The sequence below is a fragment of the Terrimonas ferruginea DSM 30193 genome (assembly GCF_000425585.1).
Classification (GTDB): Bacteria; Bacteroidota; Bacteroidia; order Chitinophagales; family Chitinophagaceae; genus Terrimonas; species Terrimonas ferruginea.
Map to the genome: position 1 here is coordinate 143,051 of NZ_AUDS01000009.1, position 57,671 is coordinate 200,721.

45 protein-coding genes (1 of these 45 cut by a window edge) are annotated in these 57,671 nt (G+C 49.0%); 27 read left to right on the forward strand and 18 right to left on the reverse strand.

What is annotated here, in order from left to right; translation table 11 throughout:
• The 5 genes from H608_RS0102150 to H608_RS0102170 all read left to right on the forward strand — a co-directional run.
• Window positions 1–5, forward strand: the 3' portion of a protein-coding gene (locus tag H608_RS0102150) for a hypothetical protein (RefSeq protein WP_028786233.1). It extends 409 nt beyond the left edge of the window; the window shows 5 of its 414 coding nt (coding positions 410–414); its start codon lies beyond the left edge, outside the window; the stop codon is at window positions 3–5.
• A gap of 40 nt (window positions 6–45) precedes the next feature.
• Window positions 46–483, forward strand: a complete 438-nt coding sequence (locus H608_RS0102155) for a DUF6526 family protein (protein ID WP_028786234.1) — start codon at window positions 46–48, stop codon at window positions 481–483.
• 61 nt (window positions 484–544) lie between these two features.
• Window positions 545–2,386: a sensor histidine kinase gene (locus tag H608_RS0102160; protein ID WP_028786235.1), complete on the forward strand. Its 1,842-nt coding sequence runs from the start codon at window positions 545–547 to the stop codon at window positions 2,384–2,386.
• Window positions 2,387–2,400: 14 nt separating this feature from the next.
• Window positions 2,401–3,186, forward strand: coding sequence for a LytTR family transcriptional regulator DNA-binding domain-containing protein (locus H608_RS0102165; protein WP_028786236.1), 786 nt, complete (start codon window positions 2,401–2,403; stop codon window positions 3,184–3,186).
• A 147-nt stretch (window positions 3,187–3,333) separates the two neighbouring features.
• Complete coding sequence (locus tag H608_RS0102170; protein ID WP_081658765.1) at window positions 3,334–5,310, forward strand: choice-of-anchor J domain-containing protein; 1,977 nt, start codon at window positions 3,334–3,336, stop codon at window positions 5,308–5,310.
• Window positions 5,311–5,865: 555 nt separating this feature from the next.
• Here the strand turns inward: H608_RS0102170 and H608_RS20930 are convergent.
• Window positions 5,866–7,959 carry a glycoside hydrolase family 10-like protein gene (locus H608_RS20930; protein WP_081658766.1) on the reverse strand — a complete coding sequence of 698 codons (2,094 nt, stop codon included), beginning with the start codon at window positions 7,957–7,959 and terminating at the stop codon, window positions 5,866–5,868.
• A 234-nt stretch (window positions 7,960–8,193) separates the two neighbouring features.
• Here H608_RS20930 and rpmB point away from each other — a divergent pair, with 234 nt between their 5' ends.
• The 5 genes from rpmB to rimO all read left to right on the forward strand — a co-directional run bounded on the left by rpmB (window position 8,194) and on the right by rimO (window position 11,373).
• On the forward strand, window positions 8,194–8,430 hold the full coding sequence (gene rpmB / locus H608_RS0102180) for a 50S ribosomal protein L28 (protein ID WP_028786238.1): 237 nt from the start codon (window positions 8,194–8,196) through the stop codon (window positions 8,428–8,430).
• 111 nt (window positions 8,431–8,541) lie between these two features.
• Window positions 8,542–8,724, forward strand: coding sequence for a 50S ribosomal protein L33 (gene rpmG / locus H608_RS0102185; RefSeq protein ID WP_028786239.1), 183 nt, complete (start codon window positions 8,542–8,544; stop codon window positions 8,722–8,724).
• 59 nt (window positions 8,725–8,783) lie between these two features.
• Entirely contained in the window at window positions 8,784–8,957 is a 174-nt protein-coding gene (locus tag H608_RS23980; RefSeq protein WP_071836904.1) for a DUF4295 domain-containing protein, read from the forward strand.
• A gap of 110 nt (window positions 8,958–9,067) precedes the next feature.
• Window positions 9,068–10,036 carry a signal recognition particle-docking protein FtsY gene (gene ftsY, locus H608_RS0102195; RefSeq protein ID WP_028786240.1) on the forward strand — a complete coding sequence of 323 codons (969 nt, stop codon included), beginning with the start codon at window positions 9,068–9,070 and terminating at the stop codon, window positions 10,034–10,036.
• Window positions 10,037–10,059: 23 nt separating this feature from the next.
• On the forward strand, window positions 10,060–11,373 hold the full coding sequence (gene rimO, locus H608_RS0102200; RefSeq protein WP_028786241.1) for a 30S ribosomal protein S12 methylthiotransferase RimO: 1,314 nt from the start codon (window positions 10,060–10,062) through the stop codon (window positions 11,371–11,373).
• 221 nt (window positions 11,374–11,594) lie between these two features.
• Here rimO and H608_RS20935 read toward each other — a convergent pair whose 3' ends face one another.
• Window positions 11,595–14,045 (reverse strand): DUF5916 domain-containing protein, encoded by a 2,451-nt coding sequence (locus tag H608_RS20935; protein ID WP_051267937.1) that lies wholly within the window; start codon window positions 14,043–14,045, stop codon window positions 11,595–11,597.
• 153 nt (window positions 14,046–14,198) lie between these two features.
• Here H608_RS20935 and H608_RS0102210 point away from each other — a divergent pair, with 153 nt between their 5' ends.
• On the forward strand, window positions 14,199–15,689 hold the full coding sequence (locus H608_RS0102210; protein WP_038006814.1) for an aldehyde dehydrogenase (NADP(+)): 1,491 nt from the start codon (window positions 14,199–14,201) through the stop codon (window positions 15,687–15,689).
• 212 nt (window positions 15,690–15,901) lie between these two features.
• Here H608_RS0102210 and H608_RS0102215 read toward each other — a convergent pair whose 3' ends face one another.
• Entirely contained in the window at window positions 15,902–17,149 is a 1,248-nt protein-coding gene (locus H608_RS0102215) for a sterol desaturase family protein (protein WP_028786243.1), read from the reverse strand.
• A gap of 130 nt (window positions 17,150–17,279) precedes the next feature.
• On the opposite strand from H608_RS0102215, the gene bshC reads away from it, so the two are divergent.
• Window positions 17,280–18,881 (forward strand): bacillithiol biosynthesis cysteine-adding enzyme BshC, encoded by a 1,602-nt coding sequence (gene bshC / locus H608_RS0102220; RefSeq protein ID WP_028786244.1) that lies wholly within the window; start codon window positions 17,280–17,282, stop codon window positions 18,879–18,881.
• A 211-nt stretch (window positions 18,882–19,092) separates the two neighbouring features.
• Here bshC and H608_RS20940 read toward each other — a convergent pair whose 3' ends face one another.
• From H608_RS20940 to H608_RS0102250, 6 genes are all read right to left on the reverse strand, one after another.
• Window positions 19,093–20,007 (reverse strand): DNA/RNA non-specific endonuclease, encoded by a 915-nt coding sequence (locus tag H608_RS20940; RefSeq protein WP_038006817.1) that lies wholly within the window; start codon window positions 20,005–20,007, stop codon window positions 19,093–19,095.
• 66 nt (window positions 20,008–20,073) lie between these two features.
• Window positions 20,074–20,604, reverse strand: coding sequence for a 5-(carboxyamino)imidazole ribonucleotide mutase (gene purE, locus H608_RS0102230; protein WP_028786245.1), 531 nt, complete (start codon window positions 20,602–20,604; stop codon window positions 20,074–20,076).
• Window positions 20,605–20,642: 38 nt separating this feature from the next.
• Window positions 20,643–21,962, reverse strand: coding sequence for a TolC family protein (locus H608_RS20945; protein WP_051267939.1), 1,320 nt, complete (start codon window positions 21,960–21,962; stop codon window positions 20,643–20,645).
• Entirely contained in the window at window positions 21,959–25,078 is a 3,120-nt protein-coding gene (locus H608_RS0102240) for an efflux RND transporter permease subunit (protein WP_028786246.1), read from the reverse strand. Before H608_RS0102240 ends, H608_RS20945 begins: the two co-directional genes overlap by 4 nt.
• A gap of 24 nt (window positions 25,079–25,102) precedes the next feature.
• Entirely contained in the window at window positions 25,103–26,215 is a 1,113-nt protein-coding gene (locus H608_RS20950) for an efflux RND transporter periplasmic adaptor subunit (protein ID WP_071836906.1), read from the reverse strand.
• A gap of 295 nt (window positions 26,216–26,510) precedes the next feature.
• Window positions 26,511–27,650, reverse strand: a complete 1,140-nt coding sequence (locus H608_RS0102250) for a 5-(carboxyamino)imidazole ribonucleotide synthase (protein WP_028786247.1) — start codon at window positions 27,648–27,650, stop codon at window positions 26,511–26,513.
• Between the two features lie 236 nt (window positions 27,651–27,886).
• Between H608_RS0102250 and hppD the strand changes: the two genes are divergently transcribed.
• Together hppD and H608_RS0102265 are read left to right on the forward strand one after the other, a co-directional pair.
• Window positions 27,887–29,017 carry a 4-hydroxyphenylpyruvate dioxygenase gene (hppD, locus tag H608_RS0102260; protein ID WP_028786248.1) on the forward strand — a complete coding sequence of 377 codons (1,131 nt, stop codon included), beginning with the start codon at window positions 27,887–27,889 and terminating at the stop codon, window positions 29,015–29,017.
• Between the two features lie 276 nt (window positions 29,018–29,293).
• Window positions 29,294–30,493 (forward strand): L,D-transpeptidase family protein, encoded by a 1,200-nt coding sequence (locus H608_RS0102265; RefSeq protein ID WP_081658767.1) that lies wholly within the window; start codon window positions 29,294–29,296, stop codon window positions 30,491–30,493.
• Here the strand turns inward: H608_RS0102265 and H608_RS0102270 are convergent, their stop codons facing one another.
• Window positions 30,494–31,753, reverse strand: a complete 1,260-nt coding sequence (locus H608_RS0102270) for an aspartate kinase (RefSeq protein WP_028786250.1) — start codon at window positions 31,751–31,753, stop codon at window positions 30,494–30,496. It abuts the gene before it with no gap.
• Window positions 31,754–31,894: 141 nt separating this feature from the next.
• Between H608_RS0102270 and fbp the strand changes: the two genes are divergently transcribed.
• The 6 genes from fbp to H608_RS0102300 all read left to right on the forward strand — a co-directional run bounded on the left by fbp (window position 31,895) and on the right by H608_RS0102300 (window position 36,181).
• Entirely contained in the window at window positions 31,895–32,902 is a 1,008-nt protein-coding gene (fbp, locus tag H608_RS0102275; RefSeq protein WP_028786251.1) for a class 1 fructose-bisphosphatase, read from the forward strand.
• 380 nt (window positions 32,903–33,282) lie between these two features.
• The gene (locus H608_RS0102280) at window positions 33,283–33,726 is read left to right on the forward strand and encodes a CAP domain-containing protein (RefSeq protein ID WP_051267941.1); all 444 of its coding nucleotides are present in this window, start codon (window positions 33,283–33,285) and stop codon (window positions 33,724–33,726) included.
• A 140-nt stretch (window positions 33,727–33,866) separates the two neighbouring features.
• On the forward strand, window positions 33,867–34,631 hold the full coding sequence (locus H608_RS0102285) for an ABC transporter ATP-binding protein (protein WP_028786253.1): 765 nt from the start codon (window positions 33,867–33,869) through the stop codon (window positions 34,629–34,631).
• A gap of 26 nt (window positions 34,632–34,657) precedes the next feature.
• On the forward strand, window positions 34,658–35,095 hold the full coding sequence (gene bamJ / locus H608_RS20955) for a BamJ family beta-barrel-assembly machinery protein (protein ID WP_038006821.1): 438 nt from the start codon (window positions 34,658–34,660) through the stop codon (window positions 35,093–35,095).
• Between the two features lie 7 nt (window positions 35,096–35,102).
• Complete coding sequence (locus H608_RS0102295) at window positions 35,103–35,633, forward strand: YfiT family bacillithiol transferase (RefSeq protein WP_028786254.1); 531 nt, start codon at window positions 35,103–35,105, stop codon at window positions 35,631–35,633.
• A gap of 5 nt (window positions 35,634–35,638) precedes the next feature.
• Window positions 35,639–36,181: an NUDIX hydrolase gene (locus tag H608_RS0102300; protein WP_028786255.1), complete on the forward strand. Its 543-nt coding sequence runs from the start codon at window positions 35,639–35,641 to the stop codon at window positions 36,179–36,181.
• Window positions 36,182–36,444: 263 nt separating this feature from the next.
• Here the strand turns inward: H608_RS0102300 and H608_RS0102305 are convergent, their stop codons facing one another.
• Together H608_RS0102305 and H608_RS0102310 are read right to left on the reverse strand one after the other, a co-directional pair.
• The gene (locus tag H608_RS0102305) at window positions 36,445–37,797 is read right to left on the reverse strand and encodes a bifunctional folylpolyglutamate synthase/dihydrofolate synthase (protein WP_245565708.1); all 1,353 of its coding nucleotides are present in this window, start codon (window positions 37,795–37,797) and stop codon (window positions 36,445–36,447) included.
• Between the two features lie 51 nt (window positions 37,798–37,848).
• The gene (locus H608_RS0102310) at window positions 37,849–38,760 is read right to left on the reverse strand and encodes a hypothetical protein (RefSeq protein WP_155990016.1); all 912 of its coding nucleotides are present in this window, start codon (window positions 38,758–38,760) and stop codon (window positions 37,849–37,851) included.
• A 200-nt stretch (window positions 38,761–38,960) separates the two neighbouring features.
• Here H608_RS0102310 and H608_RS0102320 point away from each other — a divergent pair, with 200 nt between their 5' ends.
• A complete protein-coding gene (locus H608_RS0102320; RefSeq protein WP_028786259.1) occupies window positions 38,961–39,638 on the forward strand; it encodes a 2-C-methyl-D-erythritol 4-phosphate cytidylyltransferase in 678 nt (225 codons plus the stop codon).
• A 118-nt stretch (window positions 39,639–39,756) separates the two neighbouring features.
• Here the strand turns inward: H608_RS0102320 and H608_RS0102330 are convergent, their stop codons facing one another.
• From H608_RS0102330 to H608_RS0102355, 6 genes are all read right to left on the reverse strand, one after another.
• Window positions 39,757–40,656 carry a GNAT family N-acetyltransferase gene (locus H608_RS0102330; RefSeq protein WP_028786260.1) on the reverse strand — a complete coding sequence of 300 codons (900 nt, stop codon included), beginning with the start codon at window positions 40,654–40,656 and terminating at the stop codon, window positions 39,757–39,759.
• Window positions 40,657–40,665: 9 nt separating this feature from the next.
• On the reverse strand, window positions 40,666–43,482 hold the full coding sequence (locus H608_RS23325; protein ID WP_155990017.1) for a M1 family metallopeptidase: 2,817 nt from the start codon (window positions 43,480–43,482) through the stop codon (window positions 40,666–40,668).
• Between the two features lie 187 nt (window positions 43,483–43,669).
• Entirely contained in the window at window positions 43,670–45,067 is a 1,398-nt protein-coding gene (locus tag H608_RS0102340; protein WP_028786261.1) for a sugar transferase, read from the reverse strand.
• Complete coding sequence (locus H608_RS0102345; RefSeq protein WP_028786262.1) at window positions 45,067–46,044, reverse strand: Gfo/Idh/MocA family oxidoreductase; 978 nt, start codon at window positions 46,042–46,044, stop codon at window positions 45,067–45,069. Before H608_RS0102345 ends, H608_RS0102340 begins: the two co-directional genes overlap by 1 nt.
• Window positions 46,045–46,064: 20 nt before the next feature.
• Window positions 46,065–47,321 carry a hypothetical protein gene (locus H608_RS0102350; RefSeq protein ID WP_038006824.1) on the reverse strand — a complete coding sequence of 419 codons (1,257 nt, stop codon included), beginning with the start codon at window positions 47,319–47,321 and terminating at the stop codon, window positions 46,065–46,067.
• Between the two features lie 174 nt (window positions 47,322–47,495).
• The gene (locus H608_RS0102355) at window positions 47,496–47,942 is read right to left on the reverse strand and encodes an Hsp20/alpha crystallin family protein (protein WP_028786264.1); all 447 of its coding nucleotides are present in this window, start codon (window positions 47,940–47,942) and stop codon (window positions 47,496–47,498) included.
• A gap of 244 nt (window positions 47,943–48,186) precedes the next feature.
• Here H608_RS0102355 and H608_RS0102360 point away from each other — a divergent pair, with 244 nt between their 5' ends.
• The 6 genes from H608_RS0102360 to H608_RS0102385 all read left to right on the forward strand — a co-directional run bounded on the left by H608_RS0102360 (window position 48,187) and on the right by H608_RS0102385 (window position 57,570).
• The gene (locus H608_RS0102360; protein WP_028786265.1) at window positions 48,187–48,603 is read left to right on the forward strand and encodes a BrxA/BrxB family bacilliredoxin; all 417 of its coding nucleotides are present in this window, start codon (window positions 48,187–48,189) and stop codon (window positions 48,601–48,603) included.
• 108 nt (window positions 48,604–48,711) lie between these two features.
• Complete coding sequence (locus H608_RS0102365; protein WP_028786266.1) at window positions 48,712–50,016, forward strand: prolipoprotein diacylglyceryl transferase; 1,305 nt, start codon at window positions 48,712–48,714, stop codon at window positions 50,014–50,016.
• A 262-nt stretch (window positions 50,017–50,278) separates the two neighbouring features.
• Entirely contained in the window at window positions 50,279–51,136 is an 858-nt protein-coding gene (locus H608_RS0102370; protein ID WP_028786267.1) for a sigma-70 family RNA polymerase sigma factor, read from the forward strand.
• Window positions 51,137–51,798: 662 nt separating this feature from the next.
• Window positions 51,799–53,112 (forward strand): TolC family protein, encoded by a 1,314-nt coding sequence (locus H608_RS0102375; protein WP_038006826.1) that lies wholly within the window; start codon window positions 51,799–51,801, stop codon window positions 53,110–53,112.
• Between the two features lie 36 nt (window positions 53,113–53,148).
• On the forward strand, window positions 53,149–54,291 hold the full coding sequence (locus H608_RS20965; protein ID WP_038006828.1) for an efflux RND transporter periplasmic adaptor subunit: 1,143 nt from the start codon (window positions 53,149–53,151) through the stop codon (window positions 54,289–54,291).
• 93 nt (window positions 54,292–54,384) lie between these two features.
• Window positions 54,385–57,570, forward strand: coding sequence for an efflux RND transporter permease subunit (locus tag H608_RS0102385; RefSeq protein WP_028786269.1), 3,186 nt, complete (start codon window positions 54,385–54,387; stop codon window positions 57,568–57,570).
• Window positions 57,571–57,671 lie beyond the last annotated feature (101 nt).

Here is a 57,671-nt window from a genome sequence, read left to right on the forward strand (position 1 = left end):
ACTAACCGACATAACATCTTTTTGCCCAATCAAAAAAATTCACTCATGAGCCAGCAGAATTATACCAACCATGTCCGTTACTATGCACCACATCATTTTGTTTTCTATCCATTGTCACTGTTCATGCTGTGTATTTCCGTTTATGAATACTGGCATTCGGGTGGAACTAAAATCATGTGGCTCATCGTTGCTGCGGGAACGGGCATGCTGATATTCCTGTCGCTCATGCTTCGCCAGCATTATGCGCTGATGTTGCAGGACAGACTTGTACGCATGGAACTGCGCTGGCGGTATCACGTGTTGACGGGCAAAAGATTGGAAACACTCGAAAATCAACTGCGATTCAAACAGTTAGCGGCTTTGCGTTTCGCTTCTGACACAGAATTGCCGGCACTGGCAGACCGCGCAGTGGCCGAAAAACTCTCACCCGATCAGATCAAAAAGTCCATCCGCGAATGGCAGCCCGACGATATGCGGGTTTAATAAGGGTTATCTTGTGTTTTGTTGTAAATTTGGTCGCAACAATCGCAATCACTTAACCCTCTTGCCGACAACCACTTTTAAAATATTTGCAGGCCTCAGCCTGCTCTTGCTTCCTTTTGCACTGACGGCCCAGGCGCGGCCTCGTCAGGCAGACAGCCTTCTCTATCTTCTTAAAAAGCAACCTGAAAACACCCGCCGCGTAGATCTGTTCAATGAACTGGCGGAAGCGTACGGACAATTCAGCATGGACACAGTAGGCGTGCTGGCGGAACAGGCGCGTGAACTGGCCGTTAAACTGAAATACAAAAAAGGAGAAGCCGACGCATTGCTCAATTTCTCCAACTTCCGGCGTGTAAAAGGTGATTATACCGCTGCGCTCAAAGCCTGTCTTGAAGGCGTGTCTATCTACGAATCGCTCGGCAAAAGTTCCCGGCTCGGCGAAGCCTATCTCACCGTAGCGCAGATCTATAAAAATATATCCGGGCACAACAGAACGGAAGAATACATCCAGATCGGATTGAATTATTCGAAGATGGCTTATAACATGTATCAGTCTGTCGGAGATTCATCGGGACTCGTGCACAGCCTCAGCATGGCTGGTATTCTTTACCGTGACAATGCCATGCGCAGTAAAGAACTTCGTCATTACTACGATTCCGCCTTTGCCGTATTCAAAAATGCAATTGTGCTCATCGAGAAATATGGCAAAGGAACTGATGGTACCGGAAAAGTGTACAACAACATCAGCCAGGTTTATACTGAATATTTCAAAGACTATAAAACAGCGCTCAATTATGTAGAGAAAGCCGTGGCTTTCAATATAGCCAATGACAACCTGCAGAGTTTGTCTTATAATTATGGCAATATGGCCAAGAACTACGAGCGCCTGGGCGATTTTAAACGTTCACTGGAATACGGCTATAAAACGGTTGGAGTGGCGATGCAGCTCGGCAAGCCTGAACGTTTGCAAAACGCCTACTCTCAAATGCACAGTACATACAAAGCGATGGGGCAGGCAGATTCTGCCTATCATTATTATATCCTCAAAGACAACCTCAACGATTCACTGACGGATCTGGCGCGCACGGCACAGGTGATGGAATTGCAGACCCGTTTTGAAACACAGAAAAAAGAAGGCGACATCGTTCGCCTGAAATCTGAGCGCCGTGATCAGCAACGCCGGATGTTTTTCATGGCCATAGCCTTGCTGCTGTTGCTCTGTCTCGTGGCCGCGCTGGGATTTCTTTACCGCCGTGTGCGTATTCAACGGGGACAAATTGCCGCACAATCGGTACGCCTGGAAGTGATGATGAAAGAATTGCATCACCGCGTAAAAAATAATCTGCAAATTGTGAGCAGCCTGCTGAGTTTGCAGACGCATAAGCTCAAAGATGAAAGTGCTATCGGTGTATTGCGCGAAAGCCAGTTGCGCGTGCAGGCCATGAGTCTGATCCATCAACGCCTTTATAAAAAAGATGAACTCACGGCAATCAACATGAAAGAGTATATATCGGATCTGGCTAATTCACTCATAGCAGCCTATGGATATTCGCCGGGAGAGCTGGAACTGGATATTGAAGTGGAGAAAGAAATGATGGACATAGACCGTGCATTGCCGCTCGGCCTGATCCTGAATGAAATGATCACCAACTCGCTCAAATATGCTTTTGCGGATACGCGTATTCCGCGGTTGAGCATCCACCTTCGGGAAGAAAATGGCGAAGTGATCACACGTGTGGAAGACAATGGCATCGGAATTGATCCGGCTAAATGGAATAAGGCTTCCAGTTCTTTTGGTAAACAACTGATCACTGCACTGTGCAGGCAGTTGCGGGCGCGTCAGGATGTGCAGGGAGGCGAAGGCACAATTTTTACAATTACGATACCAGGCAAAGCTGCCTGAGTTAAAATAAGCGGATGAATACGGAAAATATACGTGTACTGATCGTGGAAGATGAAGCCATTGTGGCAATGGACCTGGCAGCGGGACTGGAAAGCGAAGGGTATGAAGTGGCCGGTATTGCCGACAATGCGGAAGACGCGTTGCAATTATTCCGCGAAGAAGACGTAGACATTCTTTTGATGGACATCAGCATCATGGGTGAACGCGACGGGATCAGTGTGGCAGGGGAGATGATGGAGCAGAGAGCGATACCGCTTATTTACCTGACAGCCTTAACGGATGCAGAAACCATCAGCCGGGCCAAACACACACGGCCTTCGGCATTTCTTACCAAGCCTTATACGCTGACGAATGTGCGTATTGCCATGGAAATGGCGATGCACAACTTTGCCGCATCGCAGGAGCCGGGCGGCAAGGTAATTCCATTGCAACCGGAGAAAAAAGAAACCGAATCCGTCGATACGGGCAAAGAGACGATCCTTCAATTGAAAGACTACATTTTCGTAAAACATAATTACGCATTTGTAAAAGTCAGGCTGTCCGATATCCGCTACATCGAAGCGGATAACAACTATATACACCTCGTCATCCCCGGCAACAGGATGTTGTTGCGGTTATCGATGAATCAACTGCTCGAAAAGATCAACTATCCCCGGCTGGTGCGCATTCACCGTTCGTTTGCAGTGAACATGGAGCACATCACTGCTTTTACAGATTACGAAGTGCGCCTCGATCAGCAGGAGCTACCGATTGGCAGAAGTTATAAGGAAGACTTCCTGCGCAATTTTAATTCCCGCTGATGCAGTTTTTTTGATTCTCATTTATCGTCATTTACAATTGGCTGTCGCCGGGATTTTTCAAATACGGCAGGTATTCTAATTTGCGTTTAAAGCGTCTGCATTTATATTTGCATGATCTGCTTAACCCCTCTAAACTAAACTCTGTTCATGAGAAAACTCTCCCTATTAATGGCCGGGTGTATGCTTGCTTGCATAACCCTGAAGGCCCAGGTTATTTTTTACGAAAATTTTAATGGTATCAGTGGTTCTACGGCGGGTGGCCCCGGCACCTACGCATTTCCAACCGGCTGGTTGTTGCGTAATGTTGACAACCGGACTCCTGCTGCGCAGACGGCGTATGTAAACCAGGCATGGACCCGCCGCGAAGACTTTTCCTTCAACGTAGCGGATAGCTGCGCTTTTTCCAATTCGTGGTACAGCCCGGCAGGTGCAGCCAATGACTGGATGTGGACACCGCCGATTGCTATCCCGGCTACCGGCGTCAGCACGCTGTCCTGGAGGGCTGTTGCTTACGATGCGGCCTATCCTGATGGCTACGAAGTACGCATCATGACGGCACCTACAGTTCCTACAGGAGGCAACGGAACCATCGGTAATCAAATCACTAATTCCACCGTCCTGTTTTCCACCGCCGCTGAAAGCAGTTCATGGACAACACGCAGCGTGCCTCTTACGGGTTACGTTGGTCAGACCGTTTATATAGCTTTTCGCAATAACTCAAGCGATAAGTTTCTGCTGCTGATCGATGATGTGAAAGTAGAGCGGTTGTTGAATTTTGACGCCTCCGTTACTACCGCTCTTTCTTCTCAGTACGCACAAATTCCTTTGAGCCAGGCCAGCAACCTTACACTTGGCGGGCGTATCGACAACCTGGGTTCACAGGGGCTGAACAATGTAAGACTTGGTGCGCGGATTTATAATGCAGGTAATACAATTGTAAATGAAGTGGCGTCTGCCAGTATATCCACACTGGCCGCCGGTGCCAATGCAAATTTTACGTTGCCTGCGTGGACGCCATCGGCGCCTGGAACATATACGGTGCGTTATTTCCCGATACAGAACGAAGCGGACCAGTTGACCACGAATGACACGCTGGTGCGCACCTTTGTCATTACAGACAGTGTGTATGCGCGAGACAGGGGAGCCGCCAATGGAAGCCTGGGTATCGGCGCTGGCAACGGAGGATACCTTGGTCAGGTATTTACCTTCCAGCAATCATCTTATCTGAGCTCCGTTTCCATCGACTATTCACGTGGATACACCGGAAGACGTTATGCCGCTGCTGTATGGAACACGGTAGGCGGAGTGCCCACTACCATGGTTGCTACTACCGATACCTTGTTGTACCCGGATAATAACGCCCTGGTGGCGACCCTGAATATTTACGGAGGCGCAAAATCTCTTCCGGCGGGCGACTATGTAATCACCGCCATTGAATTTGATTCAACAGTTGCCGTAACGTTGCGATCGGAGATTTATACGCCCGGTACTACCTGGGTTAACTGGCCTACTTCACCCACCGGTACCTGGGCAAATAATGAATCCTTTGGTGCCAGCTTCGCCAAACCCTATTCGATCCGTGCCAATGTTCGTCTTACTCAGTTCCCGCTGCCGGTAAGGCTGCTTTCATTCGAAGGAAGAAAAACAACACGCGGTAACCAACTGGACTGGGCGGTCACTGAACAATTAAACATTCAGCGCTATACCGTTGAGCGAAGTGGCAACGGCATCAACTTCGCTGCTGTCGGTAGTGTTACCGCCAATGCATTTGCAGATTACCGGTATGATTTTACAGATATAAGCCCGCTGCCTGGCGTCAATTACTATCGCCTGGCTATCGTCGAGAATGGACAAACAACTTATAGTAACACGATCCGTCTCGATAGCCGCGGACAACAACGCGTAACAGTGGCACCCACACCCGCCAATGATAAGGTGGTTCTGCAGAGCAGCGACCTTCAATTAATTGGTACGAACGCCCGTTTGATTAACCTGTCGGGTCAGCCGGTAAAAACGGTCCGTATTACGCAGATGCCATATACACTCGATATCCGCGATATTCCCGCAGGCTATTATCTGCTTGTGCTGGAAGATAATACCTCATTGAAAGTGATCAGGCAGTGAGCAAGTGATAAGTTTTAAGTATTAAAAAAGCGGGACATTCGTCCCGCTTTTTTTCGGCGTAACAGATACAGGTAGTAAATTATAAGTAACATAGGCGTGGCGTGCCTGTTTACTCATTCACGATTCATGATTCACTTTTGAATTTTGAATTTTTACTTTTGAATTTTCTGTCGTTCGCATACAAAAATCCGTCGTTCGCCACCTTTTGTCAATCAGGTGTGTTTTGTGATAGTAGATTTACATCGGACATTGTGTTAAACAATGCTATTCCGGTGGCAGGTATTGGCGGACGGGGTCAGTGCCTGTCCCGGTTTTTTTCAATGTTCCTTTAAGACGAGTTCAATAAATCGATAGAGTTGCCCTCTATTATACGCACCGACCCTTAACCCTGACGGGCTTCCTAACGGAGTCCGTTTTTTAATTCAAAAGGAAAAAGTCAAAATTCAAAAGGCCCTACAACGCGTCATCAGGTGACTGGCGTTTCATTTATTTAAATTTTTTACTAAAAAAGCCCCCGTTTCAAACAGGGGCTTTTCGAATTTGCTTTTTTGAATTTTAATTGACCAGGAAGCGGCTGGTAACCTGGCGTTTGCCGTCACTGAAACGCAGCAGGTACCATCCTCCGCGCAACTGACCTGTTGCCGGTAACGATGTGCGGCTGCCGGCGGTCATAACGGAAAGCGAACCGGCTCCGAGCTGACGGCCACCCGCATCAAACAGGATCCATGACAACGGACGATCCGTATTTTCCTGTAATAAGATCTCCACCGGCTGACCTGTTCTTACTACTGTCGGTACTACCTGTACAAACTGCTGTTGCTCGCTGATTGTAATGGTTCTTACCGGGCTGTAACGGAAGCGGCCGTCGATATCTGTCATCCGCAGACGATAGTAAATCGGCGCATTATAAATCGCGATCGGATCGGCGATCTGATAGGTATGATTACCGGGTTGATTCACGGCTGTCACACGTCCGATCGAACTGAAGTTGTTGCCATCCAGGCTACGCTCTACTTCGAAATGACTCAACTGTTCTTCGCGGACAGTCTCCCAGATGAGTTGTACACGGTTCTGATCGAAACGTTTTACAATAAAGTCGCTAAGTACCAACGGCAGGGTACCGGTGCTCAAAGAAATAGTATTGGACTCAATGCTTTCGTTGTGAAAGCGGTCAACCGTTGTTACGAGATAAAAATAAGTATTGCCGGTAACGAGCGTACCATCGGTATAACCGGTGCTGTCGGCATGCACGATCGCCAGCAGGTTGTTGGCATCATTGATATCAACCGGGCTTGTCTGGGAGCGGTACACAACGAAGTTGCGCACTTTGTCGAACTCATTGGCCGTGGCAGCAGGAGGCGTCCATGTAACCCGTGCGCTTAGACCGCTGACGCTGCCTGTTAAGCCTGAAGCCGGAGCAGGAGCCACGTTGTCTTTCCACGGCATGGTGGGTTGCAACGCGGGCTTTTGATAAAAGAACAAACGCATTGAATCGCGGAAGCCGTTTAAATTATTGCGCAGGCTGGTGGTATTATAAATAGCCTGTCCTTTTACATTCGGATAAGCCGCATCGCGGTTCATCCGGAGCTGCCGCGGGATCATGGTAACATCGGTTTCATAAGTACCGTTACCAGCCACGCCCACTTTGTATCCGGCCATGCCGATATAAATATGACGGGTAGAGGAAACATTGTTCCACCAGGGAATCAATACGGAATAGTTGGCCGCAGAGAGGCCGATCTGCCAGTATACCTGCGGAGCCAGGTAATCGACCCATTCCTGTTGTATCCAAAGGCGGCTGTCGGCGAAAATGGTTACATAGTGCTCGAAACCGGTGGTGGCAGAACCACCTACACCGGTGCCGTTGCGCCAGATGCCCGAAGGAGAGATGCCGAATTTGGTCCAGGGTTCCACCGTGGCAATGCTGTCGCTTATTTTTTTGATAAGCAGGTTCACATTATTGCGGCGCCAGTCGGCGCGTACCGAATAACCATTCGGGTAGGCGGCAAATGTGGCATCATCATTATAAGTGGCATTGGGATAAAAATAGTCATCGAAATGGATGCCATCCACATCGTAGCGGCGCACGATATCCATGACCACTTTGGTAACATATTCCCGTACATCGGGAATACCTGGGTCGAGAATGAGTTGGTTGGGCGTGGTCGACGTGATCAGCCACTCGGGATGTTGTTTTGCCACGTGGCTGGCGGCAAGCGCATTGTAATTGGTGGTGGTATTGCTGCTAAGCGCGCGATAGGGGTTGAGCCACGCATGAAGTTCCATGCCGCGCTTGCGGCATTCGTCGATAGCAAATTGCAACGGGTCCCACATCGTGGATGGAGGGTTACCCTGTACGTTGGTGAGATCTTTAGACCAGGGTTCGATGGTGCTGGGATACATGGCATCGCACTGGCTGCGCACCTGGAAATAAATGGTGTTGATGCCGGTGGCCTTGTGGCGGTCGAGGATCACGATCAGCGAATCGCGCTGCCGGGCCGGGGTATGAGCCGGGTTGGGCCAGTCGATACCGCCAAAAGTGGCGATCCACGCACCACGCATTTCACGTTTGGGCGGCGATTGGGCAGAGGCGGCCGATGAGGCCAATAAAAAGGTTGCCAAAGCAAGCAGAGGTAGACTTCTTCTCATAGCTGTCTGTTTTTTTGCAGTTATTTGCGTAATTTATGGCAAAGTGGCGGTAAGCTGCGGTTTTTGTCGAAAAACTTTGCCGCATAAAAGCGCAAAAACGAGCAAAATGAGGATATTTGTTTTCCAAGCGACATCTTTCCACACCTGTTAAAAATTTTAGGAAAAAAAGAACCAATACCTTGCGTCAAATGGTGAACTTTCCCTACCTTTGCGATCCAAAATTTTCAAATTATCATGGCTAGAGTATGTCAGGTTACAGGTAAAACGCCGATCGGAGGAAACAAAGTTTCGCACTCCAACATCAAGACCAAGCGTCGTTTTCTGCCTAATTTGCAGAAAAAGAAGTTCTACCTGGTGGAAGAAGACAAATGGATCACCTTAAAGCTCAGCGCTGACGCAATCCGTACGATCGACAAGAACGGTCTGTACAGTGTTGTGAAACAACTGCGCGCCAGGGGTGAAAAGATCTAACTGATAGGCCTTCTCCGGAAGGGTCTTCGGATTCCTCCGTCCAAATCAGTCTGATTTTTCAAATCCCGAAGCTTCGGGATCAAATTCAACAAATTTTCAAATTAACGCAATATGGCAAAGAAAGGCAACCGGGTACAGGTAATTCTGGAATGCACTGAGCACAAAACAAGTGGTCAGCCTGGCACCAGCCGTTACATCACGGTTAAAAACAAAAAGAACAATCCTGAAAGAATGGAGTTGAAAAAATACAACGCTATTCTGAAGAAAGTGACTGTTCACAAAGAAATCAAGTAATGATACCATTCAAAGCCGGCAGCACATCCTGCTGGTTATGAATATAAACTAATAAGATCATGGCAAAAGCAGCTTCTAAAAACGCGAAAGTAAAGGACCTGAAAGCTTCTGCAGAAGCAAAGAACTGGACCAAGGTGATCAAAGCCGTAAGAAGCCCTAAAACAGGCGCTTACACTTTCAAAGAGCAGATCATCCACAAGGATAAAGTAAAGGATTTTCTGGCCCAGAAATAATCCGGGTACTTCATGTATATCCAGAAAGCTGTTCGTTGCCACGGATGGCTTTTGTTGTTTTAGGTTGACCAGCCGGTCAGCATTTTGTTCACCGTTCAGCATCTCTTCATATGGGTTTTTTCAATAAGCTATTCGGAAAAAAAGAAAAGGAAAGTCTCGATCAGGGCCTTCAGAAAACCAAAGAAGGTTTCTTTGCCAAGATCAGCAAAGCCATTGCCGGCAAAAGCACGGTTGACGAAGAAGTTCTCGACAACCTGGAAGAAGCACTCGTAGGTGCTGACGTCGGTATCGAAACCACCGTTCGTATCATCGAGCGCATCGAGAAACGGGTGGCCAAAGACAAATACCTTAATACAGGCGAATTGAATAAAATGCTTCAGGAGGAAATTGAACAAATTCTTGTAGATGCTCCTGAATCAAATAGTTATGCATTTGACTCCAATCTCCCGAAGAAGCCTTATATCATTCTCGTTGTAGGTGTGAATGGTGTGGGCAAAACTACCACCATCGGCAAACTCGCCTATAACTTTAAAAAAGCGGGCAAGGAAGTGTTGCTCGGCGCCGCCGATACTTTCCGTGCCGCTGCAGTGGACCAACTCACCATCTGGAGCGAGCGCGTAGGTGTTCCCATTGTCAAGCAGGACATGGGCAGCGATCCCGCCGCCGTTGCCTTCGATACCGCACAGAGCGCCGTGGCCCGCCAGTCAGATGTGGTTTTAATCGACACCGCCGGCCGCCTTCATAACAAGGCCCACCTGATGGATGAACTCAGCAAGATCAAACGCGTTATCCAGAAAGTATTACCCGACGCACCGCACGAAGTACTCCTGGTGCTGGACGGTAGCACGGGGCAGAACGCCGTAGAACAGGCCCGCCAGTTTACCGCCGCTACCGATGTGAGCGCCCTCGCCATCACAAAACTGGATGGCACAGCCAAAGGCGGCGTAGTGCTGGCCATTGCCAATCAATTCCGCATTCCCGTGAAGTTTATCGGCGTGGGGGAGAAAATGGAAGACCTGCTGGTTTTCGATAAACATGAATTTGTTGACAGCCTTTTCAGCTTGAATACGAACGAATAAGAAAGGCTTACTGAATATTTTTTATGAAGACAAAAACGCTCCGCAGAGACAAGGTGAACATCATCACCCTGGGATGCAGCAAGAACATGGTAGACAGCGAGGTATTGAGCGGACAGCTCCTTGCCAATGATATCGCCGTGGTACATGAGAACAAAAAACTCGATCACAATATCGTAGTGGTAAACACCTGCGGTTTTATCGATAAGGCCAAAGAGGAAAGCATCAACACCATTCTCGACCAGGTAGAACTGAAGAGAAAAGGAAAGCTCGATAAAGTATATGTAACCGGTTGCCTGAGCGAACGCTATAAAAACAATCTCGAAGACGAGATCCCCGAAGTGGATGCCTTTTTCGGCACCATGGAACTTCCCCTCATCCTGAAACAATTCGAGGCCGATTATAAAACCGAGCTGGTGGGCGAGCGTCTGCTGGCTACACCGCAACATTACGCCTACCTCAAGATTTCCGAAGGCTGCAACCGAACCTGTTCATTCTGCGCCATTCCTTTGATGCGTGGCAAACACCAGAGCCGCTCCATCGACGACCTGGTGCGCGAAGCCGAAGGCCTGGTACGCAAAGGCGTGAAAGAAGTAATGCTCATTGCACAGGAACTGACCTACTACGGCCTCGATATTTATAAAAAACGCGCCCTTCCCGAGCTGTTGCATCGCCTCGCCGACGTGCAGGGATTGGAATGGATCCGCCTGCATTATGCTTACCCGTCCAAATTTCCGCTGGAAATCCTGGACGTAATGCGTGAACGCGACAACATCTGCAACTATCTCGATATGCCGCTTCAGCATGCCTCCAACAATATGCTGAAAGCGATGAAACGCCAGATCACCCGCGAGGAAATGGAAGAACTTGTTGCTTCCATCCGCGAACGTGTTCCCGGCATCTGTCTCCGCACCACACTGATCGCCGGTTTCCCTGGCGAGACACAGGAAGATGTGGAAGAACTCAAAGGTTTCCTCGAACGTATGCGCTTCGACCGCGTGGGCATTTTCACCTATTCACACGAAGAAGGTACTTCTGCTCACGATCTCGTTGACGACGTGCCTGCTGAGGAAAAGGAACGCCGCGCACAGGAGATCATGGAAGTGCAGCAGGAAATCTCTTACGAAAAGAACCAGGAAAAAATCGGCCAGGTATTTAAAGTGCTGGTCGATAAAAAAGAAGCCGGCCGCTACCTTGGCCGCACCGAGTTCGATAGCGTAGAGGTTGACAACGAAGTGGTTGTTCATTCCGACCGCAAGCTGCTGCCCGGCAATTTCTACCATGTAAAAATCACCAAAGCGTACGACTACGATCTTGAAGGAGAAGTGGTGGAGGTTTGAGGTGCAAGGCCCGACACTTCGGGCCGAAGTGTCGGCCTAAGGCGTAAGGTTTAGGGTGTAGGGAAATAATTAAATCTTTGCGGCTTTGTGCCTTATGCAGCTTTGCGTGAACCGACGTTGTTTTTCCCGCAAAGGCGCAAAGTAATTGAGTCGCAAAGATGGCTTCGGGAGGCCGAAGCATCGGCCTCAGCCACCATTCACTTATTAACTTATTCACTCATTCACCCTTTGGAATTTTGACTTTTGATTTTTGAATTTTTCCTCCATTCCTGGTAATCCAAAAAATAAATCAGTCTCAACGAAATACTGTTGAACATCGGGTTGTCTAATGTATTCCGCAGATTACGATAATACGAATCGCGGACAAGCTGATTGCTAAGTTGCCCCGCATTTTTCCAGCCAATATTTAAAAAACTACCCGGCGCAAACTGCCATGTATACACCATATCGATGTTAAAAAAGTTGATGTTGTAGTCAGGATTCGGAGTAGTGGTAACCACTTCCGTCGTATGGCCATCCGCTGACAGATCAAACAATTGAGTGAAGTGTACCTTACTCCAGTAATGCCGCAGACGAACGGTAATGCCCATGCGGTTGGTGAAGCTGTACTTCATGTCCAGCGTATTCGAAATCGTCCGGCGGTCGCGTAAGCCGATTACCACACCGGGCACAGCGGTCAGGTAAGCAAAGCCATAATCATTCCGCTGAAGCTCCACATAGTTGTTCAGGCCAATATTCAATTTATCACTGAAACGGTAATTGTTACCCAGGCTTATTTCGGAGAAATTACCATTGAACCGCGGCGCCAGGCGATGATAGAATTCCGCAGACAGCGTGTATTTTTTTGCTTTATTGCTTCTCAGCCAGATGCCTTTCATCCAGGATGCGGGTCTGCGCAGTACATAACCGTCGAGCCGCGCATCATAATAATCGTTACTACGCGCCCGGTAGTCGAGTTCGAATCCCACATTCCAGAGATTTTTCATTTGCCCGTTTACGTTACCGCTGAGCACAAGATCCTGGTAGAGCCGTGGCTCTTGCAATTGCGAATAATTGCCATTGATGTTGATGTAAATATTGTTGTAAAAACTTTTTGGTTTTACCCATTTATAACCGGCGTAAAAGCCGTGCGTGAGATAATTGTTATTGGTGAAATAGCCCATATCAGACTGATTATACCGGCTATCCACGTACCAGCGATGAATGTCGAAATTGAAACGGCCTTTGAATTTTCCAAAGAATAATTCATATTGATTGCCGCTGTAGGTTTTTCCCGGAGCTTCATACCCGATCAGGCGGCTATGGGCAACTTTACCCCACACATTCCATTTGATATTTTTATCATAAAGGTCCCAGTCGAGAGCGGTGACGTTGGCGTCATAGTCATTCCCGCTTCTCCATACATTCGTGTTGATCAATGTTACCCTGGAGTTGTGCGGAAGTGCCTGATCGAGCACGGCTATATTATAGTTGGTCAGTGGTGATGTCTGCACTTTATAAGTTTGCTTGTCGGCTTTTTCCACTGTTGCATATTCGCTTCTGGTAATTGCATTGAATAATCCTATTCCCAGTTTACTTTTTGTGCGCCCGCTGATTTTGGTGGCATTCAGCAGTTTTGTTTGTGCAGGATTTTTGCGGATTGTTTCGCCTCCGGCACGATCGTAATCAACATCGTAATAATGCAATGGCTGCCCGCCGATACGCCGGCTGTAAAACAAATCTCCCTGGGAGAATAGCTCCGTTCCTTCATTGAAGAACGGCCTGTTCTCATTGAATTTTACTTCAAATGGCGACAGGTTCAACACCTGGTTGTCGCTTTGTACTTGTCCGAAGTCGGGAATCAGTGTCATGTCCATGGTAAATGCGTCCGAGATACCGTACTTCACATCCATGCCACCGCTGAGTGTGGAACGCCATTGATTCTCCGTTGAAGCATCTTTGGTGAGATAAGAAGACAGATAAGGAGAAAAAGACAAACGCAATGGGGGACGTATATCCTGAAGGCCAGACCAGGTACCAAATTGATTGACGAAACCGAAGTGCGTGGGGTCTACAGGACTCCAGGAATATTGCTGCCCCGTGCGTGAACGGCGGCGAAGCACCTGTATGTTCCAGTCCTGCAGTTTGCCTTTGCTGAACCGCACCGCTGCATAAGGAATTTTCATTTCAAAACTCCAGCCATTATCATGAATCTTTGCACGTGTTTCATATACCGCATTCCAGCTGCCGTCTTCACTACCGGTACCATATTTGATGTCAAATTGCTCGTTGAGTGGCGTAACGAAGAAGGAGAGGGCATTGATTTTATCCTGATAGGTGTCGAGGATCAACCCGGCGAAGTCGTTGATGCCGATTTCATCACGCCCCGCCAGTTGGGTGGTAACGCTGTCGCGGGTTGATTCGCGGCAGAACCCGGCAAAGTAGATGGCTTCGTCATCGTACAGCAAATAAAAAGTGGATCGTGTAGCCTCCATTTCCGGTCTGCCAAAGGTCGGTCGCATTTCGGTGAGTGTGCCGGGCATCAGCCCTTTTTTCCAGGCTTCTTCATCCGGCATGCCATCCATTACAATGGGCAGGTCGCGCCGGACGGCTGGAAATTGTTTTTGTGTATTTTGCGTGTGGGCACAAAAGTGTAAGGCCAGAATGAAAAATAACAGCAGGGTGTGACGCATAAACAGTGATGTGATAAGAAAGCTTTCGTAAAGAAACGAACAGCGCGTATTACAGTTACAGCCGGCAAAAAATATTTATAAAAATCCTGACAAGTGGTAACCTTACTCCACGGACGGAGTGAAATCCGGCAGGACCTTAACAAATAAACGATCATGGAATACAAAGACGCTACGACCGAAGAAATTGAACTGATCATACAGCAATCATGGGCCGCATTCGAGGTATACCGCAATTTCAGTTTACAACAACGCGCCGCTTTTATGCGCGCCATTGCTGACGAACTCGATAAAACCGGTGATGCGTTGCTGGAAGCGGCTGCTGCGGAAACACATCTGCCCTTGCCCCGTTTGCGCAACGAACGCGCCCGCACGATGTTTCAGTTGACGAGTTATGCCGCTGCCTGTGAAGCCGGCAACTGGCTCGAAGCGCGGATCGATACGGCAGTTGCCGATAAAAATCCGCCGAAGCCGGATCTGCGTAAAATGCTGGTGCCGCTTGGGCCCGTAGTGGTTTTTGGCGCGGCCAATTTTCCTTTTGCCTATTCCACCGCCGGAGGCGATACGGCCTGCGCGCTGGCAGCCGGTTGCCCCGTGATTGTAAAGGCGCACCCCGGGCATGCCCATACCAGCCAGTTAGTAGCGGATGCCATCACACGTGCCGCACGTGCCACCGGCATTCCGGATGGTGTATTTGCACATATCCATGGTGCGTCATTCGAGGTGGGCAAAGCGCTCATAGAACATCCGTTGATCAGGGCAGCCGGCTTCACGGGATCATTTGCCGGAGGCAAACAATTATTCGACTGGGCCAACCAGCGTAAAGAACCTATACCTGTATTTGCGGAAATGAGCAGCGTGAATCCTGTATATCTTTTACCCGGAAAACTAAAAGAGGCCGCTGAAGAAACGGCGCGTCTTTATGCCGGATCCATCACCCTGGGTGTGGGACAATTTTGCACCAATCCCGGTATACTCGTAGCCGTGGAAGGTGAAGCGCTGGATCGTTTCAAAAATGTATTAACGGAAGAAATTAAAAAGACAGCGCCGGGCGACATGCTTAACATCGGCATCTTTAAAAACTATGTGGAGAAACGCGCCAACGCACTGGCGCAGGAAGGCGTGGAGATGACTGCAGTACCCGAAGCCGATCCGCAATTGGAACAGGGACTGCCTACGATCGCAACTACTACGGCGGCCGTTTTCCTCGAAAATCCGTTGCTGCAAAAAGAAGTGTTCGGTCCGTATTCGTTGCTGGTTGTTTGCCGCAGCGAAGCCGAAATGCTGGAAGTGGCCCGGCACATCGAAGGGCAGTTAACGTCAACGTTGATGGCCACGCAGGAAGATCTTGCACGCAACCGCTACCTGATCGATATAGTGAAAAATCAATGCGGGCGTTTGATCCTGAACGGGGTGCCCACCGGCGTGGAAGTGTGTCTGAGTATGCAGCACGGCGGACCTTATCCGTCTACCACGGATGCGCGTTTTACCTCCGTTGGAGCCGATGGCATCAAACGCTTTGCACGTCCTGTGGCTTTTCAAAACTGGAACGATGAATGGCTGCCTGCGGAATTGCAGAACAGCAATCCGCTTGATATCTGGCGTACGGTGAATGATGAGCTGACGAAACAGCCGGTGAATGGGTGAATGGTGAATCGTGAATCGTCAATGGTGAATGGTGAGTAAGTCAATGGTGAATAGTGAATGGTGAATAGTGAATGGTGAATGCGTCAAATCTCCCCTGGTTCGTGTTTTCACGAACACGGGTGAATGGATCAAATTCCCTTGGCTCGTTCGCTGAGGCCAATACGTCGGCTTCACGAAGGGCACAAAACTTATTACTTAGTACTTAAAACTTACTACTTCCTGCGGCTCCACACAACCGTGCCTGTCAACGAAAGCAATAAATAACCGCCAACAAGATAACCACTCATGGGTAGCCAGTCAGAGAGCCCGAACCAATCGGGTTGCAGGTAGAGGAGATAAGCGCCAAAACCGGCTTTTACCAGCTCCGCTGCCCATGCATAAGGATGGCGGTCCATCAGTTCGGTCAATGCATAAACACTGACGAATATAAACAGACCATACAGGTAGATATAAGCGTGATCGAGTTGATTGATATGCGCGAGGCGCGCAAAGAAGTAGCTGATAAAGCCAAGTAAGATCACCAGTTGAATCCAGCACCAGGCCTTTAATCCGGCAGAAGCGGGCGGATCATACTTTTCCATACTATAAGGATCATCGATTTTGTACACGGGGAAACGTTCGTTTACATCATCCGGCCGCCAGCCGGTCGGCATCATCCAGAGGCGTAATTTGTCTTTCCATTTTTTCGTATACCAGGCATCGCGGAACAGCAACCCTACATGTTGAAAATTGATGCGAACCGGATTCCAGGTACGTACGGGGCGGGTAATGCCATACACCGGTGACACTTCTTTCAATTCTTCCTGGAACGTACCAAACCATTTGTCCCAGACAATGAATATCTGCGAAAAGTTTTTATCGATGTATTCTTTGTTGAGTGCATGATGCACGCGATGATGCGAAGGCGTAACAATGATTTTTTCCAGGAAACCCATTTTATTGATATGCCGGGTATGATACCAGAATTGAGCAAACAACTGGATAGGTGCCACCACTGCAATTACTTTGGCAGGAACGCCGAGCAAAGCCGCCGGCAACAGGAAAATCACAAACAGTTTTACAAACTCGGAAATGCTTTGCCGCAAGGCGCAGGCAAGATTGAACTCTTCGCTGCTGTGGTGGATGATATGATTATTCCAGAAAAGATTATAAACGTGGTTGAGCCGGTGGCTCCAGTAACCCATGAAGTCGAGTGCGATAAAAGCGATCACGTAGGTCCAGACCGTAGTAGGCATGTGTACCAAAGCTAGATGTGCGACCAGCCATTCATAAGAAATAAGGGCGATGCTGATGCCCAGTACATCTTTGGTGACGTTGGTGATGCCGCTGCTAAGGCTGCTGATCATGTCCATGTGCCGGACGGTATCATTTCCTTTCCGCCAGCCATACCATTTTTCCAATAAGACCAGGAGCAGGAAAGCGGGCATTGCAATGAGCAGGATCTTTCCGTACGTTTCCATACCGCTACAATCGTTTCCCGAATTTACAGAAAAGCCATGATTTGACGTAAAGACTGCCTCCGAACCATTTAGTTAAAAAATTGTTGATAGGTCGAATCGCCAACCAGTTGTTTCTTATTTTTACGTTTTTATGGACTGCAGCGCTACCCGCATACCTTATTCCAAGACCGGCTATTTCAGCAACCTGGTAAAAGATTACCTGGAAGATCACCCGTCGTTGCGGGAGTTTTATGCGTACAGACCCGATGTGGAAGGTCTGCGGCAGTCGATTGCCGACCGGGCAAAACGACCCATCAACCGCAAAGCCCTGACAGATGCGCTCAAGGCACAATACGCCGGCGTGCGGCAAACAACCGCTACCGAAAAAAATATCGAAGCCCTTGCTTCGCCACAAACATTTACGATTACAACCGCGCATCAGCCCAATCTTTTCACCGGACCCTTATATTTTTTATATAAAATATTGCATGTGATCCGGCTGGCTGATAGTTGTAAAACATTATTCCCCGATCACGATTTTGTGCCTGTTTATTATATGGGCAGCGAAGATGCCGACCTCGATGAGCTCGGCTATTTTGTTGTAAAAGGTACCCGCCATACCTGGCATACCCAACAAACCGGCGCCGTCGGCCGTATGAAAGTAGACGACGAATTGCTACGCCTCATCGACGAACTACGCGGTGAAATAAGCGTATTGCCATACGGCGAAGAAGTACTCACACTTTTACAAGCCGCTTACACAAAAGGCACTTCCATCCAGGACGCAACATTCCAGCTGGTCAATGCATTATTTGGTGTATACGGACTGGTGGTATTGATCCCGGATAATCCGTTGCTTAAAAAAGAAGGCATTACCATATTCCGCCGCGAACTGGAACAGCAAACAGCCGTACAGTTAGTGGAGAAAACAGCGCAGGCCATTGAAAAAGCCGGATACAAAGTGCAGGCCCATGCGCGCGAGATCAATCTTTTTTACCTGGAAGAACAAAGTCGTCAGCGTATAGAATATGCGGATGGTGTATATAGTGTTCATGGAACAGACCGCCGTTTTTCCAAAGAAGAAATAGAAAAAGAACTGGACCAACATCCGGAAAGGTTCAGTCCCAACGTGATCCTTCGTGGTGTATTCCAGGAAACCATATTACCCAACATCGCTTTTGTCGGTGGAGGAGGGGAGCTGGCCTATTGGTTGCAACTCCGTGCTGTGTTCGAAGATCATCAGGCTCATTATCCCATATTGATCCTGCGCAATTCATTTCTCATCATGGATCAGGTCTGGCAGGAAAAAGCCGCCCAGCTCGGTATCGATGATGCGGCCACACTTTTTGCACCGGAAGAACAATTACTCAATTCGCTCGTACATGATAACAGTACCAATGCCCTGCATCTCGGTGCGGAACGCGAAGCATTGAATCGTTTATACGATGAAATGGAAGCGAAGGCTGTTGCGATCGATGCCACATTGAAAGGACATGTTGAAGCATTGCGCACACGTGCGCTTTACCGCGTAGATGAATTGGAAAAGAAAATGCTGCGCGCCGAGAAGCGTAAATTCGTTGATCACCGCCGCCAGCTTCATGCATTGAAAGCAGCCTTGTTCCCCGGAGGCAGTCTGCAGGAACGCGTTGAAAATTTCTCTTCGTTTTATGCGCTTTACGGGAAGGAATTTTTACACGAGCTACACAAGGAATCTCCCGCGCTCGATCAGGAGTTTGTTATTGTGAAGGTGTAAAGCGTAAGGAGTGAGGCGTAAGGTATAAGCGAGATGGCCGTTTTTTATTCACCATTGACGATTCACGACTCACGCTCCCTGAGGCACTCGAAGGGACGCAAATCACTCTATTCACAATTGCCAATTGACAATTCACAAAAAAGCCTCCCATAAAGGAAGGCTGCTATTTTTGACTTTCGTTCACTGAGCGTGTCGAAGGGTTACTTTTGAATTAATTGTACAGTTTCTCCTTCAACACTCCGCGCACGTTCTCGGGAATTTCTTTGAACAAGTTAAGCGGTATACCGGCAGCATTTGCCTGCAATTCAAGATCGGATACTGTCACTACATAATTGCGCCAGGCATTTTTGCCGGCAGTGTTCGTTGAGTAAAGCTGGTTATTATTCGGCATGTTCACCGCCAACACGGTTGTACTGGCATCGATGCGTGCCAGGTCGCCGTTGCCTTTCGGCATCACCACCACTACCTTCCAGATATAAGCCGGCACATTTACACGACCTGCATTGATGGTATTGGCTACACCATTGGAACCGGTGCCTCCCTGGCCATAGTTACCCATGAAAATATAAGCTTCATTGTTACCGGCCACCAGGTTGTTGCGCACAAAGTCTTCCAGCCCTTCCCATGGTCCCTGGTTCATCAGCGGTGCCTGCGGAATAATGTTGGTCATTAAAAAGGTAGACGAGTTTGCAGTGGTCGTAGTGGTACGATCCGCCGAAGGACAATTGTGTCCACGGTCAAAACCACTGTTGCTGTAACTGGCATTGTCTACATGGTACCAATCAACAGGCAGACCCGGATCGGGACGGAAATCATCCTGCCGTGAAGCCGTGCCCACGTCTTCGCGCTGCAGGTGCCAGGCCACCCATACCGGTGTGCCTTTGCTGCGGCTGTAAGCGAGTTTATAAAACAAATTGTCCTTGAGGTAATTTTCAGGATAACCTGTACTGGTTACTGCATTCGTCGGATTGCCCAACAGTATGGCATCATTGTCTGTTACGGGCGTCGGTGGCACCACAACCGGAGGTTCCGGTACGGGATCCGTAAGGTCTTCCGTATTTTTTGAACAGGCGGCAAGCGTCAGGACCGTAAAAAGGATCCAGGTACGTGGAAGGAGACTTTTCATGGCGGCAAGATATGCCAGATGTCCGGCCTGGCAAAGCCGTACAATAATTTAATACAGGAAGATGTCTTACTGATTGGTATCAAATGAGTTGGGGAGGCCATTTGCCTGGAGACGCGCTGCTTTTGCCAGCACTTCTTCGTTCATTTCTGCCTTGAATGCATCCAGTTTTTCCGCCACTGATGTGTCAGATGATCCGATGATCTGCGCCGCAAGGATGCCCGCATTTTTAGCCGCATTCAATGCTACGGTCGCCACGGGCACGCCGTTCGGCATTTGCAGAATCGATAATACGGAATCCCAGCCGTCGATGGAGTTGGATGATTTTACGGGTACGCCAATCACCGGCAGCGAGGTGAGTGAGGCTACCATACCCGGCAAATGTGCGGCACCGCCGGCGCCGGCTATGATCACTTTCAACCCGCGCTTTCTTGCCTGCGTTGCATAGTCCACCATGCGCAAAGGTGTGCGGTGTGCCGACACAACGGTCACCTCAGCACTGATACCTATACTATCAAGAAAGTTTTTGGCATCCTGCATCACAGGAAGATCGCTGTCACTGCCCATGATGATACCTACTACCGGATTGGATGTTTGCATGCGGTTGAATTGATTGGTCGCGCCAAAACTACCACAAACTAGCGAATGATGTCGCCCCGCAGGCGGAGAAGTTCTGTTTCCGCCACTTTTGCAGCATAACGTGCCGCGATCAGGCGGTTGCTGGCCGCTTCAAGGCTGTTCTGCGCTTCACGCAATTGGATCAGTGTGGCGGCATTCAGGCGATAAGTCTGCCGTACAATGTCCACGTTCTCGCGTGCCAGTTCAATGTTCTCTTCTTCGAGTGCCAGTGATTTTTTAGCCAGCTCGTAATTTTTAAAAGCCGTGATCACATTCAGGTTAAGCAATGAACGCTGGTTCTCATATACCAGTTGCTGGTACGTGAGATCGAGTTTGGCCTGGCGGTACAAACGGCGTGTGGCAAATCCATTGAAGATGGGAATATTGGCGGTAAAACCATAGTTCAGTCCGTTGGACTGGTTAAAGAGCGGAGAAAAGGGATTGATCACCGTTTTGTTATCTGTACGGCTGTAGTTATAAGCAGAGTTGAATGATACTACCGGGAAAAAGTCACCTTTCCTTTCTTTGATCGTTAACTCGGCTATGTCGATATTTTTTTGTGCGATCAGCAGATCCGGATTGCCGGTTTCAGCTTTATTGCGGATGTCGCCGAGGCCGAGTTCCATATCGATGGGAATGGAATCGCTTACTTCAAATTGTGCATCGGACCTCACGTTCATCGCCTGGTTTAACCGTTCCTTCAGTTGATCGATGAGGGTAAGTTGTTCCAGTTTCAATGCTTTCTGTGCATTCAGGTCCACTTTGCTTTGCAACACATCGGGTTTGATGCCGGTGCCGATATCGAGTTTATATTGCGCGAGCTTCACTCTTTCTTCGTTCAGTAATATCTGTTCATCAGTAGCCCTTACCTGTTGTTTTTGCCGCACGATATCATAGTAGGTGGTTACCACATCTGCCACGGTATTTGTCATTTGGCGCTTGATAGTATAACTGCCAAGATGAATGAGTTGTTCTGCCTTTTCACGGGTGGCAAACATGCGTAATCCATCAAACAATACCCAATCGAGTTGTATGCTGCCGGCAATATTATGTGAACGGATGCCTTTTTGTTCGCGTTTGCTGTTGTCGGCCAATGTCTGGCGCTGGTTATTATTGTTCCAGGTGGTGCTCATCAGGCCGTTCAGTGTTGGAAAGAATACGGCATTGCGGTAGGAATAATCCAATGCAGCGACCATGGAATCGTTGCGTGACAATTGTATATCGTAATTGTTTTGCAAGGCCGTGGCAATGGCCTCCTCCAGTGTGAGCATACGTTGCGCTGTGCTGCGCCCGCAGATGGTCGCCAGTAGGATGATTAAGAAAAATCGATTCAGCTTCATGATGCAGTATTTTGAACTTCTGATGCGGGTGTTTCAGGTGGCAGGTTATCCATCTCGTTTTTCTTTTTCGAAGAAGAAAGGAATGAATACACGGCAGGCACTACAAAAAGGGTAAAGATCAGCGAGAAGGAGATGCCACCAACGATCACCACACCGAGTGGTATACGGCTGGTAGCCGCCGCGCCCAGCGATAAGGCAAGCGGCAATGCACCCAAGGCCATCGCCAGACTGGTCATGAGGATGGGACGCAAACGTTGTGAGGCCGCATAGATGGCTGCTTCTTTCTTCTCCATGCCTTTTGAACGGCGGCTCTGGTTGGCAAATTCCACGATCAGGATACCGTTTTTCGTTACCAGGCCTATCAACATGATCATACCGATCTGCGAAAAGATATTCCACGTGTGTCCGAAGATCCACAGTGACAATACCGCACCCGCCATCGCAAGGATGATGGTGATCATGATGATGATGGGGTCAATGAAACTTTCGAATTGTGCAGCCAGGATCAGGAAGATCAATCCCAGCGCCAGCAGGAAGGCAAAGCTGGTGTTGCTGCCGCTTTCCGCATAGTCGCGGGAAGAGCCGGTGAGTGAAGTGGCAAATGTATCGTCGAGCAATGGCTGGGCAATGCGTTGCATTTCCTTTACACCATCACCGATGGTATAACCTGCAGCAAGGCCGGTTGAAATGGTGGCCGATTTATAACGGTTGAAGTGATAGATCGTCGGCGGCGTGGTCGATTCGGTCATCGTTACCAGGTTGTCGAGACTGATCATCACCCCGTTTTTATTTCTTACAAAAATGCCTTTCAGATCGCTGGGGTCATCGCGGTCGGCGCGACTCATTTGTCCCATCACCTGGTATTGCTTACCGTCTTTGGTAAAGTAACCGAGACGGCCATTACTCAGCGCCAGTTGTAATGTCTGCGATACGTCGGCCACCGTTACGCCGAGTTCACTCGCCTTGAGACGATCGATTTCGATCCGCAGTTCCGGTTTGTTGAATTTCAGATCCGCATCCACTACCTGTCCGCGGAATACCGGACTTTTCGATGCTTCGTCGATGAACTTCGGAAGTACTTCCGTTAATTTTTCGAAGTTGTTATTCTGTATAACGAATTGTACGGGTTGTCCGCCACGGCGGTTTACCTGGATCGTCTGGTCCTGGATGGCAGAGCCGCGGGCTTCGTTGAACCGCGGCATATTGCGGTTCACCATGTTTACGATATCCTGTTGCGAGCGGTCACGTTCACCGGCATCGCTCAGAGTAACGCGTACCATACCGGAGTTGGCCGAACCGCCGGAGAAACCCGGGCTGGTGATCGTCAGCACCACCTGTTTTTCAGGAATGGAATCCAGCATGAACTGCGTTACGTTGGTCATGTATTTATCCATGGCGTCGAACGACGTGCCTTCGGGAGCAGTCACCTGCAAACGGAACTGGCTGCGGTCCTCCATCGGTGCCAGCTCTGATTTCAGGTTGGAGAAAATGAGATAGGTTAATACGAGGCAGCCGCCAAGAATAAGCCAGGCCGTCCAGCGTACACGCATGAATGCCCGCAGCATTTTCTCATAACCGTTTTCCATGCCCTGGAAGAAAGGTTCGGTTTTGGTATAAAACCAGGAATGTTTATGCTTGTTGCCTTTCGTCAGTTTTACGTTGAGCACCGGCGTTAGTGTAAGTGATACGAATGCCGAGATCAACACGGCGCCGGCCACCACTACACCAAATTCGCGAAAGAGGCGTCCCACAAAACCTTCGAGGAAGATGATCGGAAGAAATACAACCGCCAGTGTGATGGAAGTGGAGATAACCGCGAAGTAAATTTCTTTTGAACCATCGCGCGCCGCCTGCCACTTGTTCATGCCGGCTTCCATTTTTTTATAAATGTTTTCCGTTACCACAATACCATCGTCCACTACCAAACCGGTGGCCATTACAATCGCCAGCAATGACAATACATTGATGGTAAAACCGGCAAGGTACATGATAAAGAAGGCGCCGATCAGGGAAACGGGAATATCGATCAGCGGACGGAAAGCGATGGCCGCATCACGGAAGAAGAGATAGATGATAAGGATAACGAGAATCAATGCAATCAGCAATGTTTCTTCCACTTCGGAAATTGATTTCTTGATGAAACGTGTCTGATCGAGTGCGATGTTGAGTTTGATGTCGTCTGGCACTTCTGCTTTCAGTTGCTCGACGCGTTTATAAAACTCATTGGAAATTTCAACATAGTTGGCACCGGGTTGCGGGATTACCGCGAGTGCGATCATGGGAATACCACTTTCACGCAAAGCACTTTCTTCGTTCTCCGGACCTAATACGGCCGAGCCGATATCTTTTACTTTAACATCACTGCCGTTGATATTTTTTACAATGATTGCATTGAATTCCTCTTCGGTATTGAGCCGGCCGAAAGTTCGTACGGTTAATTCGGTGGCATCTCCATAAATTTTTCCGGAGGGAAGTTCTACGTTTTGCGCGGCGAGTGCCTGCGCAACGTCGGCAGGTGTGACGCTGAAAGCCGACAGCTTTGCGGGGTCCATCCAGATACGCATGGCGTAACGTTTTTCTCCCCATATCTGTATGCCGCTCACGCCCGGAATGGTCTGCAATCTTTCGAGTAAAACGTTGTTGGCGTATTCGGTTATCTGCAGGGGATTGCGCGTGTCGCTCTGCACGGTCATGGACAAAATGGGATCACTGGATGCGTCTGCTTTGGTCACAACAGGTGGTGCATCGAGGTCATTGGGTAATTGACGGCTGGCCTGCGATACTTTATCGCGCACGTCGTTGGCGGCGGTCTCAAGGTCGGAGCCCAGCTCAAATTCCACGTTGATATTGCTGCTTCCCTGGCTGCTGCTGGAAGTGATGTTCTTGATACCGGCAATGCCATTGATGGCTTTTTCCAGGGGCTCGGTGATCTGCGATTCGATGATATCGGCGTTGGCACCTGCATACGAGGTGCGCACGTTGATATTGGGCGGATCGATGGCGGGATAGTCGCGGACACCGAGAAAGGTATAGCCAATAATACCAAACACAATGATGATGATATTCATCACAATGGCAAATACCGGCCGGCGTAAGCTTAATTCAGAAATATTCATCGCGATCGTTGTATAAAGCCGGTATTATTTCGCCGGCTGTTGTGTTTTGACAGTTGTGTCTTTCGTGACGGTTGTGGTGGTGCCGTCGGCATTGGCGATCTTGCCGATCTTCATCTGCGTACCGGGTTTGGTGCTCATGAGACCGGAGATGACAATGGTGTCGCCGGCTTTCACACCGGAGGTGATCTGCACGGATGCCGAATCGCGGAGACCGGTGGTGACATCGACAAATTTCGCACTGCCGCCGTTGAAAAGAATGACCTGTTTGCCCCTGGCTTGTGGTACGATGGCCTGTGAGGGCACCATGATGGCATCGGGTATGGGGTCGAAATCAAGTTTGACCTTGGCAAAACTGCCGGGCACGAGTTGCGGATCTTTTTCCTGTACGATGCAACGCGCGGACAAGCTGCGGGTATCGAGTGTAACCCCCGATTCCGTAGCCATCACTTTAGCCGTATAAGTTTTGTTGGTACTCTCTGTGGTAAAGTACACCAACTGTCCCACTTTAATGCGGGACGTATATTTTTCCGGTACGGTGAAGTCGAGTTTGAGTGTGGTTGTCTGCTGGATCGAAGCGATAACAGTGGCGGGGGAAACATAAGCGCCCGGGCTGATGTTTTTCAAACCAACCCTGCCTGTAAAGGGAGCGCGGATTTCGGTTTTGGTGATATTGGCCCGCGTAATGGCGATATCGGCCTGGATATTATTTACGTTGAGCGCGGCGATATCGTAATCTGCCTTGCTGATGCCCTGAATTTTCAGCAGTTGAGCGGAACGTTCTTCGTTTTGTTTGGCTATTTCCAACTGCACCTGGAGTTTGCGAAGCGTAGCCTGCAGATCGCCGTCAAAAAGTTTAACGAGTAATGCGCCCTGCGTTACCTGTTTGCCTTCGGCGATGTTCAGTTGTGTGACACGGCCGGCAGTTTCGGGATAGATATCGGTGGATTCGTTGGCGATAAGGGTGCCGGGGACTTCCACGGTTTCGCTCAGGGGAGAGGTTTTCAGCACAAATACATTGACGGCGGCTGGTCCGCGGCCTGCACCTGCAGGTGCGGTTTTTTGTTTATCCTTTCCTCCGCAGGCCGCCAGCATAACAAGGCTGAGGGCTGGCAAGAGGCGGTACTTGGTCACGAGCATACAGCTAAGGGCTGGTTTAGGTTGAATGAGTGATTTTTCCACAAAAGATTAAAGATAGATTAAAAACCAGCAAGGTTTAGACGACTATCCCGCTGATTTCCTGCGCTGTTCGGGAAGGTTTAAGGGAAAAGGTGTAAGGCGTAAGGTGAAACAGCCGTAGTAAGTACTAAGTAATAAGTTTTAGGTATTTTTTTGGCTTCTTTGTTTGGGATCGATATTACTTTAAATAACGCGCAAGTTCACAATTGACTATTGACTATTCACTATTCACGATTGACGATTCACGATTGACGATTCACGATTGACGATTCACGATTGACGTGACTTTCATCAGGTTCTTCACTTTATTCGCATTGAACAACAAATCCTGTTTTGTGGGGGCAATCACCGTCACATGCCCCATCTTACGGCCGGGTTTCGTTTCTTTTTTACCATAAATGTGCACAAATGCGCTGTCGATCTTCAACACTTCTTCCAACCCTTCGTATACTGCCGGGCCGCTGAATCCTTCCGCACCTACCAGGTTGATCATTGCCGAAGGCAAAATCGGATCGGTATTGCCCAACGGATAACCGAGGATGATCCGCCAGAGCATGTCGAACTGCGAGCTGTAATGCGCTTCAATGGTATGATGCCCACTGTTGTGCACACGCGGGGCGGTCTCATTGACCAGCACATCACCTTCGGTATTTACGAATAATTCCACTGCATAGATGCCGGGTGATTTAAAATTCCGCACCACGGAAAGAGCGATGGCTTCGGCTTTCCAGAGCGTGCGCTGATCCAGATCGGCGGGGCAGAGCTGGTAATCGAGCAGGTTGAGCACCGGATCGAAGATCATTTCAACGGGCGGATAGAGCGCCGTTTCGCCTTCTTTATTCATCGCCACCATCACCGCAATTTCCTTGCGGATATTCACCATTTTTTCCAGTACGGATGGCACATCAAAGCCTTTATCGAGGTCGGCTTTTTCACGGATCAGTTGCACGCCTTTGCCATCATATCCGCCTTCACCCATTTTGTGAACGGCAGGGATCAGCTCTGTATGTTGCGCGAGTTCGCTTTTCGACTGCGTGATCACAAACGCAGGGGACGGAATCTCGTTTTCTTTATAATACTGTTTCTGCAGAATTTTGTTTTTGATCGTGCGCAGAACGGAAGGGCGCGGATAAATGGCCAATCCTTCTTTTTCCAGTTGCTCCAGGGCTTCCACATTCACGTTTTCGATCTCGATCGTAAGGGCGTCCACCATTTTTCCGAAGGCGTAAACATCATCGTAATTGCGTATATCACCTTTTACAAAGTGGTCGCAGAGATGCGCAGAGGGGCAGTGGGCGTCGTTTTCCAGCACAAACGTTTCAACCGGATAATTAGCTGCGGCCTGCAGCAGCATGCGGCCCAACTGGCCGCCACCAAGAATACCTGCTTTTAACATGGCGCAAAGATAAGTTGCCGGACTTCAGTTTGCTCATTCACGCCGGGAGTTCTAAATTTGTGTCATGCAGCCTGATTATCCACATAAATTGTTTGCGGACCTGCGCGGGGACTTCAGCCTCCTGATGCAGACCCTCGCCATGGACACGGCCCTTTTCTCCTCCTGATCTTTCCCGATAGTATTCTATTATTCCGGTACACCACCGTTATCTCATTTTCAAAAATCGATCAACCGATATGTCTACGCTTACCGCCGGCAGTGCTACTGCCCTGGAAACCGATTTCCTTCCGTTGGAAGGCACCGATTACGTTGAATTTTATGTGGGCAATGCCAAACAGGCCGCTCACTATTACATGAGTGCGTTCGGCTTTCAGGCGCTCGCTTATGCGGGCCCCGAAACCGGTCAGCGCGACCGCGCCAGCTATGCGGTCCGTCAGCACAAACTCACTTTTGTACTCACCACACCGTTATACCCCGACAATGCCATCGCCGACCATATTTATAAACACGGTGACGGAGTAAAAGCCCTTTCACTCCGTGTGCCTGATGCACGCAAAGCCTGGGAAGAAACCACCAAACGCGGCGCAAAAAGCTTCATGGAACCTGTTGTACTCACCGATAAAGATGGGGAAGTGGTGATGAGTGGCATTCATACGTACGGAGAAACGGTTCACCTTTTTATCGAAAGAAAAAATTATAACGGCGCATTCATGCCTGGTTACAAAAGCTGGAGCAATCCGCATTTTCAACCGGCCGATACAGGGCTGCTTTACGTGGATCATTGCGTAGGCAACGTTGACTGGAACCAGATGAATCCCTGGGTGAAATTTTACGAAGAAGTAATGGGCTTCCGCAATATTTTATCCTTTGACGATGAGGATATCTCGACTGAATATTCTGCACTCATGAGTAAGGTAATGAGCAGCGGCAACGGTTTTGTGAAGTTCCCGATCAACGAACCTGCAGAAGGTAAGAAGAAATCACAGGTGGAAGAGTACCTCGAGTTTTATCGTGGTGAAGGCGTGCAACACGTTGCATTGGCCACCAATGATATCGTGCGGACGGTAAAAGACCTGATGAGCCGCGGGGTGGAGTTCCTCAAAGTACCCAATACTTATTACGACGATCTGCTGGACCGCGTTGGTCATATCGACGAAGACCTGGAACCATTGAAAGAACTCGGCATTCTCGTTGACCGCGATAACGAAGGATACCTGTTGCAATTGTTTTCAAAACCGGTAGAAGACCGTCCCACACTTTTCTTCGAGATCATCCAGCGCAAAGGTGCCAAGAGCTTTGGTAAGGGAAACTTTAAAGCTCTCTTCGAAGCGATTGAGCGTGAGCAGGAAGCGAGAGGCAATTTGTGATAAAGTATTAAGTAGTAAGTTTTAAGTAATAAGTGAATGAGTGAATAAGTGAATAGGTGATTTGCGATTCTGAATGTCCTCTGTTTTCCTGGTTCGTTCCCTGAGATCCCGAAGGGCACGAACCACGCAAATACTTAAAACTTATCACTTATAACTCATAACTCAAAAGGGCGCAATCGGCGCCCTTTTGGAATTTTAAGGCTATTTTTGCATATAGTATACGAACTTGCTGAAAATAAAATCTCAGATGCTCCGTTTAGTTAATTAATGACTGGTATGAAAAACCTCTGTGTAGCAATCCTTTTCATTTTTTCCCTGATCGCGGAAGCCGCAGCTCAGCCTCCCGGCTCATCCCGTAAGGCAATTTCTTCCGGGTCTAATTCCATGTCATTCATCGACATGCAGAAAACATTTCAGCGTCCCGATGAATCCTTCAAACGCAAAGAGGATACGCTGCGCAAACAATTCGAAGCAAAAGGCCTTGCCTGGCCGGCGAAATATCTTTACATACGTTCGTTCAAATACGACAGCCAGCTCGAGGTCTGGGTAAAAAACGATGCAGCTGAACAATACAAACTTTTCAAAACCTTCAAGGTTTGTGCGCTCGCAGGCACACTCGGCCCCAAACGCATGGAGGGCGACTACCAGGTGCCGGAAGGATTTTATTATATCAATGAATTCAACCCGCGCAGCCAGTATTATTTATCACTCGGCATCAATTACCCCAACGCATCCGACAAAGTATTGAGCGACTCTCTGCGTCCGGGAAGCGCGATCTATATTCACGGAAGTTGCGTAACAGTAGGTTGTATTCCTATCCTCGATACGCAGATCGACGAACTTTATATTCTGGCCGCACATGCCAAGAACCAGGGGCAGGATTTTATCCCGGTTCACATTTTCCCGATCCGTTACAATGTTCCGAGAAGCGTGGCCTTCCTCTCTAATCTTACCAAAGACGATCCCTACCTGAAAAAATTTGCCGATCGCCTGGAAGATGCTTTTGAATATTTTGAACAGAAAAAACAGGTGCCCGTGGTGATGATCAGCGACAAAGGCGAATACTCAATAGCCAGCGCCGTTGCCAGGAAAGTGCCCGAAGATAAAAAAGCACCCAAGCCCAAACGTGAACCGGTTAAACACCGCACGCGCCAGATCGCTGCGGTGGCGGATGTGGTGCATCAATGGCCACAGTTTCCGGGTGGCGGCAATGCATTCATGAAATACCTCGATGACCTGGGACATGACATGGTGCCATTCCTGCCAGAGAATGTAAAGAAAGCCTTTGTACAGGTGGAATTCATTGTAGATACAGACGGTGTGCCTGTTAACATCAAAGTACTCAAAGGCAGTACCGACCAGGACTTCATCGACGAACTGATCACGCGCCTCGAGAAAATGCCGACCTGGACGCCGGCAATGTTGCATGATAAGGCCGTTGCCAAAAAAATGATCCAGACAATTACCGTCGATTAATTAACGCACCAGCACCTGTATCGTATCAGGTGTCTGCTGACGAAGGATCACCGTTTTGTCTTTGAGCAGTTGTTCCAGGGAAGCAGGTGTATAATGACGAACTGTTAGCAGGGAAAGATCACGGATCACCTGTACATCAAATAACTGGCTGGCCTCCAGGGCCAGCTTTTCTATTTTTTCAGCATGATCATCCACTACGCATAAAAAACTGATCGCTGCATTCTGCGTAAGATTCGGTTTGATCAGCAATGACTCCAGCATATGATATAATGTACCGGCATGTTGTTCAGCTACAAAAGAGAAATCACGCGAGCGTAATTCCAGCAGCACCTGTTGCTCCTTTACCACAATGATCGGCGGCAACCCTTTCACGGCTTCATCGTGTATGATCGTGCCGGGCAAGGAAGGATCGAGAAAACATTTTACCTGCAAAGGAATATCCTTGTTCTGCAGCGGCTTGATGGTTTTCGGGTGAATGACCTGCGCACCGTAATATGCCATTTCAATCACCTCGGCATAATTCAATTCCGGTAATGGCTGGGCTTCGGGGTAATGACGTGGATCGGCATTCATTACACTCGGTACATCCTTCCAGATCGTCTGGTTTTCGGCGTCAAGCAGGTTGGCAAACACGGCAGCGGTATAATCACTTCCTTCACGGCCGAGCGTGGTGCTTTCGTTTTCATCGGTGGAGCCGATAAAACCCTGTGTCAATAAAATGCGTTCGGTGGCAAACAGTTCTTTCATCTTCGCCACTTTTTGCGCGGTGAAATCCCAATCGATGACCGCTTCGCGGAAATGGTCGTCTGTGCGGATGATGTCACGCACGTCGAGCCATTTGTTGCGGTAACCGGCTTCGTTTAGGTAATGACTAACGATAGCGGTCGACAGCAGTTCGCCTATGCAAACGATCTGATCGTAGTAATAATCAAACTCGCGTACGGGCTGGTCATGCAGCAACCATTCTGCTTCCGTAAAAAAATCAGCCAATTGCGCTTCACAGGCGAGGGCCTGGGTTACAAGTAAATATTTCGCCGTGGTGAGATGTTGGTCCTTCACTACTTTAAAGAGGGAGAGTGCCTCTTCCTGTTTTCCGGCAAAAAAAGCTTCGGCTACTTTTTCCAGCGCATTGGTCGTTTTGCCCATGGCCGACACGACAATAAGCAATTGCTCATCGGGATAATGAGACAAAATTTCTCCCAGTTTCTGTACTCGTTCCACGCTGTTGACGGAAGCTCCGCCGAATTTAAAAACCTTCATGCTGTTGAAATGATTGGAGCAAAGATAATCTGTGCAATGCATCCTGTCATCACATACAACTATTTGATTTGTGTACCTTATACATAACTCCGGTTTCTCATGTCTTTATCGCTTACTTTTGCTCCATATTAAAAAAATGTTATGCTGCCTGTCAACCGGAAAGTTCTGACCCTCGACGAGTTTACGATCCAGCAATTGCGCGACGTGCCCAACGCCACCGGCGAATTGAGCTCGCTGCTCCGCGACATTGGTCTTGCGGCCAAACGTGTGAACGTGGAAGTGAACAAAGCGGGGTTGGTAGATATCCTCGGTGATGCCGGCAGTGTCAACATCCAGGGGGAAGACGTCAAGAAACTGGACATATTCGCCAATGACCAGTTTACCGGCGTATTGCAGCACGGGATCAGTTGTGCGGGTATTGCCAGTGAAGAACTCGATGAGTACATCGCGTTTGATGATCCGATCAGCCGTAATTCAAAATATGTTTGTCTGTTCGATCCGCTCGATGGCAGTGGTAATATCGATGTGAACATCTCCATCGGTACTATTTTCGGTGTATACCGCCGCGTAACGGAGAAAGGGCAACTGGCTAACCAGGACGATTTCCTGCAACCCGGCACGCAGCAGGTAGCCGCAGGTTACATCATCTACGGTTCCAGCACCATGATGGTCTATGCCACACGCCGCGGCGTGAATGGCTTTACCCTGGATCAATCCATTGGTGAATTTACCCTAAGTCATCCCGATATCAAATGTCCCGACTTCGGCAATATCTATTCGGTGAACCACGGTAATTTCTACCGGTACGGGCAGGGAGTAAAAGAATACATCACTGCCTGTCAGAAAAAAGACAAGAGCAATGGCGGTCCTTATACGCAACGTTATATCGGCAGCATGGTGGCCGACGTACACCGCAACCTGATCAAGGGTGGCATCTTCATGTATCCCGGTACCACTGACAAGCCGAAAGGCAAATTGCGCTTACTGTATGAGTGCAATCCATTCGCCTTCATCCTCGCCGTCGCGGGCGGCCGCGCCACCGATGGTCATCAGCGCATCCTCGATATCAAACCTACTGAACTTCATCAGCGTACGCCGATGTTTATCGGCAGCAAAGGGATGATGGACGAACTGGAGACGTATTTATAAATCAAAAGTCAAAATTCAAAAGCGGTGCACTGAGCTTGCCGAAGTGTCAAAAGAGAACAGCCGTTATAAGTATTAAGTAGTAAGTTTTAAGTAGTAAGTAATAAGTTTTGTGCCCTTCATGAAGCCGAAGTATCGGCCTCAGCGAACGAATCAAGGGAATTTGATGCATTCACCCGCGTTCGTGAATACACAATACTGGTTCGTGAAAACACGAACCAGGGGAGATTTGACGCATTCACTATTCACCATTGACAATTCACTATTCACCATTGACTTATTCACCATTCACCATTGACGATTGACGATTCACCATTCACGCTTTTAACAGGACCTTGCTGTCTTTCCACCTCAAATGGTATAAAACTTGCGCAGGTAGTTGCATGAGCCGTATTCTACTTCCATTCTTCCTCCTAACGCTGCTCGTGAGCCAATCCGCCTGGGCGCCGCAGACCGATATCGTTTCCGACATATTGAAGGAAACCAATGCCTTCCGGAAAAGCAACAGACTGCCGCCGCTTGAATTGAATTCAGACCTCAACCGTTTGGCCGAAACGCACAGCGCCAACATGGCGAAAGGGCGTGTAGGGTTTGGGCATGGCGGCTTCAACAGCCGTGATGCCGAAGCCCGCCGCAAAATCTCCGGTATCCGTCGCTTTGCCGAAAACGTAGCGCAGGGCGCCGAATCAGGCCGCGATGCCGTCACCCTCTGGAAAAACTCCTCCGGTCACCGCCGCAATATGCTCGGCAATTACAAATACATAGGCATCGGCACCGCCCGCGACCGCAAAGGCAGGATATACTTTACACAGGTGTTTGCCGGCTAGAAAGCAATGTGAAAATGTGCAGATGTGCCCTTCCTGCGGAAGGGGCCGTGTGAAAATGAATTATCTAATTTCATTTTCACATTTCCATATCCCGCCAAAGGCGGGCACATTTACACATTTGTTATGTAAATTGCCCCCACATGGCAACTCAACCTATTATCCGGGTAGAAAACCTGGTCAAGAATTACGGCAACTTCGAAGCGGTGAAGGATATTTCTTTTGACGTATACGAAAATGAAGTATTCGGATTGCTCGGACCTAACGGAGCAGGAAAGTCTACCACACTGGAAATAATCGAAACGCTGCGCAAAAAGACCAGCGGACGCATTACGGTTGATGGGTATGATCTCGATAAAAATCCGGACGACATCAAGCAGATCATCGGCGTGCAATTGCAGGCAAGTGGTTATTACCCCGGACTCAACCTGTTGCAACTGATCGAACTTTTCAGCGGGTTGTATAACCGCAATGTGGATCCGATGGAATTGCTGCAGCGCGTAAACCTCACGGAAAAAGCCAAAGCAAAATTCAAAGACCTGAGTGGAGGACAGAAACAACGTTTCTCTGTCGCTACCACGCTGATCAATGAACCACGCATCATCTTCCTCGACGAACCTACTACAGGCCTCGATCCGCAGGCTCGTCGCAGCCTTTGGGAACTGATCCGCGATATCCGCGCGAAAGGCACAACCGTTATTATCACTACCCATTACATGGACGAGGCGGAATATCTCTGCGACCGCATTGCCATCATCGACAGCGGCAGGATCGCGGCCATGGCCACACCCGATCAACTGATCGACGACCTCGTGTCAGGAGGATTTGAAAGACCCAAAGAAGTAAAGAAGGCCAACCTGGAAGATGTATTTATTCATCTCACCGGCCGCAGCCTCCGCGAAGACTGATTTTTCATTGTATTAAAAAGATAAACGTGAGTATTCAAAATAAACTGCGTGAATTTATGAACGGTAAAATCGAAGCCCAGAAAGAAGCAGGTGCCGCATTCCTGAAAGAGAACCGCGAAAAGCCCGGTGTAACAGAACTGCCCGAAGGCATCCAGTACGAAGTGATCAAAGAAGGTAACGGCAGGCAACCGGTGCTGCAGGATACCGTGAAGGCCCATTACCGTGGCGCATTGCTCGATGGCAAAGAGTTCGACAGCTCCTTCCGCCGCAATCAGCCTTTCAGTGCCCCGCTGACCGCCCTGATCAAAGGATGGCAGATCGCTATTCCCCTGATGAAGGAAGGCAGTCACTGGCGTTTATGGATCCCGTCTCACCTCGCATACGGAGACAGAGGCGCAGGCAGCGATATTCCCGGAGGTGCTACACTCTTGTTTGAAGTAGAGTTACTGGAAATTGTAAAATAACTATAGCATGGCAGCAGATCCTCGTTATCCGGTTGGACAGTACGAACCGAAACCATTTTCCATTGAAACAAAAGTGGAATGGCTGGCCGATATCAAGTTTCTTCCGCAGGCACTTGAATATGCCCTGCTCAATCTGAACGAAGATCAATTGCATACGCCTTACCGCGAAGGAGGGTGGACCATTCATCAGCTGGTGCATCACGTTGCGGATAGCCATATCAATGCCTATTGCCGCTTCAAACTCGGTTTGACGGAAGATAATCCGACCATCAAACCCTATGAAGAAAAGCTCTGGGTCACTTTGCATGACGTGGAAAAATTACCGGTCAATGTATCGATAACATTATTGCACGCATTACATCTCCGCTGGTATGAAACGCTGAAATATGTGACGGATGATGAATGGAACAATCGCACGGTGTTTCATCCGGAACAGAAAAAAACAATGCGTTTGTGGTACCTGTTGGGATTGTATGCCTGGCATTGCCGTCACCACGTGGCGCACATCAATGCGCTGCGTGAACAAAAAGGGTGGTAAGTACTATGAAATGGCGAATCCTTTCTTCTGAATATCTCTTTCACGATCTGTGGTTCAAGGTTCGCAAGGACCGCTGCGAAACACCTTCCGGAAAGATCATTGACCCTTATTACGTCTATGAATTTCCCACCTGGGTAGCGGCTGTTCCCATTACGGAAGACGGCCGTGTGATCATGGTGAAGCAATACCGCCATGCGCTTGGTGAAGTCTGCGTCGAAATCCCCGGCGGCTGTATGGATGATACGGATAAAGACCACCAATCGGCCATTGCCAGGGAGCTGCTCGAAGAGACCGGCTACGAATTTTCACAATTCGATTACCTGGGAAGAATATCTGCCAACCCATCCACCAATAATAACCTGCTGCACATGTTTCTCGCCCGCGGCGGCAAAAAAGTTGCCGAGCAACATCTCGACCCCAACGAAGAAATAGAAGTGGAGTTCTGGACCATCGATCAGTTGAAAGCAGCGGTCCGCAACAACGAGATTGTGCAGGCGATGCACGTGACCTGTATTATGTATGCGCTGGAGAAACTAAGGCAAAAGTGAATGGTGAATGGTGAATAGTGAATGGTGAATCGTCAATCGTGAATCGTGAATAGTCAATAGTCAATTGTCATCCCGAAGTTTCGGGAGTGAATGAACAGCCATAAGCTTACATTTTGCGCCTTAATTACTTTGCGCCTTCGCGTGAAAAGCAGCTTCGATATCAAGCAAAGCTGCATAAGGAGCAGAGAGGCAAAGAATTACTAGAAACCAATGCCCGAAGCATCGGGTGGCTGTTTAACCCTACGCCTTACGCCTTATTCCTTCTACCTCACTTCTCCCACTAGAAACACACTGCCGCAAACGAGGATAAGATCATCAGCATGCGCGGCGGCTTTGGCCGTGTTCATTGCATCGTTTACGTTGGCATAAATTTTCCCCTCAAGATTGTATTTGGAAGCTATGGCCTGTAACTCCCCGGCCGGCAGGGCACGTGGCAATGCAGCCTGCGTAAAATAGTATGTTGCCGTTGCCGGCAACAATGCCACTACGGCATCAATGCTTTTGTCCTGCACCATACCGAGAATGATATGCAATTGATGATACGTGGTTACTTCCAGTTGCTCAACGATCTGCCGCATGCCGTCTTCATTGTGTGCCACATCAAGGATAACGGAAGGATGTTCGCTGATGCGTTCCCAACGGCCGTGCAGTCCTGTGAGCCGGCGTACATGTTTCAGTGCTTTGCGAATAACACCCTGTTCGATCTGCCAGCCTTTTTCCCGCAAGGCAGATAAGGCTGTAAGCACGGTCAGCAGATTTTTTACCTGGTAAATACCGGAGAGGTCGAGATGATAACGTTGCGCATCGTTATGGTGGGCTTCTTCTACATTGACTACGAGTTCATGATTTTCCCAGAACCATTCAGTTGCCCGGAATTTATCACCCGCCAGCAATAACGGGGCAACTTTTTCGGTTGCCTGTTGCAGGAAGACCGGTAAGGTTTCGGGTGTTGTTTCACCAATTACTACCGGTACATGCTGTTTGATGATGCCTGCTTTTTCCCCGGCGATTTCAGCAAGTGTATTACCTAAGAGGTATTGATGATCGAGACCGATCTGCGTAATAACGGATAGCTCCGGAGTAATGATGTTGGTACTGTCGAGTCGTCCGCCGAGGCCGGTTTCTATTATGGCAATGTCTACCTGTTCATCTGCAAAATACTCGAAGGCCATGGCTACGGTCAATTCAAAGAAGGAAGGCTCGATGGCATCGATCAGCGGCGCTGCTCTTTTTACAAAATCAACCACCCGATGTTCGGGAATCATTTCACCATCGATGCGTATGCGTTCGCGGAAGTCGTGCAGATGGGGAGAGGTGTAAAGTGCCGTACGGTATCCGGCTTTTTGCAATACGGCTGCCAGCATATGACTCACCGATCCCTTGCCGTTTGTTCCGGCCACATGTATGCTGCGGAACCGCGTGTGCGGATCACCAAGTTCATGACAAAGTTTGATCGTATTGGTGAGATCGGGCTTGAGCGCTGCCGCACCGATACGGCTGAACATCGGCAGACGGGTATAGAGGTAGTCAACTGTTTGTTGATAGTTCATGCGGAATGTGTAAATGTGCCCGATGATATCGGGGCCATGTGTAAATGTGAAATTATGAAATCTCATTTTCACATTCCGCCGAAGGCGGACATATTTACACATTTTTACATTTTGTCTCTATCCACCCAGGAGGAAATTAAACTCATACACCACTACCGACTCATTGTCGGATTTGTTGAAACGGTTGCGGCGGAGCCATTCGCGGACGATATCGATAGCCTGGCCACTGCTGAGGGTAGAACCTCTTTCGGCACCCATATATGTGCCAACGCCGTCAGGAGATACTTTGATTTTTGCCAATACTTTACCGCGGAGGTTTTCACCGGCGTCCATCTTGCTGCCACCGCCGATTACGGTACGGTTACCGCTCACCATGCGCGGACCAGCTCCACGTCCGCCACCACTTCCGCGTCCACCACCTGCACCGGTACCTGAACCGCCACCCTGGCCGCTGCCATTGCCTACACCTGATCCTGTACCAGCACCACCGGGACGGGTATATACTGCGGCTTCATTGCCACCGGTGCCATTGCCATTGGTAGTAGCGCCTGTATAAGTTGGCTTACGCACAGGCTGCGGCGCTGTTGTTACAGGCGGAGCCGGCGTTTTATTGGGGGAAGTATTTTTATTGACCTCTTTTGCCTCGGGGCGCGGAACTTCAGGTTTTATGACGGGCGGGCTTGTTTTTTCCGGAGGAAATTCGTCTACGTCCTTCGATAATTCATCTTCTCCGGGCTGAGGAGGCGTATAAGGTGCCGTACCGGCTTTACCGGGCGCTTCAACGGGGTTACCACCACCGCCGCCGCCGCTTACGGGGCCGGGAGGCAGCACGGGCTCTGCTTCCGGGGGAAGCTGCAGATCCACCGTAATGCCTTCCTCCATCGGGGGAGGCTGCATAACCACAACGGGATGCTTCCACAGGATCATGATCAGCAACAACAACCCGGCAATGCCCAGGGTCATCAATGCTGCCTGCGTATTCTTTCTGTTTTCAAATGTTGCTGCGGTCATGGTCAGTACGTTACTCATACAAATGTATCTTTTGTTCGGCGATTATAATACCCGCAGGTTTTCCACACCTGTTATTAAACGACGCAAAGGGCGTACGCATTTCATATATGAAATGTTAAAAAGTTTTGTTAAGACAATACACAAGCCCATTCAGGGCTTTTCCCCGCATTTTCAGGTCTTGGTTGGCAAAAGTGTTAATTTCGTGTTTTAGTTCCCTTATGAAGAAATACGCAATCATCGTAGCCGGCGGCACAGGTTCCAGAATGGGTAGCCAGACTCCTAAACAATTCCTGTTGCTTCGCGACAAACCGGTGCTTTATTATACGCTCAAAACATTTTTCGATGCTTACGACGATCTGCAGGTGATCCTCGTGTTGCCCGTAGATTATACGGACATGGGCCAGGAAATCATCGATGCCTGGTTCGATCAGGACCGGATCCGTATTACGGCTGGCGGTGATACCCGTTTCCAATCGGTTAAAAACGGATTGGAGCTTGTGGAAGACGAATCCATCGTTTTTGTACACGATGCCGTGCGTTGCCTGCTCTCCACCAATCTTATTCATCGTTGTTATGAACAGACACTGGAAACAGGTTCTGCTATTCCCGCGCTCGCCAGCCGCGACAGCGTACGCATCGTAAGCGAAGACAACAGCGATGCCATCGACCGCAACACGGTGATGTTGATACAGACACCCCAGACATTCCACAGCAAGCTCATCGTGCCTGCCTTCCAGATCGATTACAAAGACAAATTCACCGATGAAGCCACGGTTGTCGAAGCATTTGGTATGAAAGTAACATTGGTAGAAGGCGAGGAGCAAAATATCAAACTCACACGCCCGATCGATATGTTTATTGCGGAGCGGCTTTTAGAGCAGTCAGTGAATGCCTAGATGCTGCGGAATGTGTAAATGTGCCCGCCCGTGGCGGGGCCATGTGAAAATGTTTTTTTGCTACTAATCATTTTCATATTTACACATTTACTCATTTTCACATTGCGCCAAAGGCGCATTACTTCTTCAGCCATTTCAAATAAAACGGCAGCCGGTTGATCCGGATCGCGGGATACCATTCGGGTTGTGCACCGAAACCTTCATAAAAGAAGGCAAGACTATTTATATCGGACCCTTCAAAGTCGAGCAATAACGACTGTCCCGCATGGGTGGTAATAAAATGATCGATCAAAAGATGGGAAGCGCCAACCGTTTTGCCGGCGGGATCATTTCCCACTAAAATATAATAGGCACGTTTACTATCACGAAAGAACACGGCTGATGCCAGCAATTGTTGTTGCGGACCATACACACCGATCGTTTCCGCATTGCCTTGTTCGCGAAGAGCGGTAAACAATTGTCCGAAACGCAAATAATCTTCTTCCTTCGCTGGCGCAATGCTTAATTTGCTCAACGCAATAATATCCTTCAGCGGTATATCCTTTTTTACCACACATCCGAGCTGGATCGCTTTGCGCAGGTTGCGGCGATGCGATTCACGATACACTTTTTTTAGTTCATCCGCGGACCGCGAAAGATCGAGGAGGTAATTTCTGCGCATAATGCCCGGCACATTTTCTCCGCGAAGATCATTGCTGCTATTGAGCGATATTTCCGTCAGCTTGAATTTGGCCGGAATAGCGTTGATAAAATCTTTTACAGACACCGGCGAAGTTGCAAACACGCCAAGCATCGGCGTAAAAGCAGGCTGATACAGGTAATGAATACCGTATTTCTTATTCCAGGTTAGCGGCATCACCGCTTCGTAGTCACCAAGCACCAGGGCATCCCATTGCGGCGCCATGCAGTCAAGATAAAAAGAATGCGCATACAACAAACCGGAAGAACATTTTTCCAAACATTCATCCCATTTCGCCTTGTCCAGGTCTGCGTGCTTGATATATCGGATGGCCGGCATGCAGCTATATTACAGTTCGAGTTCGCGCTGGATTTTCCGCGGACTGAAATTCGATATGTCAATGGAAAAGGAGATCGTTTTCGCCAACCGGGGTAAACCTTTTTTCGCCGATACGGTCGATTGGATATAGTCTTTATACACGCGGCTGTATACCAGCGGTACATAAATATTGATGGTTTCTTTCAGCAACGAGAATTGCAGTCCCGCATCAAAAAGGAAACGGTCCGTATTGGCATTCCGTTCCCATGCGCCGGCGTAGGTGCCGATGTCCGCAAACACCCGTACAGGAAAAGGAAACGGCAACACCGTTGAATGCAGGTTGATCGCGGTCAGCCAGTCATCGGTTTTTCCGATCTTGTTGGCCAACAGATCTGTCCTTACTTTGAATCCGCCATCGCGCACCATGATCTGCTGACTGGCAAAGCCCTGGAATTTGTTGCGGCCGATAAAATAATCGCTGTAGGTATAGTCTTCATAACCATTGGCGCCGGTCATGTTGAGGTGGTAACGGTCGGTGGCAAATTGTTTGGTAAACGTAGCTGCTCCGCTGTAAAAGAATTTTCCTGCAAACACGCGCACCTGCAGTCCGCCATGTTTGGGATAGTTGAAGAAATAATTACCGGTGAATGCGGCGCGGACAAAATCTTTTGCCTGTTCTATTTGCAGTTCGGTTTTGAAGGGGTACAACTTGCGGTTGTTCTCGATTACAAACTTCAGTTGGTTCAACACACGGTTGCCGTCGTTGACACGATAACGGTTTACAAGCGTAGTATCATTACCATTTACCACCGTATCACGGTAAAACTGTAAAGCTTCTTCGTTGATCAGGAATGATTTGAATTGTATGTAACGGTACAACGGACTACGCGCTGATTTTTCCTTAAATACCAGTCGCGCAAAAGGTACGATCTTCCGGAAGCCAAGGCGGGTTTTCGCTCCTTCGGGATCGTTGTATTGATCCATCGTGTAAGCGGCGCCGTTGACACCGATATGCACCTGGCGGAATATTTTTTCGGGGAAAAATGAATAGTTCACAGTACCGGTGCCTGTTAGCCTTTTACTACCGGTTGCCACCATCGGCGCTATAAAAAAACGTAAACGGTTGTCCGAACGCAGATAATTGGTAGCGAGGAACCCGAACATGAACTTGTCATAACTATTAAAGCCCAATGCCGGTGCGATCAGCAAAAGATTGCGGCGTTGGGTCTTACCCATTAATACATCCCCGGTCAGGCCGACGCCGAGATTGAACCCTTTGCGTTTTTGTCCCGGTAAAAATCCTTTCTCATTCAGCAATGCGAAAGGTTGTTCGTTGGATTGTGCGCTGACTGAATCCACTATCTGCCGGAAAGCTTCCGGTGAAGGATGTTTGTGTTGCCATTGCTGGTAGTAGGCCTGCATGGCGCGGCTCAGCGTGCCGGAAGGCAAGGTGGTATCGAGATAATTCAACCAGTCGGCCGTTTTGCCGTAGGCGATCAATCCGTAATTAAGCGTTCCGAACTCGTTGGCAGGCGTATTGACGGGCTGATCAATGCGGCGAAACTGCTTGCCATGGAGCAGGTCTTCACCGATGTCGTTGCCCATTTTCTTTCCATATCTTTCTTTGGTATAAAGACGCTCGTAATAAGCGTTGATGCCTTCGTCGAGCCAGGGATATTGCCGTTCGTTGCTGCCGAGCGCGCTGTAAAACCAATTGTGCCCGATCTCATGCGCGATTACCTGGTCAAGCTCTTTGCCCGAAGTGCCGGGTGCAATGATCGTGATGCCGGGATATTCCATACCGCCGCCCGCACTCAGCGGGCCTTCCACCACGCTTACCTGGTCGTAAGGATATTCACCGACCTCGCGGCTGTAAAAACGCACGCCTGCTTTTGCGAAAGCCAATGCCTCCTGCCAGCTTTTTTTAGAAGCAGGCGCATAATAACTACTTACCGTAATGATCTTGCCGGAAGGCAGCCGGCAGGTATCCTGCTCCACCACAAAACGTTTGTCGGCAAACCAGGCAAAGTCGTGCACATTTTTTTGAGAAAAATATAAAGTCTTGAAGCTGGCAGCTGCGGGCGGATAAAGATTACGTATCGTTTTTACCTGGCCGTATTTATTTTTCTCTTTGCGCGACACGGGCGACCATTCAAAGTTGCGGCGTGTTTTGAGCCATTCTTTTTCCTTGTCGTTCTGCAGGTTGCCGGTGGCGGCCACTACATAGTTTTCAGGTACGTTGATGCGCACATCGTAATTACCGAATTCGCTGTAAAATTCTCCCTGATCGAGGTAGGGCATCGGATGCCAGCCCTGGTGGTCGTACACGGCTGGTTTCGGATACCATTGTGTGACCTGGAATGTTTCGCCCACGTAACCACCTCGGGATACATTGTAAGGAAGTTTGACATGAAAAGGAGTGGTGATATTGGCCGTTGCACCGGGAGCCAGCGGCTCGGGCAGTTCGAGGCGGATGATATCGATATGTTGCGGGTGATCTGAAGTTTCGGCTACTTTTCCGTTTACTTTAAAATCGAGCCGGTTGATGTATCCTTTTTGGTCAGCGTCTGAAAAGTAGAATTGTGTTTTATCGTTTTCCAGCATTTGATCACTGAAAGCGGTGCGGTCATTTTTGTAAGCATTGGGCCATACATGAAACCAGATAAAGTGTAAAGTGTCGGGAGAATGATTGATGTATTCGATGGAGCTGAAACCGTCGAGTGTGCGGTTCTTTTCATTCAGCGTTACTTCGATGGAATGATTAACCTGCTGCTGCCAGTAAGCGCGCTGGGCCCGTGCGCTGAGCAAAGTTGTCAGGAAGCCTATCAGGAGTAGAAAATTTCTCAAAGTAGTTAAGTATAAGTTTTAAGTAAATCTTCTTTACGTCTTTGCTCCTTGTGCATCTTTGCGTGAATTTTTCACGCGGAGTCGCAAAGTAATGAAGGCGCAAAGAGTTCACGGATTGACCAGTCCACCAAAAATAAGCATCCTCCAGCTTTGTACCCTTTTTGACTTTTTACTTTTGAATTTTAACTTATTTCCCTTTCCCCTTTAAGATGATCCGCAATGTATGGATCATGATCTTAAAGTCGAGGGCCAGCGAAACATTTTCCAGGTACAACAGGTCGAACTTGCTGCGTTCCACCATCTGCTCTACATTTTCGGCGTAGCCAAATTGCACCATTCCCCAACTGGTGAGGCCGGGTTTTACGCGCAGCAGGTATTTATAATAAGGAAATGCTTTGGTCAGTTGATCGATATAGTAGCGCCTTTCCGGGCGCGGACCCACGAGGCTCATATCGCCCAGCAGGATGTTCCAGAGTTGTGGTAATTCATCCAGCCGCCATTTACGCATAACGCGGCCCCAGGGCGTGATGCGGGGATCGTTGTCCGAAGAAAGTTTTGGACCGCTCTCTTCGGCGTTGCTGATCATGGAGCGGAACTTATACATGAAAAAAGGCTTGCCTTTGAAACCGATCCGTTCCTGTACATAGATCACGGGACCTTTCGAGGAGAAGCGGACACGCAATGCTACATAGAGCATCAAAGGCCATAGCAGCAACAACCCCGTCAATGAAGCGAGAATATCGATCAGCCGTTTCACCGGTTGTTGCCATTCAGGCATGAGGTTGGTCTTGAGATCGATCAGCACCGTACCGAGTACATTGCTTGTTTTTACTGAGCCGGAAAGGATATCGAGTGTATCGGGACGGATTTTGATCTCTACATCTTTTTCACTGAGCCGGTTAACAAGATCTTCCAGCAGGGAATGCTCGGTTTTATTCAAGGCCAGCACCACCAGGTGTATACGATGTTCGGCAATGATCTGTTCCAGATCGCTGACACTTCCCAACTGAGGCAACTTAACGGTGGCATTATCGTGATCGGTGGGAATAAAACCAACATAATGATAACCGCTGCCGGAAAGATTACGATGCGTTTGACGATAAATAGCGGCAGCCTGTTCGCGGTTGCCAATCATCAGCGTGGGAAACTTGATGCGCTGGGAGAGGATTTGTTTTTTAATGCGGTTGAGCAGAAGCGCTCTTCCGCCAAATGTGAGCAGGAAATGGATCAGTACCAGCCAGCCCGTGCTGCGATAATAATAACTATAGTTGCCGGATGAGTCATTAAGCAGGGTGGCAAAAAACAATACGCTGCATCCAACGAGTGTGCATACAAGCGTATAAGTCAGTTCGGCCAGCCGTGACTTACTGTACAAAGAGCGGTAAGTACCGGCAATCGTATACAGGCTGAGCCATGCCGCCGGTATTACAAAAAGGATAAAGAACCAGTTGCGGGATGATAGGGGAAATAAGGGTTGTTGCAGCAGGTTGCTGCGGATCAGGCAAAAGAAAAACCAGGCTAATGCGGCCGTGCAGTAATCAGCCAGTACATACCAGCCGGGGGATATTTGTTTGGTTTCCCTCATTAACGGGTGATCACGTTGTTGCCGATCTTGCTCAGGATTTGATGTGCCACATCCATTGCCATCAGTCCATCGATCTCGGACACCACCGTGCGTGTATTATTGAGAATGGCATCTCTGAATTCTTCGAGTTCCCGCTTGATGGCATTGACTTCCGGTACTTCCGGATTGGCCACCGCGATGGTTTTCCTGCCGCCGTTGGGCGTGTCGATATCAAAGGCAAATACGTTGGTATCTGAAGGCTCTTTGAGCTTGATGATCTCGGTTTTTTTATTGAGAAAATCTACGCCGATGTAAGCGTCCTTCTGGAAGATACGCATCTTACGCATTTTTTTCATGGAAATGCGGCTGCTGGTGAGGTTGGCCACACATCCGTTATCGAACTCGATGCGTACGTTAGCGATATCGGGTGTATCGGTGAGCACTGCCACACCGCTTGCGGAAATATGTTTTACATCACTGTTGACAATGCTCAGGATGATGTCGATGTCGTGGATCATGAGATCGAGGATCACACTTACTTCGGTGCCACGCGGATTGAACTGTGCCAGGCGATGCACTTCGATAAACATCGGTGACAACGTTACGTCTTTCAACGCAAGGAAGGCCGGATTGAAACGCTCCACATGACCTACCTGCATCTTGATGTTGGATTCCTTGGCCAGTTTTACGAGCTGACGGGCTTCCTCCATGGTATGCGCCAGTGGTTTTTCTACGAAAACGTGTTTGCCCATCCGGATCGCTTTCTCACACCATACAAAATGATGATTGGTTGGCGCTACCACGTCGATGGCATCTACTGCCCCCAGCAAAGTATCGGCATCCAGAAAACGGGGAAGCTGGTATTTGTCTGATACGGCTTTGGCATTGTCGTCATCCGGATCATAGAAACCGACAACTTCCACGCCGCTGATCTCTCTCCAGTTATTGAGATGAAATTTTCCTAAATGGCCTACGCCGATTATCCCGATCCGTAGCATAGTAATAGTTTTGGCAGTCGTCAGCGTTTCATCCGGTATTTGCGGTTAACCTTCGGACTGTTGAAATAGTCATTGAGTTCTTTTTCGGACATGGTCATGGCTGCGTCAATAGGCACGTCGACCAATTGTACCTGCACCTGGCGGAGTTCTTCGCGGAGCTTGGCTGTTTTTTTGGCAACGTCGGGATCTTTTTCACCGATGAGCATATTGTCGTTGCGCATATACTGCAGGCGTTTAATAGCTGCGCGGATGATGGTAGCCTGGTTTTGCTCAACACTTTTTTGCGGCGAAGTGGCTTCTTTGATAGGCGTGAGCGCCACACCTACGCTTGGCAACACCTTGCCTGTATTCTGTGAAGACTTATTGGCCGATGTATTGAGGATGGTACCGGTGAGCGCGGTTGACGCTGCGGTAAGATCGAAACCGGTGCGGGCTCCTTTTGTTTTCTTCACCTTGCGGTCGAGCTGGAAGAACACATATTGCAAACGCAATACATAATCTTTAATGGTGCTGTCCACTGCCGCATGCTCCTGCACCGCTCTGGGATAATTGAGCGCATCCCTGACGACAATTTTGATAGTAGCTGTATCACGCACTTTGGTACGGGTAGAGCCGATAAAGGTCAGGATCACGGTTTTCTGTTTGCCTTCATCGTCCTGCGAAACGAAATCATACGGCACATCCCAACTGAATTTTTCATCGCAATGTTTCACCAGTTTGTAATTGCTGATGGGAATGCTGGAAGAAAATAAAATGTCTTCGATAGGAAAGTTGCCGCTTTCGCAGAGCACGTCGAAATTCACGTTCGACCCTTCGTCTACAATGAGGCTGTTGGAAACGGTGAATTTGACTTTGGGCTGAATGACTTCCGTGTTATAGAAAATGAGGATGAAACTGGTGTCTACACGGTCGGTGGGGTCGGAGAGGTTCTGCACGCCGACCTTGACAGAATATTCCACGTCGTACTTCAACTTGCCCGAAAGGAAATAGGAGCGGTCGGGTTTGAAAGAAAGTAAGCCGTTGTCCTTGTTGATCTTCAGGCCAAAGGGTGAACTCTTCAGGTACCAGTAATATTTGGTTGCCTCCTTATTGATCTGCAACTGGTAGGACAGGGCCGAGTCCACGTGCAGGGTAATAAAGGGGTTAAGGTTTTTTATCCGGAGCGGCGTATCGATTTTTACCGGCACTACAGGGGTAGGCAAGGTGTCGACCTGCGCAAAAGCCGGACGGGCGGCCATGACCAGTATAAAGAGACCAACGATCCTGAAGACCCTCATGTGTCTGTTGTTTTTGATTGAATGAGGGCAAATTTAATTCATTTGCCTGTAAAATAATCTTTTGCATACTTTATAAACAGGGTAAAAAGAAACCCCGGCGTAGAAACACCGGGGGTAAACCAAAACCAACTGCTTATGAGAAAAACTTGATAGTATTTTTAAAAGCACCTGTTATTACAGGATGCTTATTTCTTTAGACGCTGTTTTTTGTTCTTCCTTTTTAGGCAAATTCAACGTTAGCACTCCGTTAACATATTTAGCCTCGATCTGATCGGATGCAATTTTTTCATCCAGTGTAAAAGATCTTTTGAAAGAACGGAACCGGTATTCATTCCGGATCGTCTTGCTTTTTTCGTCTTTTGTTTCATCTTCCTTGCGTTCGGCAGAAATGGTGAGGATCTGCTGATCCAGGTTCACCTTGAAATCTGCTTTGTCAAATCCGGGAGCGACGATGTCCAGGGAGTAGCTCTTCTCCGTTTCGGTGATATTCACCGGTACAAATCCTTTCCACTGGGAGGGAGCGTCGTTCTTAAACAAGACGGGCATTTCTGAGAAAAGGTCGTTTACGAAATTGTTAAAGCTTCCATCAAAGCCGCGGCGTCCAAATTTTGCATGTGTCATACAGGTATCGTTTTATTTTTGTTTGATAAGATTAACGACTTTCTCTTGTCAAACCACGGACCATTGCCATTTTTCAGGACATTATGACTGTATTGCGCAATTTTTAGTGCCATAATTTCCGGAATGTTTGATGCTTCTATGACTATATACGTAAGAGAGGCGTGGCAGGGGTTGCAAAACGGCGAACTTTTCTGCGTACATTTGTGTTCCTTATATATTCACGTTATATCAAACTAAATACCGTATGTATCCTGAAGAAATTGTAGTTCCGATGAAAGAGGAGCTGACCGATAATGGTTTTGCTGAATTGCTGACCGCCGGTGAAGTGGATGCCCAGCTCGCTAAAGCGGGTACCACCCTTGTAATGATCAACTCCGTATGTGGTTGTTCGGCCGGATCTGCACGTCCCGGCGTGTTGATCGCTGTAGCCAATGCCAAGCAAAAACCTGATTTCCTGACCACTGTTTTTGCCGGTTTCGATGTGGAAGCGGTAAACAAACTGCGTCAGCACCTGCTGCCTTATCCTCCGTCTTCACCAGCTATTGCGCTGTTTAAGGATGGCAAACTTGTTCATTTTATCGAGCGTCACCAGATCGAAGGCCGTTCAGCCCAGATCATCGCCCACAATCTGCTGGGTGCGTTTGAAGAATATTGCAATTAATTATACAGATCATTGCTGCAGGAACCGGGTTACGTTTTCGTACCCGGTTTCTGTTTTTAGTCAAAGGTTTCCTGTATTTTCGCCCTTACACCATAATTCAACAGCTACATGTATCCCAACCTGTACTACGCGTTCAAAGATTTGTTTGGAGTGGAATGGAGTTTCTTGCGGATTGTTAATTCCTTCGGTTTTTTTGTAGCCATATCTTTTATACTTGCGGCTGTCATTCTCACCAAAGAATTAAAGCGCAAGAGCAAAGAAGGATTATTGCATCCTACAGATATGCAGGTGATGGTTGGGCAGCCTGCAACGGCGGGTGAGATCCTGCTCAATTTCCTGTTTGGTTTCCTTTTCGGTTATAAATTACTTGGTTTCTTTTTCATGGATAAATCCGCTACGGAAGATCCGCAGCAGTTTATCTTTTCCAGTATTGGAAGCTGGCCGGCGGGTATCGGGCTCGGGCTGTTGTTCGCCTTTCTCAAATGGTATGATAAGAACAAACAAAAGCTTCCCAGGCCGGAAAAGCGTACCGTGCGCATCTGGCCGCACGACCGGGTGGGAGAGATCACTATCATTGCATTGGTATTTGGCCTGATCGGTGCCAAAGTATTTGATACACTGGAAAACTGGGATCGTTTTGTAAAGGATCCGTCAACGATATTATCTGTATCAGGTCTTACTTTTTATGGCGGGTTGATCTGTGCGGCAGCGGCCATCTGGTTTTATGCCCGCAAGCACAAAATCGGCTTCTGGCACCTGAACGATGCCGCGGCGCCGGCCTTGATGCTGTCGTACGGCACAGGCCGTATCGGCTGCCAGGTTTCCGGCGATGGCGACTGGGGGATTTTCAATGCCGCCTATCGTTCGCTACCGGAAGGTGGTGTAGCCACCGGGACACCGGAGCAATTCAACCAGGCCCTGCAAACGCACGCTGCCTTTTTCAGCAGTGGCAGTCATGGTACGGAGCATGCCTATTTCACCAAGCCGGGCTGGCTCAATTTCCTGCCCGACTGGATGTTTGCCTACGACTTTCCTCACAACGTCAACGACACCGGTGTGCCGCTGGCCAACTGTGTGGATGCTAAATATTGCAATCATCTGCCGGTACCGGTTTTCCCCACTTCTTTTTATGAAACCCTGCTGTGCCTGGCCTTATTTGGATTGCTTTGGGCTTTCCGCAAGAAGCTGACCATCCCTGGCACGTTGTTCGCGCTGTATTTAATGGTAAATGGTCTTGAGCGTTTTGTGATCGAAAAGATCCGGGTAAACGAGCAGATCAGCTTCCTCGGCTTCCGGCCCACACAGGCGGAAGTGATTTCTTCGCTGCTATTCCTTTCTGGTCTCGGTCTTTGGATCTATCTCCGGAAAACGTACAAAGGGCCACGTAATCCACAGCCTGTAAAACAGGAATAGATGACGGAAAAGCGGTTTAATGCGGGAATGCGGTTATCGAAAGCGTTGTTACTCGGGAGTTTGTAACGGAGGAATAGCGGTTGTACAATAATCGTACCGAATTGTTTTTCAGTAATTTATTCACAAGGGCTATGAGAATCGGCGTTTGCGGTGTATTTTTGCAGACGGTTCGGGACGGTTTTACTTTAGCACTCCATTTGCAACATTCTGCAAACAAAGACTGTCTACTATTCGTTGTTATTAAAACAGACACAAATTACCTATGCGGCAGTTAAAAATTGCAACTCAGATTACCAACAGGGACTCCCAGGCGGTAGAAAAGTACCTCCAGGAGATCTCTAAAATTTCGATGATCACCCCGGAAGAAGAGACCACGCTGGCTCAGCGTATCAAGATGGGTGATCAGCGGGCTCTGGACAAACTGGTTCAGGCCAACCTTCGTTTCGTGGTGTCTGTGGCTAAACAGTATCAACATCAGGGCTTGTCGCTCAGTGACCTTATCAATGAGGGCAACCTGGGTCTGATCAAAGCTGCTCAGCGTTTCGATGAAACCAAAGGTTTCAAATTCATTTCTTATGCGGTATGGTGGATTCGTCAATCCATCCTCCAGGCTTTGGCTGAACAAGGCCGTCTGGTGCGCCTGCCACAAAACAAAATCGGCACTTATAATAAAGCCAACAAAGCCTATATGGCATTCGAGCAGGAGCATGAGCGCGAACCTTCAACTGAAGAACTGGCCGAGCTGCTGGAAATGAGCGAGACGGAAATCAACAACATTTTCCAAAGCAATACCCGTCACACATCCCTCGATGCTCCGGTACACGAAGCGGAGGACGTAGCCATGGGTGACCTGCTGGAAGGTGGCGATGATACCGATGATGACGTAATGAAAGATTCGCTGCGCAACGAGATCCGCCGGGTACTGAAGTCACTTTCTCCCCGTGAAGCGGAAATTGTAAACGCTTATTTCGGTCTGGATGGCGAACAGGGAGTTACCATCGAACAGATCGGACAGAAATACGATCTTACCAAAGAACGTATCCGCCAGATCAAAGAACGGGCGATCAAACGCCTGCAAAAGGCCCGGTACAGCAGTGCACTGAAAGCTTACCTCGGCTAAAAATATGGTTTCCACCGGGTTAATTCCCGTTGGGTTTATAGAGAAACAGCGCTGGTCATTGATCAGCGCTGTTGTTTTTTGGGCAATGAGTGAATGAGTGAATGGGTGAATGGGTGAATGGGTGAATGGTGAATGGGTGAATGGTGAATAGTGAATGGTGAATGGTGAATAGTGAATAGTGAATAGTGAATAATGAATTAGGATATATGGCTGTACCTATTACTATTACCTATAAACGGCTGTTTTCATCACGCCACCGTTGGTCTCCAGACCAACGGACCCGCTCATCCTTAAGTTATGTACGAAGTTGACCTTAACCTGTCAAAGAAGCATGACGCTTGCTTGTCGGTCGGGAGACCAACAAGGGTACTAATTGCTTTTTTGGGACAACAGGTCAATAAGTGAATGGTGAATGGTGAATAGTGAATAGGTGAAACGAGCCTGGTCGGCTGTTTACTTACAACTTATAACTTATAACGGCTGTTTTTACCTGAATATAAATTTTTTCTAAATAGTAAACTTAGTTGTCTATTCTCTCCCTATATTTGCATCTTGTTTTTACTGCCTTGTAAAACAAAGCGATGGCAACGCTGTTATTCAGCTTTATCATCCGGACAGATTTCTTGCCTTTACGCTCATCAAGTTTATACGAAAGACGACTCATGAACCGACTAGTTTTGTTATTCCTCTTACTGGCAGGCGGAGCAGCCTACGGACAACAGCCAACCGGCGACAGTCTGTTACAGGACGCCTCACTGCCCAATGTGATCCGCTATGCGATCAAAAACCAGCCCCGCGTGCAACAGGCACTCGTTGATGAAAAGATCACCGATCTGCAAATCAAATCACGGCTCGCCGACTGGTATCCACAGGTAAATTTTAATTACATCTATCAGCACAATTTCCAGGTGCAGACAAATATCATTGGTGGCAACCCGGTGCGTCTCGGTGTGGCTAACACCTCGGCATTCCAGTTTGGTGCCACGCAAACGATCTTCAACCGGGATGTGTTGCTCGCCAACCGCACACGCAATGAAGTGCGCCTGCAGGCCCGCCAGCAGTCGGAAAACACACGCATCGACATTGCATCAGATGTATCCAAGGCTTTCTACGATGTGCTCGCCACCCAGCAGCAGATCAGGGTTTCGGATGAAAATATCGTGCGCCTGGAACGCAGCCTTCGCGATGCACGCGCACAATACGATGCCGGTGTGGTGGATAAAACCGACTACAAAAGAGCTACCATCGCGCTCAACAATGCACGCGCACTGCGCAAGTCCAACGAAGAAGCACTGAAAGCAAAAACCGAATACCTCAAAGCGCTGATGAACTATCCCGAGACCGGCGAACTGAAGATCGTCTACGACAGTGCCACACTCGAACACGAGATTCCTGTGGATACTATGCAGGGTGTTGATTATTCACGCCGCATCGAATACCAGTTGCTCGAAACACAACGCCGCCTGCAGGAGGCCAATGTGCAATACAACCGCTGGAGCTACCTGCCCTCGCTCAGTGCCAATGGCGCTTACAACCTGAACTACCTCAATGATCAGTTCAGCAAATTGTACAACAATTCTTTCCCGGCTTCTTATGCGGGATTGACACTGGCCTTCCCGATTTTCCAGGGAGGTAAACGGAAGTACAACCTGGAACAGTCGAAATGGCAACTCAAACGCACCGATCTCGAGATCACCAATCTGAAGAATTCGGTAAATGCAGAGTATGCCAGTGCACTGGCCGCTTATAAATCAGCATTGGTAAACTACCTCGCCGTCCGCGACAACGTGGAGCTGGCGCAGGAAGTATACGATGTGATCAACCTTCAGTATCGCTCCGGTATCAAAACCTACCTGGAAGTAATCACTTCAGAAACCGATCTGCGCACGGCACAGATCAATTATTTCAACGCGCTTTACCAGGTGCTGAGCAGCAAGATCGATGTGCAACGCACCAAAGGCGACCTGAAATACTAAACCATCATCATATCATTTATCCGGAATAAACACATTATGAACACTAGATTTTATTCTTTACTGGGTCTTCTTTTCGTTTTGGCTTCCTGCGGCAACAAACAGCAGCAACAGCAGGGGCCGCCACCCGCGGTGCCCGTTACCGTTGAAGAAGTGACCACCACAGATGCCCGGTATTTCGACGAATATCCCGCTACCGTAGTGGCACTCAACCAAACAGAACTGCGTCCGCAGGTGACCGGTTATATCACCGGCATTTATTTCAAAGACGGACAAAAAGTAGTGAAAGGCCAAAAGCTTTACTCTATTGATCAGCAGCTCTACTCAGCCAACTACCAACAGGCATTGGCAAATGTGGCGGTACAGGAAACCAACCTGCTGAAAGCGCAGAAGGACGCCGACCGTTATCATGAGCTCGATAAAAAAGATGCGATCGCCAAACAGCAGGTTGACTATGCCGATGCCGCACTGGCCGCCGCCCGGAAACAACTCGACGCTTCCAAAGCCGCTGCCAATGCCGTTCGTGCTAATGTGAGTTTTGCTACTATCTATGCTCCTTTCACCGGTACCATCGGCATCTCACAGGTGCGTACAGGTACTTCGGTAGTCGCCGGCCAGACGATCCTGAACACGGTTTCCGCAGATAATCCCATTGCCGTTGACTTTGCGGTTGATCAGAAAGAAATCTTCCGTTTTGCGCAGTTGCAGGAGAAAGGGCAGGCGGCCAACGATTCAACATTTACTGTTGCATTCGGCACCGACGTTTATCCCTTCCCCGGCAAAATCACTGCTATCGACCGCGCAGTGGATCCGCAGACCGGAACCATCCGCACGCGCCTCAGTTTTCCCAATGACAAAAACATGCTGAAGGCCGGTATGACGGCCACCGTGCGCGTGATTGCCAGTGCCAAAGAGGCGACAGTACAAATTCCCTTCAAAGCAGTTACCGAGCAACTGGGCGACTTCTTCGTTTATGTAGTAGGCGACAGCAGCAAGGTGACGCAGCGTAAAGTGGTGATGGGCCGCCAACTGGGCGACCGTGTGATGATCCGCGAAGGCCTGAAGCCCGGAGAAAAAATTGTGGTACAGGGTGTGCAGAACCTCCGTGAAGGTGCCGTGATCACCACCGCTGCTCCTCAGCAGCCCGGTGCTCCCGGTGGTGCAGCTGCCCCGAAGAAATAATTGTCCGCCGGAGGCTGACAAAAGACGATATTAAATACCTAACCGGGTGTCCCGAAGGTGCATACCTTTTTTACATCCTTTTCCGACAGAAAGATGATAGCAGACGTTTTTATAAAAAGACCGGTTACCGCCATCGTGATATCTATCGTACTCGTACTGGTAGGTATCATTTCCCTGATGAATCTCCCGATTGCCCAATACCCCGAGATTTCACCGCCCACGGTGTCCATCTCCGGTAACTTTACGGGAGCCGATGCACAAACCGTAGAACAAACCACCACCACCGCCATCGAAACACAGGTGAACGGTACACCGGGCATGACCTACATGACCAGTAACAGTACCAGCAGCGGCCAGGCCAGCATCACCGTGAACTTCGAGGTGGGTACGGATATCAATATTGCCACACTCGACGTACAGAACCGCGTGAGTGTAGCAGAACCTTCGTTACCCGATGCCGTAAAACGACTGGGACTTACCGTACGTAAACGGAACCCCAGTATCATGATGGCGCTTGCATTCTATTCTCCGAATGGTACACGCGACGCAACGTTTATCGGTAACTATGTAAACCTCTATGTGAAGGATGCCTTGCTGCGTGTAAAGGGTGTGGGTGATATCTTCTCCCGTGCCGACGACTTCAGTATGCGTATCTGGCTCAATCCTGAAAAACTTGCGGCCTTAGGCATGACGCCTGCCGAAGTAAATGCGGCCTTGCAGGAGCAAAACCTGCAGAGTGCAGCCGGTACCATTGGTGGCAACCCTCAGCCCAACCAGCAGACATTTGAATACAGCGTACTGACCAATAGCCGGATCAGTACAAAAGAACAATTCGAGAGTATCATCGTCCGCTCACGTCCGCAGGACGGAAGTGTGGTGTACCTGCGCGATGTGGCACGGGTTGAACTCGGTAAATTCGATTACAACGCCAACGCACTCGTAAATGGTAAACCTGCAGCCTTCGTGCTGATCTACCAGGCGCCCGGTGCCAACGCACTCGATACCTACGAAGGCATCAACAAGACTTTGGCTGAGCTTCGCAAAACATTCCCCAAAGACGTAGACTACCTTGTGCCGCTGGAAACAGCTACCGTGGTAGACGTATCCATCGACGAAGTGGTACACACCCTGGTGGAAGCGCTGGTGCTGGTGGTATTGGTGGTGTTCCTCTTCCTGCAAAGCTGGAGAGCCACATTGATCCCGATCCTTGCGATTCCGGTGTCACTGATCGGTACGTTTATTTTCTTCGGACCCTTGGGCTTTACCATCAACACGCTTACATTATTTGCATTCGTACTGGCTATCGGTATTGTGGTGGATGATGCCATCGTAGTGGTGGAAGCGGTACAGCATAATATCGACCACGAAAAGATGTCGCCGAAAGAAGCCACGCGCAAGGCGATGAAAGAAATCTCCGGACCCGTAATCGCCATTGCCCTGATCCTTGCGGCGGTATTCGTACCGGTTGGATTTATTCCCGGCATTGTGGGGCGGCTCTACCAGCAGTTTGCGATCACCATTGCGGTATCCGTACTGATCTCCGCATTTGTGGCACTGTCGCTGACGCCAGCCCTTTGTACATTGATGCTGAAACCTTCCAAACCGGAAGGAGCCAAGCTCAACCTGCTGGAGAAATTCTTTGCCTGGTTCAACCGCGTATTCGGCCGGCTGACCAATAGTTATACCCGTGGAGTAGGTGGGTGGATCCGCCGCACGCCGCTGGTGCTGGTGATGATGGTGGCGCTCTTCGTGGGGCTGTTCTTCCTTTTCAAGAATAAACCGGGCGGATTCATTCCTACCGAAGACGAAGGCCGTCTTTATGTGACGTATGAAATGCCGGAAGCCACTTCAACCACGCGGAGTATTACTATGATAAAAGATATCATGAGACGTGTGAAAGAAATCCCTGAAGTAGATGTGGTGGGAGGTCTTGCCGGTTTGAATATTATCAACTTTTCCAACAAGTCCAATGTAGGTACAATGTTCGTGAAGCTGCATCCCTGGTCGCAACGGAAAGGCAGCGAACACCACGTGCAGGCGGTGATCAATAAGATACGTGCTGCAACGGCCGATATCAAGGAAGCACGGGTAATGCCCATTGCGCCGCCGGCCATCCCTGGCCTCGGTGCCACTGCCGGTTTTACTTTTGAGTTGCAACAGATAGGCAGCACGGATAATGTTCAGCAGTTTGAGCAGGTGGCCAAAGACTTCCTCGCCAAACTCAACCAGCGTCCGGAAGCATTTGGTTATACCTTCTTCAATGCCCGTACCCCGAGCTACCAGGTCGATGTGGACAAGGAGCAGGCGAAGAAAATGGGCGTGCTGGTTTCCGATGTGTATTCAACCTTGTCCAATTATCTCGGTAGTAGTTATGTAAATGACTTCAACCTGTACGGAAGAAACTTCCGTGTGATGTCGCAGGCCGACAGTGCCTATCGCGGAAGCCTCGATAAGATCCAGAAATTCTATGTGCGCAACAACCAGGGCAATATGATCCCGCTGGGATCGCTGATCACGGAGAAGATCGTGGAGGCGCCTTCGGTTATTTCGCATTACAACGTATATCGCGCTATCGAAATCAACGGTCAGCCGAAGCCCGGATTCAGTAGCGGACAGGCCATTGAAGCGCTGAAAGAGGTGGCTAAAACATTGCCCGCGGGTTATGGATATGAGTTTTCAGGTATGAGCCGTGAGGAAATCGCCGCGGGTAACCAGCAGGCGGTGATCTTTGCCATCTCTATCGTATTCGTGTTCCTGTTCCTTGCAGCGCTCTATGAAAGCTGGTCGGTACCGTTCTCCGTATTGTTTGCCGTACCGATCGGCGCCTTCGGTTCGATCCTGACACTCACATTGCTGCCAAGCCTGAGCAACAACATCTACGCGCAGATCGGTCTGATTACACTGATCGGTCTCGCTGCCAAAAACGCGATCCTGATCGTGGAGTTTGCGAAGGAAAGGGTAGACCGCGGTATCGATATTATTCATGCCACGCTGCAGGCCGTGCGGTTGCGCCTGCGTCCGATCGTGATGACCTCACTGGCGTTTATCCTCGGTGTAGTGCCGCTGATGATCGCAAGCGGTGCGGCCGCTGAAAGCCGTAAGACCATCGGCTGGACCGTATTCGGCGGTATGCTGGCAGCTACCACACTCGCGATCTTCGTGGTGCCTGTATTGTTTGCGCTTATCACCAAACTGGCTTATGGCAAAAAGCTGAAGCAGTTGCAGGAAGAGCAGCGTAAACAGGCCGAAGTGGACAGGAAGATAGCAGGGGAGTTATAAGTTTTAAGTTATAAGTTAACAGCCATGGCTCGTGCATACACGAGCCATGGCTGTTTTTTCACGAAATGGTTGATCTGTCGCTGACGGCAGTGCTCTTTGGC

Excerpts from the sequence above, each read along its gene's own strand:
- H608_RS0102155 (WP_028786234.1), top strand. The coding sequence starts at position 46 with ATGAGCCAGCAGAATTATACCAACCATGTCCGTTACTATGCACCACAT.
- H608_RS0102165 (WP_028786236.1), top strand. The coding sequence starts at position 2,401 with ATGAATACGGAAAATATACGTGTACTGATCGTGGAAGATGAAGCCATT.
- H608_RS0102170 (WP_081658765.1), top strand. The coding sequence starts at position 3,334 with ATGAGAAAACTCTCCCTATTAATGGCCGGGTGTATGCTTGCTTGCATA.
- H608_RS20930 (WP_081658766.1), bottom strand. The coding sequence starts at position 7,959 with ATGAGAAGAAGTCTACCTCTGCTTGCTTTGGCAACCTTTTTATTGGCC.
- rpmB (WP_028786238.1), top strand. The coding sequence starts at position 8,194 with ATGGCTAGAGTATGTCAGGTTACAGGTAAAACGCCGATCGGAGGAAAC.
- rpmG (WP_028786239.1), top strand. The coding sequence starts at position 8,542 with ATGGCAAAGAAAGGCAACCGGGTACAGGTAATTCTGGAATGCACTGAG.
- H608_RS23980 (WP_071836904.1), top strand. The coding sequence starts at position 8,784 with ATGGCAAAAGCAGCTTCTAAAAACGCGAAAGTAAAGGACCTGAAAGCT.
- ftsY (WP_028786240.1), top strand. The coding sequence starts at position 9,068 with ATGGGTTTTTTCAATAAGCTATTCGGAAAAAAAGAAAAGGAAAGTCTC.
- rimO (WP_028786241.1), top strand. The coding sequence starts at position 10,060 with ATGAAGACAAAAACGCTCCGCAGAGACAAGGTGAACATCATCACCCTG.
- H608_RS20935 (WP_051267937.1), bottom strand. The coding sequence starts at position 14,045 with ATGCGTCACACCCTGCTGTTATTTTTCATTCTGGCCTTACACTTTTGT.
- H608_RS0102210 (WP_038006814.1), top strand. The coding sequence starts at position 14,199 with ATGGAATACAAAGACGCTACGACCGAAGAAATTGAACTGATCATACAG.
- H608_RS0102215 (WP_028786243.1), bottom strand. The coding sequence starts at position 17,149 with ATGGAAACGTACGGAAAGATCCTGCTCATTGCAATGCCCGCTTTCCTG.
- bshC (WP_028786244.1), top strand. The coding sequence starts at position 17,280 with ATGGACTGCAGCGCTACCCGCATACCTTATTCCAAGACCGGCTATTTC.
- H608_RS20940 (WP_038006817.1), bottom strand. The coding sequence starts at position 20,007 with ATGAAAAGTCTCCTTCCACGTACCTGGATCCTTTTTACGGTCCTGACG.
- purE (WP_028786245.1), bottom strand. The coding sequence starts at position 20,604 with ATGCAAACATCCAATCCGGTAGTAGGTATCATCATGGGCAGTGACAGC.
- H608_RS20945 (WP_051267939.1), bottom strand. The coding sequence starts at position 21,962 with ATGAAGCTGAATCGATTTTTCTTAATCATCCTACTGGCGACCATCTGC.
- H608_RS0102240 (WP_028786246.1), bottom strand. The coding sequence starts at position 25,078 with ATGAATATTTCTGAATTAAGCTTACGCCGGCCGGTATTTGCCATTGTG.
- H608_RS20950 (WP_071836906.1), bottom strand. The coding sequence starts at position 26,215 with ATGCTCGTGACCAAGTACCGCCTCTTGCCAGCCCTCAGCCTTGTTATG.
- H608_RS0102250 (WP_028786247.1), bottom strand. The coding sequence starts at position 27,650 with ATGTTAAAAGCAGGTATTCTTGGTGGCGGCCAGTTGGGCCGCATGCTG.
- hppD (WP_028786248.1), top strand. The coding sequence starts at position 27,887 with ATGTCTACGCTTACCGCCGGCAGTGCTACTGCCCTGGAAACCGATTTC.
- H608_RS0102265 (WP_081658767.1), top strand. The coding sequence starts at position 29,294 with ATGAAAAACCTCTGTGTAGCAATCCTTTTCATTTTTTCCCTGATCGCG.
- H608_RS0102270 (WP_028786250.1), bottom strand. The coding sequence starts at position 31,753 with ATGAAGGTTTTTAAATTCGGCGGAGCTTCCGTCAACAGCGTGGAACGA.
- fbp (WP_028786251.1), top strand. The coding sequence starts at position 31,895 with ATGCTGCCTGTCAACCGGAAAGTTCTGACCCTCGACGAGTTTACGATC.
- H608_RS0102280 (WP_051267941.1), top strand. The coding sequence starts at position 33,283 with ATGAGCCGTATTCTACTTCCATTCTTCCTCCTAACGCTGCTCGTGAGC.
- H608_RS0102285 (WP_028786253.1), top strand. The coding sequence starts at position 33,867 with ATGGCAACTCAACCTATTATCCGGGTAGAAAACCTGGTCAAGAATTAC.
- H608_RS0102295 (WP_028786254.1), top strand. The coding sequence starts at position 35,103 with ATGGCAGCAGATCCTCGTTATCCGGTTGGACAGTACGAACCGAAACCA.
- H608_RS0102300 (WP_028786255.1), top strand. The coding sequence starts at position 35,639 with ATGAAATGGCGAATCCTTTCTTCTGAATATCTCTTTCACGATCTGTGG.
- H608_RS0102305 (WP_245565708.1), bottom strand. The coding sequence starts at position 37,797 with ATGAGATTTCATAATTTCACATTTACACATGGCCCCGATATCATCGGG.
- H608_RS0102310 (WP_155990016.1), bottom strand. The coding sequence starts at position 38,760 with ATGAGTAACGTACTGACCATGACCGCAGCAACATTTGAAAACAGAAAG.
- H608_RS0102320 (WP_028786259.1), top strand. The coding sequence starts at position 38,961 with ATGAAGAAATACGCAATCATCGTAGCCGGCGGCACAGGTTCCAGAATG.
- H608_RS0102330 (WP_028786260.1), bottom strand. The coding sequence starts at position 40,656 with ATGCCGGCCATCCGATATATCAAGCACGCAGACCTGGACAAGGCGAAA.
- H608_RS0102340 (WP_028786261.1), bottom strand. The coding sequence starts at position 45,067 with ATGAGGGAAACCAAACAAATATCCCCCGGCTGGTATGTACTGGCTGAT.
- H608_RS0102345 (WP_028786262.1), bottom strand. The coding sequence starts at position 46,044 with ATGCTACGGATCGGGATAATCGGCGTAGGCCATTTAGGAAAATTTCAT.
- H608_RS0102350 (WP_038006824.1), bottom strand. The coding sequence starts at position 47,321 with ATGAGGGTCTTCAGGATCGTTGGTCTCTTTATACTGGTCATGGCCGCC.
- H608_RS0102355 (WP_028786264.1), bottom strand. The coding sequence starts at position 47,942 with ATGACACATGCAAAATTTGGACGCCGCGGCTTTGATGGAAGCTTTAAC.
- H608_RS0102360 (WP_028786265.1), top strand. The coding sequence starts at position 48,187 with ATGTATCCTGAAGAAATTGTAGTTCCGATGAAAGAGGAGCTGACCGAT.
- H608_RS0102365 (WP_028786266.1), top strand. The coding sequence starts at position 48,712 with ATGTATCCCAACCTGTACTACGCGTTCAAAGATTTGTTTGGAGTGGAA.
- H608_RS0102370 (WP_028786267.1), top strand. The coding sequence starts at position 50,279 with ATGCGGCAGTTAAAAATTGCAACTCAGATTACCAACAGGGACTCCCAG.
- H608_RS0102375 (WP_038006826.1), top strand. The coding sequence starts at position 51,799 with ATGAACCGACTAGTTTTGTTATTCCTCTTACTGGCAGGCGGAGCAGCC.
- H608_RS20965 (WP_038006828.1), top strand. The coding sequence starts at position 53,149 with ATGAACACTAGATTTTATTCTTTACTGGGTCTTCTTTTCGTTTTGGCT.
- H608_RS0102385 (WP_028786269.1), top strand. The coding sequence starts at position 54,385 with ATGATAGCAGACGTTTTTATAAAAAGACCGGTTACCGCCATCGTGATA.